53 protein-coding genes, 1 tRNA gene and 1 pseudogene (2 of these 55 cut by a window edge) are annotated in these 56,631 nt (G+C 66.8%); 24 read left to right on the forward strand and 31 right to left on the reverse strand.

Features of this window, described 5'->3' with window-relative positions:
- Both SP5_RS10170 and SP5_RS10175 read left to right on the forward strand, forming a co-directional pair.
- Window positions 1-671, forward strand: partial view of a squalene/phytoene synthase family protein gene (locus SP5_RS10170; protein WP_052811486.1) — the 3' portion only. 16 nt of this gene lie to the left of the window's left edge; the window shows 671 of its 687 coding nt (coding positions 17-687); the start codon falls outside the window, past its left edge; its stop codon occupies window positions 669-671.
- 269 nt (window positions 672-940) lie between these two features.
- The gene (locus tag SP5_RS10175) at window positions 941-1,432 is read left to right on the forward strand and encodes an EF-hand domain-containing protein (RefSeq protein WP_042487874.1); all 492 of its coding nucleotides are present in this window, start codon (window positions 941-943) and stop codon (window positions 1,430-1,432) included.
- Here the strand turns inward: SP5_RS10175 and trmFO are convergent.
- On the reverse strand, window positions 1,341-2,735 hold the full coding sequence (trmFO, locus tag SP5_RS10180; protein ID WP_042487875.1) for a methylenetetrahydrofolate--tRNA-(uracil(54)-C(5))-methyltransferase (FADH(2)-oxidizing) TrmFO: 1,395 nt from the start codon (window positions 2,733-2,735) through the stop codon (window positions 1,341-1,343). The two genes, SP5_RS10175 and trmFO, sit on opposite strands and share 92 nt — an antisense overlap.
- A gap of 75 nt (window positions 2,736-2,810) precedes the next feature.
- Here trmFO and SP5_RS10185 point away from each other — a divergent pair, with 75 nt between their 5' ends.
- Window positions 2,811-3,245 (forward strand): DUF488 domain-containing protein, encoded by a 435-nt coding sequence (locus SP5_RS10185; protein WP_042487878.1) that lies wholly within the window; start codon window positions 2,811-2,813, stop codon window positions 3,243-3,245.
- 4 nt (window positions 3,246-3,249) lie between these two features.
- Here the strand turns inward: SP5_RS10185 and SP5_RS10190 are convergent, their stop codons facing one another.
- The 5 genes from SP5_RS10190 to SP5_RS10210 form a co-directional block, all read right to left on the reverse strand.
- Complete coding sequence (locus SP5_RS10190) at window positions 3,250-4,530, reverse strand: methyl-accepting chemotaxis protein (RefSeq protein WP_052811487.1); 1,281 nt, start codon at window positions 4,528-4,530, stop codon at window positions 3,250-3,252.
- A gap of 92 nt (window positions 4,531-4,622) precedes the next feature.
- Entirely contained in the window at window positions 4,623-4,973 is a 351-nt protein-coding gene (locus tag SP5_RS10195; RefSeq protein WP_042487881.1) for a DUF952 domain-containing protein, read from the reverse strand.
- A complete protein-coding gene (gene gyrA, locus SP5_RS10200) occupies window positions 4,970-7,720 on the reverse strand; it encodes a DNA gyrase subunit A (RefSeq protein ID WP_042487884.1) in 2,751 nt (916 codons plus the stop codon). The genes SP5_RS10195 and gyrA overlap by 4 nt, the downstream gene beginning before the upstream one ends.
- 445 nt (window positions 7,721-8,165) lie before the next feature.
- Window positions 8,166-8,864 carry an SDR family NAD(P)-dependent oxidoreductase gene (locus SP5_RS10205; RefSeq protein ID WP_042487886.1) on the reverse strand — a complete coding sequence of 233 codons (699 nt, stop codon included), beginning with the start codon at window positions 8,862-8,864 and terminating at the stop codon, window positions 8,166-8,168.
- Window positions 8,861-9,601, reverse strand: coding sequence for a YaaA family protein (locus tag SP5_RS10210; protein WP_042487889.1), 741 nt, complete (start codon window positions 9,599-9,601; stop codon window positions 8,861-8,863). Before SP5_RS10210 ends, SP5_RS10205 begins: the two co-directional genes overlap by 4 nt.
- A gap of 168 nt (window positions 9,602-9,769) precedes the next feature.
- On the opposite strand from SP5_RS10210, the gene SP5_RS10215 reads away from it, so the two are divergent.
- Window positions 9,770-11,059, forward strand: a complete 1,290-nt coding sequence (locus SP5_RS10215; protein ID WP_042487892.1) for a tetratricopeptide repeat family protein — start codon at window positions 9,770-9,772, stop codon at window positions 11,057-11,059.
- A 222-nt stretch (window positions 11,060-11,281) separates the two neighbouring features.
- Here SP5_RS10215 and SP5_RS10220 read toward each other — a convergent pair whose 3' ends face one another.
- A complete protein-coding gene (locus tag SP5_RS10220; protein ID WP_042487895.1) occupies window positions 11,282-11,749 on the reverse strand; it encodes an Lrp/AsnC family transcriptional regulator in 468 nt (155 codons plus the stop codon).
- A 191-nt stretch (window positions 11,750-11,940) separates the two neighbouring features.
- Between SP5_RS10220 and SP5_RS10225 the strand changes: the two genes are divergently transcribed.
- Both SP5_RS10225 and SP5_RS10230 read left to right on the forward strand, forming a co-directional pair.
- Window positions 11,941-13,767, forward strand: a complete 1,827-nt coding sequence (locus SP5_RS10225) for a sensor histidine kinase (RefSeq protein ID WP_052811488.1) — start codon at window positions 11,941-11,943, stop codon at window positions 13,765-13,767.
- A 2-nt stretch (window positions 13,768-13,769) separates the two neighbouring features.
- Complete coding sequence (locus tag SP5_RS10230; protein ID WP_042487897.1) at window positions 13,770-14,768, forward strand: polysaccharide deacetylase family protein; 999 nt, start codon at window positions 13,770-13,772, stop codon at window positions 14,766-14,768.
- A 36-nt stretch (window positions 14,769-14,804) separates the two neighbouring features.
- On the opposite strand, the gene SP5_RS10235 is transcribed toward SP5_RS10230, so the two are convergent.
- Window positions 14,805-15,848 (reverse strand): mannose-1-phosphate guanylyltransferase/mannose-6-phosphate isomerase, encoded by a 1,044-nt coding sequence (locus SP5_RS10235; protein ID WP_076711144.1) that lies wholly within the window; start codon window positions 15,846-15,848, stop codon window positions 14,805-14,807.
- A 171-nt stretch (window positions 15,849-16,019) separates the two neighbouring features.
- Here SP5_RS10235 and SP5_RS10240 point away from each other — a divergent pair, with 171 nt between their 5' ends.
- The 6 genes from SP5_RS10240 (at window position 16,020) to SP5_RS10260 (ending at window position 22,330) form a co-directional block, all read left to right on the forward strand.
- Entirely contained in the window at window positions 16,020-17,408 is a 1,389-nt protein-coding gene (locus SP5_RS10240) for a TIGR03013 family XrtA/PEP-CTERM system glycosyltransferase (protein WP_042487901.1), read from the forward strand.
- 65 nt (window positions 17,409-17,473) lie between these two features.
- A complete protein-coding gene (locus SP5_RS10245; RefSeq protein ID WP_042487904.1) occupies window positions 17,474-19,426 on the forward strand; it encodes a tetratricopeptide repeat protein in 1,953 nt (650 codons plus the stop codon).
- Between the two features lie 46 nt (window positions 19,427-19,472).
- Window positions 19,473-20,291 carry an ATP-binding protein gene (locus SP5_RS10250; protein ID WP_042487907.1) on the forward strand — a complete coding sequence of 273 codons (819 nt, stop codon included), beginning with the start codon at window positions 19,473-19,475 and terminating at the stop codon, window positions 20,289-20,291.
- Window positions 20,292-20,409: 118 nt separating this feature from the next.
- Window positions 20,410-20,486: transfer RNA gene (locus tag SP5_RS10255), tRNA-Pro, on the forward strand.
- Between the two features lie 61 nt (window positions 20,487-20,547).
- A complete protein-coding gene (locus SP5_RS19110) occupies window positions 20,548-21,129 on the forward strand; it encodes a hypothetical protein (protein WP_157013661.1) in 582 nt (193 codons plus the stop codon).
- A gap of 664 nt (window positions 21,130-21,793) precedes the next feature.
- On the forward strand, window positions 21,794-22,330 hold the full coding sequence (locus SP5_RS10260) for a GAF domain-containing protein (protein WP_042487910.1): 537 nt from the start codon (window positions 21,794-21,796) through the stop codon (window positions 22,328-22,330).
- On the opposite strand, the gene SP5_RS19115 is transcribed toward SP5_RS10260, so the two are convergent.
- On the reverse strand, window positions 22,283-22,582 hold the full coding sequence (locus SP5_RS19115) for a hypothetical protein (RefSeq protein WP_157013663.1): 300 nt from the start codon (window positions 22,580-22,582) through the stop codon (window positions 22,283-22,285). The two genes, SP5_RS10260 and SP5_RS19115, sit on opposite strands and share 48 nt — an antisense overlap.
- 27 nt (window positions 22,583-22,609) lie before the next feature.
- Window positions 22,610-22,762 carry a hypothetical protein gene (locus tag SP5_RS19495; protein WP_167334697.1) on the reverse strand — a complete coding sequence of 51 codons (153 nt, stop codon included), beginning with the start codon at window positions 22,760-22,762 and terminating at the stop codon, window positions 22,610-22,612.
- Window positions 22,763-23,019: 257 nt separating this feature from the next.
- On the opposite strand from SP5_RS19495, the gene SP5_RS18515 reads away from it, so the two are divergent.
- Both SP5_RS18515 and SP5_RS10270 read left to right on the forward strand, forming a co-directional pair.
- Window positions 23,020-23,586, forward strand: coding sequence for an HdeD family acid-resistance protein (locus SP5_RS18515; RefSeq protein ID WP_157013664.1), 567 nt, complete (start codon window positions 23,020-23,022; stop codon window positions 23,584-23,586).
- 61 nt (window positions 23,587-23,647) lie between these two features.
- Window positions 23,648-25,168: an aldehyde dehydrogenase family protein gene (locus SP5_RS10270; protein ID WP_042487913.1), complete on the forward strand. Its 1,521-nt coding sequence runs from the start codon at window positions 23,648-23,650 to the stop codon at window positions 25,166-25,168.
- A gap of 633 nt (window positions 25,169-25,801) precedes the next feature.
- Here the strand turns inward: SP5_RS10270 and SP5_RS10275 are convergent.
- Complete coding sequence (locus SP5_RS10275) at window positions 25,802-26,998, reverse strand: HAD-IC family P-type ATPase (RefSeq protein WP_157013665.1); 1,197 nt, start codon at window positions 26,996-26,998, stop codon at window positions 25,802-25,804.
- Between SP5_RS10275 and SP5_RS19500 the strand changes: the two genes are divergently transcribed.
- Window positions 26,892-27,122 carry a hypothetical protein gene (locus SP5_RS19500; protein WP_167334698.1) on the forward strand — a complete coding sequence of 77 codons (231 nt, stop codon included), beginning with the start codon at window positions 26,892-26,894 and terminating at the stop codon, window positions 27,120-27,122. The genes SP5_RS10275 and SP5_RS19500 overlap by 107 nt on opposite strands.
- 54 nt (window positions 27,123-27,176) lie before the next feature.
- On the opposite strand, the pseudogene SP5_RS19970 reads toward SP5_RS19500, so the two are convergent.
- The 7 genes and pseudogenes from SP5_RS19970 to SP5_RS10300 all read right to left on the reverse strand — a co-directional run.
- Window positions 27,177-27,389: pseudogene (locus SP5_RS19970) on the reverse strand (cation-transporting P-type ATPase); the annotation flags it as partial.
- On the reverse strand, window positions 27,383-28,663 hold the full coding sequence (locus SP5_RS10280; protein ID WP_245613460.1) for a glycoside hydrolase family 130 protein: 1,281 nt from the start codon (window positions 28,661-28,663) through the stop codon (window positions 27,383-27,385). The gene SP5_RS10280 and the pseudogene SP5_RS19970, both read right to left, overlap by 7 nt.
- Window positions 28,654-31,032 carry a phosphoketolase family protein gene (locus tag SP5_RS10285; protein WP_245613461.1) on the reverse strand — a complete coding sequence of 793 codons (2,379 nt, stop codon included), beginning with the start codon at window positions 31,030-31,032 and terminating at the stop codon, window positions 28,654-28,656. Before SP5_RS10285 ends, SP5_RS10280 begins: the two co-directional genes overlap by 10 nt.
- Window positions 31,029-31,196, reverse strand: a complete 168-nt coding sequence (locus SP5_RS19775; RefSeq protein ID WP_245613462.1) for a hypothetical protein — start codon at window positions 31,194-31,196, stop codon at window positions 31,029-31,031. The genes SP5_RS10285 and SP5_RS19775 overlap by 4 nt, the downstream gene beginning before the upstream one ends.
- Window positions 31,197-31,280: 84 nt before the next feature.
- Complete coding sequence (locus SP5_RS10290; protein WP_042487917.1) at window positions 31,281-31,502, reverse strand: hypothetical protein; 222 nt, start codon at window positions 31,500-31,502, stop codon at window positions 31,281-31,283.
- An 81-nt stretch (window positions 31,503-31,583) separates the two neighbouring features.
- Window positions 31,584-32,576 carry a zinc-dependent alcohol dehydrogenase family protein gene (locus tag SP5_RS10295; protein ID WP_042488046.1) on the reverse strand — a complete coding sequence of 331 codons (993 nt, stop codon included), beginning with the start codon at window positions 32,574-32,576 and terminating at the stop codon, window positions 31,584-31,586.
- A gap of 10 nt (window positions 32,577-32,586) precedes the next feature.
- Window positions 32,587-33,066, reverse strand: a complete 480-nt coding sequence (locus SP5_RS10300) for an Hsp20/alpha crystallin family protein (RefSeq protein ID WP_042487920.1) — start codon at window positions 33,064-33,066, stop codon at window positions 32,587-32,589.
- 153 nt (window positions 33,067-33,219) lie between these two features.
- Between SP5_RS10300 and SP5_RS10305 the strand changes: the two genes are divergently transcribed.
- Together SP5_RS10305 and SP5_RS10310 are read left to right on the forward strand one after the other, a co-directional pair.
- On the forward strand, window positions 33,220-35,853 hold the full coding sequence (locus tag SP5_RS10305; protein WP_042488048.1) for a bifunctional acetate--CoA ligase family protein/GNAT family N-acetyltransferase: 2,634 nt from the start codon (window positions 33,220-33,222) through the stop codon (window positions 35,851-35,853).
- 217 nt (window positions 35,854-36,070) lie between these two features.
- Window positions 36,071-36,835 carry a Bax inhibitor-1 family protein gene (locus SP5_RS10310; protein ID WP_042487923.1) on the forward strand — a complete coding sequence of 255 codons (765 nt, stop codon included), beginning with the start codon at window positions 36,071-36,073 and terminating at the stop codon, window positions 36,833-36,835.
- On the opposite strand, the gene SP5_RS10315 is transcribed toward SP5_RS10310, so the two are convergent.
- From SP5_RS10315 to SP5_RS10345, 7 genes are all read right to left on the reverse strand, one after another.
- A complete protein-coding gene (locus tag SP5_RS10315) occupies window positions 36,832-37,800 on the reverse strand; it encodes a L,D-transpeptidase family protein (RefSeq protein WP_042487926.1) in 969 nt (322 codons plus the stop codon). The genes SP5_RS10310 and SP5_RS10315 overlap by 4 nt on opposite strands.
- 8 nt (window positions 37,801-37,808) lie before the next feature.
- Window positions 37,809-38,612: a universal stress protein gene (locus tag SP5_RS10320; protein WP_042487928.1), complete on the reverse strand. Its 804-nt coding sequence runs from the start codon at window positions 38,610-38,612 to the stop codon at window positions 37,809-37,811.
- Between the two features lie 86 nt (window positions 38,613-38,698).
- Window positions 38,699-39,067 carry a response regulator gene (locus SP5_RS10325; RefSeq protein WP_042487931.1) on the reverse strand — a complete coding sequence of 123 codons (369 nt, stop codon included), beginning with the start codon at window positions 39,065-39,067 and terminating at the stop codon, window positions 38,699-38,701.
- 58 nt (window positions 39,068-39,125) lie between these two features.
- Entirely contained in the window at window positions 39,126-39,782 is a 657-nt protein-coding gene (locus SP5_RS10330; protein WP_042487933.1) for a response regulator transcription factor, read from the reverse strand.
- Window positions 39,775-41,292: a PAS domain-containing sensor histidine kinase gene (locus tag SP5_RS10335; protein ID WP_157013666.1), complete on the reverse strand. Its 1,518-nt coding sequence runs from the start codon at window positions 41,290-41,292 to the stop codon at window positions 39,775-39,777. Before SP5_RS10335 ends, SP5_RS10330 begins: the two co-directional genes overlap by 8 nt.
- A complete protein-coding gene (locus SP5_RS10340; RefSeq protein WP_245613463.1) occupies window positions 41,289-41,711 on the reverse strand; it encodes a potassium channel family protein in 423 nt (140 codons plus the stop codon). Before SP5_RS10340 ends, SP5_RS10335 begins: the two co-directional genes overlap by 4 nt.
- Before the next feature lie 65 nt (window positions 41,712-41,776).
- Window positions 41,777-42,502, reverse strand: coding sequence for an NAD(P)H-dependent oxidoreductase (locus SP5_RS10345; protein WP_052811493.1), 726 nt, complete (start codon window positions 42,500-42,502; stop codon window positions 41,777-41,779).
- Window positions 42,503-42,671: 169 nt separating this feature from the next.
- Here SP5_RS10345 and SP5_RS10350 point away from each other — a divergent pair, with 169 nt between their 5' ends.
- Window positions 42,672-43,307, forward strand: coding sequence for an NAD(P)H-dependent oxidoreductase (locus SP5_RS10350; RefSeq protein WP_167334699.1), 636 nt, complete (start codon window positions 42,672-42,674; stop codon window positions 43,305-43,307).
- Complete coding sequence (locus tag SP5_RS18520; protein WP_052811494.1) at window positions 43,304-43,855, forward strand: CC0125/CC1285 family lipoprotein; 552 nt, start codon at window positions 43,304-43,306, stop codon at window positions 43,853-43,855. The genes SP5_RS10350 and SP5_RS18520 overlap by 4 nt, the downstream gene beginning before the upstream one ends.
- A gap of 284 nt (window positions 43,856-44,139) precedes the next feature.
- On the opposite strand, the gene SP5_RS10360 is transcribed toward SP5_RS18520, so the two are convergent.
- The 6 genes from SP5_RS10360 to SP5_RS10375 form a co-directional block, all read right to left on the reverse strand.
- Window positions 44,140-45,117, reverse strand: a complete 978-nt coding sequence (locus SP5_RS10360) for a 1-phosphofructokinase family hexose kinase (protein WP_042487944.1) — start codon at window positions 45,115-45,117, stop codon at window positions 44,140-44,142.
- Window position 45,118: 1 nt separating this feature from the next.
- Window positions 45,119-45,874, reverse strand: coding sequence for a putative PEP-binding protein (locus tag SP5_RS20045; RefSeq protein WP_439645616.1), 756 nt, complete (start codon window positions 45,872-45,874; stop codon window positions 45,119-45,121).
- Window positions 45,778-46,575 (reverse strand): PEP-utilizing enzyme, encoded by a 798-nt coding sequence (locus SP5_RS20050; protein WP_439645613.1) that lies wholly within the window; start codon window positions 46,573-46,575, stop codon window positions 45,778-45,780. Before SP5_RS20050 ends, SP5_RS20045 begins: the two co-directional genes overlap by 97 nt.
- The gene (locus SP5_RS20055) at window positions 46,461-47,507 is read right to left on the reverse strand and encodes a PEP/pyruvate-binding domain-containing protein (protein ID WP_439645614.1); all 1,047 of its coding nucleotides are present in this window, start codon (window positions 47,505-47,507) and stop codon (window positions 46,461-46,463) included. The genes SP5_RS20050 and SP5_RS20055 overlap by 115 nt, the downstream gene beginning before the upstream one ends.
- Complete coding sequence (locus tag SP5_RS10370; RefSeq protein WP_042487946.1) at window positions 47,504-48,580, reverse strand: zinc-binding dehydrogenase; 1,077 nt, start codon at window positions 48,578-48,580, stop codon at window positions 47,504-47,506. Before SP5_RS10370 ends, SP5_RS20055 begins: the two co-directional genes overlap by 4 nt.
- Before the next feature lie 81 nt (window positions 48,581-48,661).
- A complete protein-coding gene (locus SP5_RS10375; protein WP_439645615.1) occupies window positions 48,662-51,232 on the reverse strand; it encodes a cation-translocating P-type ATPase in 2,571 nt (856 codons plus the stop codon).
- Between the two features lie 202 nt (window positions 51,233-51,434).
- Here SP5_RS10375 and SP5_RS10380 point away from each other — a divergent pair, with 202 nt between their 5' ends.
- From SP5_RS10380 to SP5_RS10400, 5 genes are all read left to right on the forward strand, one after another.
- Window positions 51,435-52,091, forward strand: a complete 657-nt coding sequence (locus SP5_RS10380; protein ID WP_042487952.1) for a BON domain-containing protein — start codon at window positions 51,435-51,437, stop codon at window positions 52,089-52,091.
- 520 nt (window positions 52,092-52,611) lie between these two features.
- Complete coding sequence (gene lepA / locus SP5_RS10385) at window positions 52,612-54,423, forward strand: translation elongation factor 4 (protein ID WP_042487955.1); 1,812 nt, start codon at window positions 52,612-52,614, stop codon at window positions 54,421-54,423.
- 206 nt (window positions 54,424-54,629) lie between these two features.
- Window positions 54,630-55,382 carry a molybdate ABC transporter substrate-binding protein gene (modA, locus tag SP5_RS10390; protein ID WP_042488056.1) on the forward strand — a complete coding sequence of 251 codons (753 nt, stop codon included), beginning with the start codon at window positions 54,630-54,632 and terminating at the stop codon, window positions 55,380-55,382.
- A 7-nt stretch (window positions 55,383-55,389) separates the two neighbouring features.
- Window positions 55,390-56,079 (forward strand): molybdate ABC transporter permease subunit, encoded by a 690-nt coding sequence (modB, locus tag SP5_RS10395; protein ID WP_042488059.1) that lies wholly within the window; start codon window positions 55,390-55,392, stop codon window positions 56,077-56,079.
- On the forward strand, window positions 56,069-56,631 hold the 5' portion of the coding sequence (locus SP5_RS10400) for an ATP-binding cassette domain-containing protein (protein WP_042487958.1). The gene runs 55 nt beyond the window's last position; the window shows 563 of its 618 coding nt (coding positions 1-563); its start codon is at window positions 56,069-56,071; its stop codon lies beyond the right edge, outside the window. The genes modB and SP5_RS10400 overlap by 11 nt, the downstream gene beginning before the upstream one ends.

Genomic DNA, 56,631 nt, shown 5'->3' on the forward strand with positions numbered 1-56,631 from the left:
CCATTCCGTCGTCCGCCATCGAAGCGGTCATGCGCGAACAGGCGCTCGCGGTGGGCTATGCGCCAGCCTCGGCGCGGGACGGGTTCGCGGCGCTGCTCGATCTGGACCATCAGCTTGCGTCGATCCTGCAAAGCACGACCGAGCCGATGATCGGCCAGATGCGGCTGACTTGGTGGTATGAGGCGCTGGAGAAGCTCGACCACGCGCCCGCGCCCGCGCATCCGGTATTGCAGCGGCTGGCGGACTCGGTCCTGCCCGGCGGCGTCCGGGGGGCGGACCTCGCGCCGATGATCGAGGGGTGGGAAGCACTTCTCGATGATGCCGAGGCGCTGGATGACGAGCGCATCGCGCGTCATGCCGAGGCGCGCGGGGGCGTGTTGTTTGCAAGTGTCGGGCGGTTGCTGGGGCAATCGGGGACGGCGCCGCTGGGGGAGGGATGGGCGAAGGCCGATCTAGCGCAGCATGTTTCCGATGAAGCGACCCGCACGCGAATCGGGGTTGCGGCCCTATTGGATTTGGACGCGATACTGGCGTCGAAATCACCCAAGCCGGTTCGGGGTTTGAGTGGATTGGCCATCCTGGCCCGCGAAAGCCTGTGCCACCCGGATCGCTTGCCGGGCCACCCGATGCGCGCCGCGCGATTGGCGTGGCATGGTCTGACGGGGCGCTGACGCCCTTTGCCCAAAGCCGTACCCCGGCGGAGGCCGGGGTCCAGTCGCACTATAGTAGCGATTGCCCCTGACGATTGCCTCCCCCGCCCCGTTATGCCGCGCCACCAGCGGTATGGAGACTGGACCCCGGCCTTCGCCGGGGTACGCCCGAGGTGCGGCAGGGGCCAGCAAGCCCGTTCAGCCTGAGCCAAGTCGAAGGCCAAGGGAATCGCCTTGCCGCCTGCGCCTAACCCCGGTTAACCATAGTCCGTCTGACGGGGGAGACGAAGATGTGGCGCTATCTGGCCGGTGGCTTGGGCACGCTCATACTGGTGGGGGCAGGGCTGTTCCTGTGGGGAAGCCGACCCGACACACCATCCCCGCTTCCCGCCGCAAGCGCGGCGACAGCGGCCTCTCCGCAAACCGCCGAGGACGACGCGCCCTTACCCGAAGCCTCCGCCCGCACCCGCGAGCAGAAGCGCTTCGACCGCTACGACAAGGACCGCGACGGCAACATCACCCGCGAGGAATATCTCGCCGCACGGCGCAAGGCCTATGCCAAGCTGGACCGCGACGGCGACGGCGAGCTGTCGTTCGACGAATGGGCGATCAAGGCCACGACCAAGTTCGCCACCGCCGACCGTGACAAATCCGGCGCGATGAACGCGACCGAGTTCGCCACCACCGCCGTCAAGCGTCGACCGGCTGTTCCGCGGGGCTGTCCGCCGGGGCAAAAGGCACAGGCTGAGGCACCGGAGGCGGCCCCGGCGGAAGAGAGTTGAGCCAGCCGGGCAGCGCCTCGCGCGCGCGGTCGGTGTACATGCGCTTGCGGTCGGCCTTCTTGGTCCGGCCGGGGATGGGCGGGAACAGGCCGAAATTGACGTTCATCGGCTGATAGGTCTCGGCCTCGGCCAGTCCGGTGATGTGGCCCAGCAGCGCGCCAAGGGCGGTTTCGACCGGCGGCGGGGCGATGGTCTTCCCCGTCAGCTCGGCAGCGGCGAACCGCCCGGCCAGCAGGCCGATCGCCGCACTCTCGATATAGCCCTCGCACCCCGTGATCTGGCCCGCGAAGCGCAGGTTCGGCCGCGACTTCAGCCGCAGCGTCGCGTCGAGCAGTTCGGGCGAACGGATGAAGGTGTTGCGATGCAGGCCACCCAGCCGCGCGAACTCGGCCTTCTCCAGCCCCGGAATGGTGCGGAAGATGCGGATCTGCTCGGCATATTTCAGCTTGGTCTGGAAACCGACGATGTTCCACAGCGTGCCCGCCGCGTTATCCTGCCGCAGCTGGACGACGGCATAGGGCCAGCGTCCGGTGCGCGGATCGTCCAGGCCGACGCCCTTCATCGGCCCGAAGCGCAGCGTCTCGACACCGCGCTCGGCCATCACCTCGACCGGCATACAGCCGTCGAAATAGGGCGTATCCTTCTCCCACTCGCGAAACTCGGTCTTCTCACCGTCGAGCAGCGCCTGATGGAAGGCGTAATATTGCTCCTTGTCCATCGGGCAGTTGATGTAATCCTTGCCCGTGCCCTTGTTCCAGCGGCTCTGGAACCAGGCGACGTCCATGTCGATCGACTCGCGGTGGACGATGGGGGCAATGGCGTCGAAAAAGGCCAGCGCCTCCGCGCCGGTCGCCTCGCCGATCCCGCCCGCCAGCGAGGGTGCGGTCAGGGGGCCGGTGGCGATGATCGCAGGACCCTCGGGCAAGGCGTCGATCCGCTCGCGCACGATGGTGATGTTGGGATGCGCCGAAAGCGCCGCCGTCACCCCGCCCGAAAAACCGTCGCGATCGACCGCCAGTGCGGACCCGGCGGGCACGGCATGGACATCGCCCTTGGCCATGATGATCGAACCGAGCGCGCGCATCTCCTGATGCAGCAGACCGACCGCGTTGGAAGTCGCGTCGTCAGAGCGGAAGGAGTTGGAGCAGACCAGCTCCGCCAGGTCGCCGCCATGATGGGCAGGCGTCGTGTCCGCGCCGCCGCGCATTTCGGACAGGCGCACCTTCAGCCCGGCCTCGGCCAGCTGCCACGCGGCTTCCGATCCGGCCAGCCCGCCACCGATCACATGAATGTCATAAGTCATCGGTCGGCCTTAAACCCGGACGGTCCCGGTTGGAAGGACTTGGCTTGCGGGACGCGGCTCCCCATTTCGGGCGTGATGACCACCATCTTCACCATCGGCTATGAGGGCGCGACCGTCGACGGCTTCCTTGCGACGCTGAAAACGGCGGGGGTCGAGCGGCTGATCGATGTCCGTGCGCTGCCTTTGTCGCGGCGGCCGGGCTTCTCCAAATCGCCGCTCGCAGCCGCGTTGAAGGAGGTCGGGATCGACTATGTCCATCTGAAGGATCTGGGCACGCCCAAACGCGGGCGCGATGCGGCGAAGAAGGGCGATGTCGGCACGCTGCGCGAGGTTTATGATGACCAGCTGGCCCTGCCCGAGGCGCAGGCCGCGGCCGCGCGAATGCTCGACCTGGCAGAAGAGAAGCCCAGCGCGCTGCTATGCTATGAGCGCGATCCCTGTCATTGCCACCGGACGCTGTTGCTGGAAGCGGTGGGGGAGGGGATGACCGTCGTCGATCTCTACGTCTGATCCGTCAGAGGACGGATGCGACGAAGGCGTCGGTGCGGTCGCGCAAGCTGCCGATATTGCTTTCCAGCGCCTGGGCCAGGGTCAGCAGCGATCCGGCATCCCGGTCGATCCGGCTCGCGTCCTGCTGCAACTGATGCACCTGCTGGCCCACGCGATGCGCGGAGGCGACCGACTGGTCGACGCTGGCGGCGATGCCGGTCGTCGCGAAGCCCTGCGCCGCCACCGCTTCGTCGATGGATTGCGAGATGGCGCCGATGGTGTCGACCGCCCTGTTGAGCTGGGCCTGTTCGGCGACGAGCGCATGGAGGTTCCCCTTCGCCTCGCCCATATTGCGGGCAGCGTCGCGTGCCGCCTCGCGCGTCTGCCCGGCCAGCGCCTTTACCTCATGCGCGACGACGGCGAAGCCGCGCCCGGCCTCGCCAGCGCGCGCCGCCTCGATCGCGGCGTTGAGGGCGAGGAGATTGGTCCGTGCCGCCACGGCTTCGATCAACGCCAGGAGCGCATCGATCGTCGTCGCGCTGGCCGCCAGCGCATCGGCCCGCTGGTCGGTCGCCGCGATGCGGTGGCGCACGTCCTCGCGGATCGTGCGGGACCGGTCCATGTCGCGGGTAATGGCGGCAAAGGCGCTGGCAAGCCCGTGCCCGCGCGCCGCGATGTCGCTGAGCGCGGAGCCGGTATCGGCCATCGCCTCCGTCATGCGATCCGCGCCCCCCTGCGTCTCCCCGGCATAGCGGGCGAGGTCGCTGGCCATCCCGCCCATCTCGGCGGTGGCGCGCAGCAGTTCCTCCGACAGGGCGGCGATGTCGGCGGTGAAGGCCCGCGCGGCCTTGTCGATGCGCCCCGCCCGCGCCATGCGCTCCTGCGCCAGCGCCATCTGCGCATCGGCGGCCAGCCGGGCGATCCGCGCGGCGTCGAGCAGGCCGGTGAACACCCCCTTGCGGGTCAGGATCAGCGCGTCGGGCGCGCCCCAATCGGCATGAAGCGCCAGCTTTTCGGCCAGGGGCGCATCCTCCTCGCAACTGGGATGCGCACGGATATAGGCGGTCAGGCTGGCGCCGAAATCCGGATTGTGGAGCAGGGCGTGCCCGAACGGGTTGTAGAGCAACCCCTTCACGTCGCGTTCGGTAATCGCCCCCACCGGCCGCCTTTCGGTATCGAGCACGGGCAGCAGCCGCATGTCGGGGCATTGCCGGAACAGGGCGATGGCATCGATCAGCGACGCATCCGCCCCGATGGCCGGGCTTTCCGCACGTTCGGACCAGGAAGAGAAGGCGGGCGGCTTCATCACGGTACGCCATAGGACAAGACCGTAAACACGCCGTGATAGATTTATGACGTTTCGGTTACGGAACGGTATCGGTCAAACCGATAGCGGGATTATCCCGCCACCGGCAGACGGACCGTGCCGTCGTCGTCGCGCTTCAACGGTCCATAGGCGATCACCGCCGTCAGCGGCAGGTCGGCATAGAGATGCGGGAAGAGTTGACCGCCCCGGCTCTCTTCCCACTTCACCGCTTCGCCCATCGCTTCCAGATCGACGGCTGCGACGTGCAGGTCACTCTGTCCCGCGAAGTGCTTGTCCACCGTCTCGGTCAGCTGGCCGGCGGTGGAGAGGTGGATATAGCCATCGGCCAGATCCACCGGGGCGCCCGCAAAGACGCCCCCCTGCTCCAACACCGCCATCTGATCGGCGGTCAGCACCTTGTAGGCGGTAGCGGGATGGCTCATTCTCCATCCTCCGGTCCGGCGGCCAGATTCTCGCCGATAACCGCATCCGGCTCGGGTGCGATCTCGGGAGTGCCCTCGGCCAGGTTCATCTCGGCATCCTCCTCGGTTTCCTCGATGCGTGCGGCCGAGACGACATGCTCGCCCGGTGCCACGTTGAAGAGCCGCAGGCCCGCCGAGCCGCGCCCGATGACACGAAGCGACGCCAGCGACATGCGGATCAGCTTGGCCTGGTCGGTCACCAGCATCAGCTGATGCCCCTTGGACGCCGGGAAGCTGGCGACGACATCGCCGTTACGGGCGATATTGTCGATATTGGTGATGCCCTGACCACCGCGACCCGTGCGGCGATATTCATAGGCCGACGACAGCTTGCCATAGCCATTGGCGCAGACGGTCAGGATGAACTGCTCGCAATTGCGCAATTCTTCATACCGTTCGACCGACAGCTCCGGCTCGCCTTCCTTCTCGCCCTTCCAGGGGGCGAAGCGCAAGTACGCCTCACGCTCCTCCTGGGTGGTGCCGACCCGGTGCAGGACCGAGAGCGAGATAACTTCGTCCTCGCCCTTCAGCGCGATGCCGCGCACGCCGGTCGAGGTACGGCTCTGGAATTCGCGCACATCGTCCGCCGCAAAGCGGATCGCACGGCCGCAGCGGGTGGCGAGCAGCACGTCGTCCCCAGCACCGAGCAGCGCGACGCCAATCAACCGGTCCTCGCTGCCCTCCTCGAAGCGCATCGCGATCTTGCCGTTCGAGGGCACGTTGGTGAACGCATCCATCGAGTTGCGGCGCACTGCGCCCTTGGCGGTGGCAAACATGACGTGCAGGGCACCCCATTCCGCCTCGTCTTCGGGCAGCGGCAATACGGTCGAGATGACCTCGCCCGGTGCCAGCGGCAGCAGGTTGACCATCGGCCGCCCACGCGTCGCCGGGCCGCCCTCGGGCAGGCGCCACACCTTGTAGCGATAGACCTTGCCATGGTTCGAGAAGAACAGGACCGGCGTGTGGGTGCTGGTCACGAACAGCTCGGTGACGACGTCCTCGTCCTTGGTCGCCATGCCCGAGCGGCCCTTGCCGCCGCGATTCTGCGCGCGGAAGGCATCGAGCGGCGTGCGCTTGATATAGCCCTGCATGGTCACGGTGACGACCATGTCCTCACGCTCGATCAGGTCCTCGTCGTCGATGCCATCGGCGGCGGCGGCGATTTCCGAGCGGCGCGGGGTCGCGAACTGGTCGCGGATCGCCACCAGCTCGCCGCGCATGACCTCGTACAGCTTCACGCGGTTGGCGAGGATCTCGAGCAGCTCGGTGATCGAGTCCGCCAGTCCCTTCAACTCGTCGCCGATTTCGTCGCGGCCCAGCGCGGTCAGGCGGTGCAGGCGCAGGTCCAGGATCGCGCGGACCTGCGTCTCCGACAGGCGATAGGTGTCGCCAAAGCCTTCATGCTCGACCGCTTCCACCAGTCGGATATATTGGGCGATCTCGGCGATCGGCCATTCGCGGGCAAGCAAGGCTTCGCGCGCGGCGACCGGCGAGGCCGAGCCACGGATGATCCGCACCACCTCGTCCAGATTCGTCACCGCGATGACGAGGCCCAGCAAGATGTGCGCCCGCTCGCGTGCCTTGGCCAGCTCGAACTTGGAGCGGCGGGTGATGACCTGCTCGCGGAACTGGACGAAGGCCTGGATGATGTCGCGCAGGTTCAGCAGCTCGGGGCGGCCGCCGCGAATGGCGAGCATGTTGGCCGGGAAGCTGGTCTGCGCCGGAGTGTGCCGCCACAGCTGGTTGAGCACGACTTCCGGGGTCGCGTCCCGCTTCAGGTCGATGACGATGCGAACGCCTTCGCGGTTCGATTCGTCGCGAATGTCGCTGATCCCCTCGATCCGCTTTTCCTTGGCGGCCTCGGCGATTTTTTCGACAAGGGCATTCTTGCCCTGCTGATAGGGGATTTCGGTGAGGACGATGGCCCGGCGGTCGCCGCGCATCTCCTCGATCTCGTGGCGCGAGCGCACGATGATCGAACCGCGCCCGGTCTGGTAGGCCGAGCGCGCGCCCGAGCGGCCCAGGATCAGCGCGCCCGTGGGAAAGTCGGGGGCGGGAACGATCTCGTTTAGTTCCTCGACCGTGATCGCGCCGTTTTCCATATAGGCCAGGCAGGCATTGACTACCTCGCCCAGATTGTGCGGCGGGATGTTGGTCGCCATGCCGACCGCGATACCGCCGGCACCGTTGACCAGCAGGTTCGGGTACTGGGCGGGCAAGACCGAGGGTTCGCGCTCCGAGCCGTCATAGTTCGGCTGGAAGTCGACCGTGTCCTTGTCGAGATCGTCGAGCAGCGAATTGGCCACCTTGGCCAGACGCGCTTCGGTGTAACGCATCGCGGCGGGCGGATCGGGGTCCATCGAGCCGAAATTGCCCTGACCGTCGATCAGCGGCACCCGCATCGACCAGTCCTGCGCCATGCGGGCCAGCGCGTCGTAGATCGCGCTGTCGCCGTGCGGGTGGTACTTACCCATCACGTCGCCGACGATACGCGCCGACTTGCGATAGGGCTTGCCCGCGACGAAGCCGCTTTCGGCGGCCGAATAGAGGATACGGCGATGGACCGGCTTCAGGCCGTCGCGCACGTCGGGCAGCGCGCGCGCCACGATCACGCTCATCGCATAGTCGAGATAGCTCGACTTCATCTCGTCGACGATGGAGATCGTCGAAATATCGGAAGGTTCCGCGAGGGTCGTCTCGTCGGCCAAAGTCTGTTGCTTTCCGGCTTGATGGTCAGATGGGAATTGTCGTTCCTAGCCCAGCGGAAAGCGCCTGACCACCCCCGCCCGCCCCATTCGCGAGCGGCCAGTCGGGAGGACCGGTGGAGACGTGGGACGGGGCGGCGGGGGCAGGCCCGACGGAATGTGCTCCCCCCTCGGCAGCATGTTCGCGGGACTTTGGAGGCGCTGGCCGCCGACGGGAGTAAACGGCGGCCAGCCCGGTTCTTATGGGATTTCAGGCGTTTCGGCTGAATGTCTCGGATGTTACGATGTTGTAATCTGAATGATAATCAGGGCTTTGTGATCCTCCCCGGTACGGGGAGGGGGACCATGCGAAGCATGGTGGAGGGGGCGTGCCGCTGGGGGCGTCCAATGAGGAAGCCCCCCTCCGTCAGGCCTCCGGCCTGCCACCTCCCCGTACCGGGGAGGATCGTCAGGGCTGAACCTCTTTCCCCTCCCAGTCGAACAGCTTGCCGCTGTCGGGTGCCTTCAGTCCATCGATGACGTCGAGCAGCTGGACCGCCGCGCGGTCGGGGGCGAACAGGCCGCCGGGGCGGACATTGCCCTGGAACGGCCGGGACAGCGCGGTATCGACGGTGCCGGGATGCAGCGCGACGATGATCGAGCGGTCGTTGCGCCGCTTATGCTCGATCGCCAGCGTGCGAACCAACTGGTTGAGCGCCGCCTTCGACGCGCGATAGCCGTACCAGCCGCCCATCCGGTTGTCGGAGATCGACCCGACCCGCGCCGACAGCACGGCGAACAGCGTCTTGCCGGTGCGCGGCATCAGCGGCAGCAGATGCTTGGCGACCAGCGCGGGGCCGATTGCGTTGACCGCGAAATTGCGCGCCAGCCATTCGGGCGAAAGCTGGTCGATCGCCTTTTCCGGTCCCCGCTCGCCGTCGTGGAGCAGGCCGGTGGCGACGATCACCAGTTCGGGGGCGGGGCCTTTGCCGATCCGTTCGGCGGCGGCGGCGATGCTGGCCTCGTCCTCGATATCGATATGGCCCTCGCCCTGGCTCGACCGGGCGAGGCGCGTGACGCTCACGCCTTCTTCCTCCAGCGCATCGGCCATCGCCAGGCCGATCCCGCCCGAGGCACCGACGACGATCGCCCGCTTCCACTCGCTCATCGCACAAATCTCCATTGGCTCGGCGTGCTTGCCTCGGCATCGAACGCATAACCGTCGCTATCGAACCCGCGCATCGCATCGGTTTCGGTGACGTGATGTTCGATCATCCAGCGCGCCATCGCGCCACGCGCTTTCTTTGCGTGGAAGCTGACGAAACGGTCGCCCTCGCGGAAATCGACCGCGATGACCCGGATGGCGGCGGGCAGCTTGCCCTCGACCGCGTGCCAATATTCCTGGCTGGCAAGGTTCAGGACGGTGCCGGAACCCTCCGCCTCGACCTCCTGGGTCAGCCGCTCGGCGATGCGGTCGCCCCACCAGTCGGTCAGCTTGCCACCACCCGGCGCCCAGCGCGTGCCCATTTCCAGCCGATAGGGGCGCATCGCGTCCAGCGGACGGAGCAGGCCGTAAAGGCCCGACAGCATCCGCAGATGACCTTGCGAGAACAGGACAGCCGGCACGTCGAGCGACTTGGCCTCCAGCCCGGTATAGACGTCGCCCGCAAAGGCGAACATCGCAGGCCGCTCCGGCGCGGTGGCGAAATCGCGGAAGCGATCTGCGTTCAGTTGCGCCAGCGCGGGAGAGATCCGCATCAGCGAGGCGAGCTTTTCCTCGCCCAGCCCGGAGGCTGCCTTGGCCAGCGTCTGCGCCTCTTCGGCGAAATGGGGCGCGGTCGGCGCGAGGTCGGGCAGGGGGCTCTGATAGTCGAGCGTCTTGGCGGGGGAGATGACGGCGATCATGCCGTGCGCGCTAGCGTCGGGAGCGTTCGCGTTCAATCCGCGTTCAGCGGTTGTTGGATAGAGGGGGCATCCATCAATCGCTCTGCTTGAACGGGACGCGCGCTGTCCCTATCAAGCCTGCCATCGACGATCCCGGACCGACCGGCTGTATTCTTGGAGAGAATTCGCATGAAAATCCTACCGAAGCTCGCGCTGGCGGCCGCGCTCGCGACGGGCATGGGCAGCGTCGTGCTGACCGCGCCGCTGTCTGCGCAGAAGAAGAAGGAAGAAGCGGCCGGCGGTCTGAAGCTGAGCCCTGAAGCGCTGAAGGCGGCCCAGGCCGCGCAGCCGGTGCTGCAGCAGAAGAATTATGCCGCCGCCGAGCCGCTGGTCGCCGCGGTCGAAACCGCTGCCAAGACCGAGGATGACAAGTACATCGCCGCGGCGATGCGCTACGAGCTCGAATCGGGCAAGCTGTTCGCCGCCCAGCAGGCCAATCCGAACGCGCCGATCGACGAGGCGGTGCTCGCCAAGCCGCTCGACGCGCTGATCAACAGCCCGTCGACCCCGGCGGCCGACAAGCCGCGCTATGTCTATCGTCGCGGCGCGCTGGCCTTCAACGGCAAGCAGTATCCGATCGCGCTGCAATATTTCCAGCAGGCCAAGCAGCTGGGCTATAACGATCCCAACCTGCCGATGCTGATCGTCAAGTCGAAGTTCGAAACGGGCGATGTCGCAGGCGGAAATGCCGAGCTGGCGTCGGTGATCGACCAGATGAACGCATCGGGCCAGAAGGCGCCGGAGGACTATTACAAGTTCGCTATCGGTCGCGCGAACAAGGCGAAGCAGGTCCCCGAGACGCTGAGCTGGATGCGCAAGTGGCTCGCGGCCTATCCGACCCCGCAGAACTGGCGCAACGCACTGGTCATCTATGGCCTGCAGCAGGGGTCGCTGGCGACGCTGGACAAGAACCAGAAGCTCGACCTGTTCCGCCTGATGCGCGCTTCCAAGTCGCTGGCCGACCAGAACGACTATATGGAATATGCGCAGTACGCGACCGACAAGGGCCTGCCCGCCGAAGCCGCGACCGTGCTGAAGGAAGGCATGGCGACCGGCAAGATCCCGGCCGGCAATGCCACGGCCAAGGCGATGCTGTCCGCCGCCGAGACCAAGAACCGCCAGGAAGGCTCGCTCGCCCCGACCGAGGCACGCGCCAAGTCGGCCGCCGACGGCAAGCTCGCCGCGCTGACCGGCGAGGCCTATTATGGTCAGGGCAACTACGCTAAGGCGGCCGAGCTGTATCGTCTGGCGCTGCAAAAGGGCGGCGTCGACGCCAATGAGGTGAACACCCGCCTCGGCATCGCACTTGCCGCCAGCGGCGACAAGGCGGGTGCCAAGGCTGCGTTCGACGCCGTCAAGGGCGCGCCGCGCGCCGATCTGGCGAGCTTCTGGAACACCTGGCTGTCGACCCAGGCGTAAGGAATGGGGACCCGCGTCGGGGACGGCGCGGGTCTTTTTTCTTGGCGAGGTGTAGGGCGTGGCCTTCGACTTCGCTCAGGCTGAACGGCGGTTGCCGTTTATCGGCGCAACATCCCACATCCGTCCAGCCTGAGCGAAGTCGAAGGCAACGCCAAAGCGCCAACAAAAAAGGCCGGTCCTCCCGAACGGAGAACCGGCCTTTTTATTGCCTCCGAAACCGGATCAGTCGGCTTCGATCGGAATTCCCGAAACCTGCTTGGCCGTCCGGATGGTCAGCGACGTCTTGACGCTGGCGACGTTCGGCGCAGGGGTCAGATGGCCGGTCAGGATTTCCTGGAAGCTCTTCAGGTCCGAGGCGACGATCTTCAGGATGAAGTCGATCTCGCCGTTGAGCATATGGCATTCGCGCACTTCGGGGATGCCCGCGACATGCGCCTCGAAGGCGGCGAGGTCATGCTCGGCCTGGCTGCGCAGCGATACCATCGCGAAGACGGTGATCGGAAAGCCCAGGCGCGCGGCGTCGAGGTCGGCATGATAGCCGCGAATGGCGCCAGCTTCCTCCAGCGCGCGAACGCGGCGCAGGCAGGGCGGGGCGGTCAGTCCGACGCGTTCGGCCAGCTCCACATTGGTCATACGGCCATCGGCCTGCAACAGCGCCAGGATCTGCCGATCGATGCGATCGAGCGCCATTACACGATACTCCACATAAACTGCCGAATCCCTATGCTCTTTGACGGCGTACTATAAGAAAATTACGCACTACCGTAATTCTCGGGCATTGCAACGCCACCGATAAGGATATTTGCAGGTTACCAGTTGGAAGGATAAGGACGTTAAGACAGGGGCGTTAGGGCCAATCGGCCATGCGTGAAGGGAGCTCAGTGCGGTTCGACGATAGTCTGGCGACGATTTTATCGGCCGACACTGCGACGCCTTTCGGCGCGCAGACTGCCTGGCGGCAGCTGATCGACCTGATGAGCCGTGGGCGCGTGCCCGCCGATCCGCCGATGCTGGAGCGGCTCGCCGAATTGCGGCACAGGGTGGCCGAAGGCGTGCGCATCGCCAGCGCGCGTATGTTGAGTGCCGGTCGCCCGCCCATCGCGCTGGTGGCATTCTTCGCCCAGGACACGCTACCAGTCGCCGCGACCGTGCTGCGCAGCGCGCAACTGGCGGATGAGGACTGGCTGGCCATCCTCCCCGCATTGAACCCGCGAACCCGCTCGGTCCTGCGGCACCGTCGTGATCTGTCCGATAGGGTGATTCGCGGGCTGGAGAGTTTCGGCCCGGTCGATTTTGTCCTGCCGCACCTCGCCGGCGCGGCCGAGCCAGCGCCGCACGTCGCCGCGGTGCCGTTCGAAACCGTGTCCGAACCGCTGGTCGAGCCGGTCCCCGCCGCGCCCCTAGGGGAAGAGCCTGTGATGGCTCCGCAGCCCGTCGAAGAACCCGACGCCGCGCCGGTGTCGATCCTGCTCGACCCGCTGCCGACCCAGGCGGCAACGCCGTTCGTCGCGCTGGGCCAGGTTGCACGCAGCTTGCCCTTCATGGCCGAGGCGATGCGCCACGCCCCGCCGCCAGCCGCGCCGCCACGTTACGAGATCGCGGATCTCGTGGCGCGTATCGACGCCTTCAACCAGCGGCGCGAGGAAGTGACCGGCGCGACGCAGAATGATGCCGGGCCAGCCCATTTCGATTTCGAGACCGACGCCAACGGCCTGATCCTGGGCGTCGAGGGCGTCACGCGTGGGCCGCTGGTCGGCGTCAGCATCGCCGAGACCGCGATGCAGGGCTTGGCGCAGTTCGACGGCGTGGCGATGGGCGCATTTCGCCGCCGCTCCGGTTTCCGCGACGCGCGGCTGGAAATCGGCGGCAGTTCGGCGGCGGCAGGATCGTGGCGGGTCTCCGCCATGCCCTTTTTCGACCCCGCGTCGGGGCGTTATGCGGGCTATCGCGGCAGCGGACGTCGTCCGCGCCGGGACGAGATGGCCAATGTGGTCGAGGCAGCGCCCGAGACGTCCTCTTCCGATTCGCTGCGCCAGCTGGTCCATGAACTCCGAACGCCCGCCAATGCGGTCGCGGGCTTTGCCGAGCTGATCGAAAGCGAATTGCTGGGGCCGGTGGCGCCCGTCTATCGCGATCGTGCCAGCGCGATCCGCGCCATGGCTGCCGATCTGCTGGCCTCGGTGGAGGATCTCGACACCGCCGCGCGGATCGAGGGGCATGTGCTGGAGCTGCGACCGACCATCGTTCCGCTCGCGCCGCTGATCCAGCGGGTGCTGGCCGAACTGGGTCCACTGGCTCAGTTGCGCCGTGCCGAAATCCGTTTCGATCCGGCGTCCGCGAACCTGTCGGCACTGGCCGATGATCGGGCGTGTGAGCGTCTGTTGACCCGTCTGTTCTCGGTGCTCCTGTCCAATTGCGTGGTGGGAGAGCGTCTGTCGGCCAGCCTGTCGGTCGACCAAGATATGGCGGCGCTGCGGATCGATCGCCCGCTCGCGCTGACCGTCGAGGCGGATGCGGCGCTGCTCAGCGAGGCGGGGGACGAGGAACAGCGCGACGGCGCGCCCCTGCTGGGCACGGGCTTCTCGCTGCGCCTGATCGACAAGCTGGGGGCCGAGATGGGGGGCGGCCTGACCATCGGTCTGCACCGGGTCGTACTGGCGCTGCCCATCGGTGGCGACCAGCGCGCAGGGCAGGCGTCGAACGCCTGATCATGCCCAGCGCCGCTCGCCCCCGGCGCCATGAGGCCGCCTCCGCTGCCGAGCGGATCGTCTGGCCCGAAGCCTTTGGGCGGCGGTTCCTGGTGACGGTCGATGTCGAGGAGGAGTTTGACTGGACCGCGCCGCTCGATCCGCGCCATCGTTCGACCAAGGCGATGCGGGCTTTCGGTCCGGCCCATCGCCGCTTTGCCGAGGCAGGTGTCGGCCTGGCCTGCATGGTGGACTATCCGGTCGCGGTGGACCCCGCCGCCGTGGACATATTGTCCGAATGCCTGGCCGATGGCCGCTCCGAGATCGGGGCGCAACTCCATGGCTGGGTGACGCCGCCCTATCATGAGGTCGTCGATCCCTTCACCAGCCATGCGGGCAATCTGCCGCTCGAATGGGAAGCCGCCAAGCTCGACACGCTGACGGACAGGCTCGCCCAGGCCTTTGGCGCGCGGCCGCGCTTCTTCCGGTCGGGCCGTTATGGCCTGGGTCCCGCCTCGCTGGCGTTACTGGCTTCCCGGGGCTATCGGATCGACAGTTCCATGCGGGCCTGCCATGATTATGAGCCGAGCGGCGGCATGGATTTCAGCGCGATCGACGCGCATGGCTTTCGCCGCGAGGGGATGGTCGAACTACCCTTGACCAGTGTCTATACCGGCTTGCTCCGGCGGGGCGGGGCGGGGCTGTATCGCCGGGCAGGACGCTGGCCGCGCGGGCACGGTATCCTCGCCCGGGCCGGGCTGCTGAACCGGATTCCGCTGACGCCCGAGGGCGTGGGCATCACCGACGCACTGGCGGGGATCGACCGGGCGCTGGACGATGATGTGCGGCTGCTGACCTTCTCCTTCCACTCGCCGACGCTGGAGCCGGGGCATACGCCCTATGTCCGCGATGCGCGCGACCGGGCGATGTTCGATCGGTGGTGGGATCAGGCCTTTGAGCGGCTGGCCAAACATGGCGTGACCGCGACGACCATCGACGAGATTCTTGCCTTCACCGGATGACCGGGCTGCCGGGTACGGGCAGCCCGGTCGCCGCTATCAGCGCTTCATCGCCTCGATCAGCTTCTTGACGTCCTGGCTGCGGCCGCGCGGCAGGATCAGGATATCGTCACCGCTGGCCACGACGATCAGGTCCTGAACATCGACCGCGGCCACCCGGACGCGGTCGGTGCGGATCAGGCAGTTCTTGGTATCGATCGCCAGCACTTCGCCGCGATGCGCGTTGCCGAAGCCGTCCAGCTCGCTGATCGAATGTAGCGCGTCCCAGCTGCCGACATCGTTCCAGCCCATGGCGACGGGTACGACAGCGACGCGGTCCGCGCGCTCCATCACGGCATAGTCGATCGAGTCCGACGGGCAGGCGGCGAAATCGGCCTCGTTCGGGCAGATACGCTTGCCGTCATGGCTGGCGGCACGCATCGCCTTTTCGGCGGCGACCAGCATTTCGGGGGCGTGCTGGCCCAGTTCCTCGAGGAATCGGTCGGCGCGGAACAGGAAGATGCCGCCGTTCCAGGCATAGTCTCCCCGCGCCAGCATGGCCTCTGCGCGTTCCAGCCGGGGCTTTTCGACGAAGCGCGCGACCTGATGCACGCCTGGCGCGATCTCGCGGCCCACCTGGATCCAGCCATAGCCGGTCTCGGGCTTGTCGGCCGCGATGCCGAAGGTGGCGAGCCAGCCCTGCGACACCATCGGCAGCGCGGAGCGGATGGCGGCGTGGAAGGCGTCGAGATCGGCGATGACGTGATCCGACGGCATGACCAGCAGCACGTCCTCGGGCTTGGCGGCCAGGGCGGCCAGCGCGATCGCGGGGGCGGTGTTGCGCGCCACCGGCTCAAGGATGAGCGCCTGGGGCGGCGTGCCCGCTTCGGTCAGCTGCGCCTCGACGATGTCGGCGTGGCGCTGTCCGGCAACGACGATGGGCGCGGCGAAGTCGTTGGAAATGGTCCGTTGCGCGGTAAGCTGCAACATCGTCTCGTCGGAGGTCAGCGGCAGCAGCTGCTTGGGCATTTCCGGTTTCGACATCGGCCACAGACGTGTGCCGGATCCACCGGAAAGGATGACCGGCACGATCGGATTATGCATGAATGCCCCTCAGGATTGTCCGCGCCAGACGGGAATGACATGGCGGCGGGATCGGTTGTAACGCCTGCATAACGCATATCTTCACGGTTCGTTTGTCATTATTTGCAAAAATATGGAAAATCGCTCCAATGACGGGGCTCAGGGTGTGCGTCGGGGAAGCCGGTCCATTAGATGATCCGTCTGTTCAAACATTATGTCCCCCATGCGGCGCTGCTGCTTGGCCTGGCCGACTTCCTGCTGCTGATGGTCGCGGCGGAGCTGGGCTGGGTCCTGCGCGCGCATCAGATCGACTATCCTGTCGGCAGCTTTGCCGAACGGCTGCCGCAGGTGCTCAGCTTCGCGATCCCGCTTCAGATTTCGCTGCTGGCGGTCGGGGCTTATACGGCGGCGTCCTTCCTGTCGCTCCGGTTCGCGGCAGCGCGATTGATGGTGGCGATCTCGCTGGGCGTGATCTTCCTGTCGCTGATCTTCTTCTTCTTTCCCAGTGTCAGCTACTGGCGATCCAGCCTGTTCTTTTCCATGGTTTTCGCATCGGTGCTTCTGGTCGTGGTGCGTGGGCTGCTCGGGCGATATCTGGGGGGGGATCGGTTCAAGCGGCGGGTGGTCCTGATCGGTGCGGGCGCGCGGGCGGCGCAAATCGCCGCGCTGGCGGAACGGCCGGGCTCCAATTTCGTGATCGCAGGCGCGATCGCGATGCGCCCGGAGGAGAATGCGGTCCCGCGCGCCGTGCCGCGTTCCGCCATCCCGAGCCTGTCGGCCTTCGTGCTCGAGCGTGAAGCGGGCGAGGTGGTGCTGGCGCTTCAGGAACGACGCGGCTCGCTGCCCTATCAGGACTTGCTGCGCGTTCGTACGACGGGCGTCCATGTATCGGAGATATCGACCTTTCTGGAGCAGCAGACGGGGCGTATCGATCTCGCCTCGGTCAGCCACAGCTGGTTGATCTTTTCCGATGGCTTCGCGTCGGGCCGCATGTGGTCGGCGATGGCCAAGCGCGCCTTCGACATTTCGGTCAGCCTGATCCTGCTGGTCTTCGCGGTGCCGGTAATCCTGGTCACGGCCATCCTGATCCGGCTGGAATCGCGCGGACCAGCTTTCTATCGGCAACGGCGCGTTGGCCTGTTCAACCAGCCCTTCGATATCCCGAAACTGCGTTCGATGCGGCAGGATGCCGAACTGGCCGGGCAGGCGGTCTGGGCGGAGAAGGACGATCCGCGCATCACCCGTGTCGGGCGTTTCATCCGCAAGGTGCGGATCGACGAACTGCCCCAGATCTGGTCGGTGCTGATGGGCGAGATGAGCTTCGTCGGCCCGCGCCCGGAGCGTCCGCAATTCGTCGAGCAACTGGAGCAGCAAATTCCCTTCTATGCCGAGCGTCATATGGTGAAGCCGGGAATCACCGGCTGGGCACAGCTCAACTATCCTTACGGCGCCTCGATCGACGATGCGCGGCACAAGCTGGAATATGACCTGTATTACGCCAAGAACTACTCCCCCTTCCTCGACGCCCTGATCCTGCTTCAGACGTTGCGGGTGATCCTCTGGCCCTCGGGCGCGCGCTGATCGTGAGCGAGGACAGGAGGGCGATATCAAGGGGACGCGACCGGCGGCGATCGCATCCCTATCCGATGATGCGGCGCAAGCGGCGCATCTGGCGGCGGCGCTCGGTCCAGCGGCGTCTCCGCATCCTGGCCGTGCTGGGCGTCATCGGGATGGCCGTGGCGGGGCTGCTGGCCCTTGTCTACACCAGCAAGCCGCCGGTCGATCCGGCCCAGGCGCTGCGGCGCGCCACGGCGGCGCTGGAAGCGGGCAATTACCATGCGGCGCATGACCAGGCCCGGCAGGCAGCCGAGGCGGCTCCCCGCTCGCAGGCGGCGCAGATGATGCTGGCACGGACCAGTTTGTTGCTGGGCGAGGGCGTGACGGCGGACGCCGCTCTCGACCGGGCGCTGAAGGACGGCGTGCCGCTGGACCAGACGTTGGCGGCGCGGGCCGAGGCGCGGTTTCTTGAGGGCGATCTGGCAGGCGCGCAGAATGCGGTCGATCATATGCCTGTCGAGCGCGACGCGGCGATGGCGCGGATCGCGGCGCAGGTGGCGGCGCAAGAGGATGGCGGCGTTCCCCTGCGACAGGCGCTGCAAGGCCTTGTCGCCCTCTATCCCGATGACGCACGCATCTGGACCGATCTGGGGCGCAGCCGCTTTGGCGCGGGCGATATGGACGGAGCGTCCCGGGCGGCGGCGCGAGCGGCGGCACTGGCTCCGGCCGATCCCGATGCACTGACCCTGCAGGGTGAGGTGCTGCGCGCCCGCTATGGGCTGGCGGCGGGGCTGCCCTGGTTCCGGGCGGCGTTGGGACGCGATGCCTATCACTTGCGGGCCCTGATCCAATATGCGGCGACGCTCGGCGATCTGGGGCGGGCGAGCGACGCGCTGGCTGCGACCCGATCGGCGCTGGTGTCGCAGCCCGGCAATCCCGACGCCTTCTATCTCCAGGCGGTCATCGCCGCGCGGGCGGGGCGTTATGCGCTGGCGCAACAATTGCTCCAGCTCACCGGCGGCGCGCTGCGGATGCGGCCCGGCACGGCGATGCTGGAGGGCGCCATCGCCTATGCGCAGGGACGGCCGCAGCGGGCCGCGCGTGCGTGGGCGCGGCTGGTGACGATGCAGCCCATGAACGTGGTCGCCCGCGAACTGCTGGCGGCGGCGCAACTGGGCGTGGGGGACCGGCCCGCCGCACTGGCGACGCTGCGCCCGATCCTGACGCGGGCCGATGCGGATGGATATGCGCTGCGGCTGGGCATGATGGCCGACCCCGAGAATGCCTTGGTGCTGAGCGACCGAGCCGCCTCCGGGCAGCGGGGCGACGCCGCGATCTTCCGGCCCGATCGCGCGGTCGGCGAACTCAGGATGGCGGCGGCCGAGTCCCCGACCGATCCGACCTATGCACTGGGCCTGATCCGGGGGCTGGCGAGCCAAGGCGACCGCGCGGGGGCGATCCGGGTCGCCCAGTCGCTGGTCCGCGCGAGCCCCGGTGCTCCGGCCGCGCAGCTGGCTTATGGCGATGCCCTGGCCACCGCCGGGCAACATGCCGCCGCGCTGGGCCCTTATGCCAGGGCGGCGGACCTGACCTTTGACGAGCCGACCATGTTGCGGCTGGTCGACGGCTATCAGCGAACCGGGCGCGCCCGTGACGCGGCGGTGAGCCTGGGCCTGTATCTCTCGCAAAATCCGCAGAGCATCCCCGCCCGCCGCCTGCTCGCCCAGTGGCAGATGACCGCCGGGCGCTGGGACGATGCGATCGAGACGCTGGAGGGGCTGCGTACCCAGCTCGGTCTGCGCGACGTGGCGCTGCTCCACGATCTGGCCATCGCCTATGCCGAGGCGGGGGATGGGGTGGTCGCGCGGCGCTATGCAGCGGCGGCCTATCGACTGGCGCCGATGAATGCGGGCGTGGCCGATGCCTATGGCCGAGCGCTGGCCGTGGCGGGTGAGCGCGAGGGCGCGCGGCAGCTGTTCGAGAAGGCGCTGGCCCTGGCACCGGGGAACCCCACGATCCTGGCACATCGCGCCCAACTCTGACGTGGCGCGCTTGGCAGGAGGGGAGTGGTGCCGTACCAGCGGCGCCATGACCGACCTCGCCACCCCCGTCCTGGAACGTATCGCCGCCGCCCTCGAACGGCTGGCGCCGCCGCTGGCGCCGTCCGCCGATCCGCTGGCGCATCCGGCCTATATCTGGCGGAGCGGGGCGCTGCACGCCGCGCGCGGTTTCGCACCGGTGCCGCTCGACCTGTTGCACGGGCTTCACCAGCAGCGTGAGGCTCTGCTCGCGAATTTGACGCGTCTGGCGGACGGACATGCCGCGCAGGACGTGTTGCTTTGGGGCGCGCGAGGCACCGGCAAGTCGGCGCTGGTCAAGGCGGGCGTCGCCGCCGTTCAGGCGGATCGTCCGGGGCGGCTGGCCCTGGTGTCGGTGCACACGCTCGACAGCCTGCCCGAACTGTTCGCGATGCTGGAGAGCGTCGACCGGGCCTTTGCCGTCTTCATCGACGATCTGGGCTTTGAGGAAGCGGGCGAGGCGCGCAAGCTGCGTTCGCTGCTCGATGGCGGGGCGGAGGCGCGGCCGGCGCATGTCCGTCTGCTCGTCACCGCCAACCGCCGCCATCTGCTGCCCCGTGATCTCAGCGAGCAGGACAGCGCGATCAACCCGCGCGATGTGGTGGACGACCAGCTGGCTCTCGCCGACCGTTTCGGATTGAGCCTGGGTTTCCACACGCTCGATCAGGACGGATATCTGGCGATCGTGCGCGCCTATGCGACACGCCATGACCTGCCGTTCGACGGTCATGAGGCGGTCAACTGGGCAACCCGCCGCGGTAGCCGTTCGGGACGCGTGGCATGGCAATATATCGTCGATCTGGCGGGACGACTGGGGCGAAATCTGTAATAAATCGGGCGACGGATAAAAAACCTCTTGCACCCATCGGAGCCGCTGGCTATTGGCGCGCCTCCAGCACGGATCGGCCTTCCCGAAAGGCTCTGAAAACCGATCCGTACTCTCTAGTCGGGGAGTAGCTCAGCCTGGTAGAGCACTGCCTTCGGGAGGCAGGGGCCGGAGGTTCGAATCCTCTCTCCCCGACCATTTCCATAAAATCCTTGTGAAAACGTCCTAACATCCCTCAGGGGAGCATCTGTACTTCAGGATGATCCTCTCGCTGTACACGGACGTGCATGCGATGGATCATCACGATCTTGCCCGACGCGGGCACCTATTCCGGTATCGTCGAAAAATCGCCCTTTATGGCACGACGAATCCGATCGCCCCGCCATGGAGCACGGTACGTCTTTTCCATGCGTGCAATATCTCTGGGCGCCTCGGCGCCGCTTTGGAGGCGTTGCGATGGGAGCACCGAGCCTGTGGCAGCCTCTATGCGACGCTCTGGCAGCACCGCGCGAACCATAGTCCAGATATCTGCTGGGTGCAGGGCGATCAGCGGCATTTGGCCCGTGGCGGATCGTCAGGAAAAAAACGTCGGGACGTGCCCCCGTTTGTTCATCCATCCGGAAATGGAAGCCGCGCTGTAGAAGGGGCGGACGGAATGAAGCCGAAGCAGGTTCCGGAAGAGCAGATCATCGGCATTCCGAAGGAAGCCGGGGTACGGCAGGCGATCTATGGAAAAACGAAACTGCACGTTCGACGGTGTCGATATATTCGCGATTATTGCGAATGCCATGCTGGCTTGGTGATACCTGTATCCGTGTTGACGCCAGTCCATCATTTTTGAAACCGGCCTATGCGGATACCGCCTTGACCACCCGGCTCGCGACGGCGGTCAGTGCGCACCACGGCTGACCGCCACGGCCATCGGAGATCGCCTTTGAGTGAGCGAGGCCGAGATGAGGAACAGGAGCCGGGTCATCGGGCCTTGCTGACGCTGGCGCCGGTGGCCAGTTCCTCGGCATCCTGCGCGATCGTCAAAACATGGTGTATGGCGGCCTCCTCAAGGACGGCCCTGCACTGTCAGCCGTGTTTCGCATGTGCCGTTTCCAGTGGAACGAGGTCTATCGCGCCGTCCCGCGCCTGGTGACGGAGTCGTCGCATATGCGCGCCGTCCGTCGCCGGAACGATACTGCGATGGGCGAGAGCCACGCGGGGTCACGGTCTTGCTCAAGATATCATGGCCCATGGACCAGCATTTTAATTAATATTACGCAATAATATACGTTACCGCCGTAGCAAAAATCAACAATTGACGGGAGTGGAAGCTAAAGCGTAAATTGATTTCAGGCGATTTTCGAAAAAATCGTAGAATCATAAAGTTTGAATAGTTCGAGCGGCTGAAAAGCGATTGGAGGCGGCCTGTGCATCGCTTTCTTTTGAGAGAAAACATAGCGTTATTTCGTGCGCGTCTTGCCGAAAGCCGCGACCCGTCGGGACGGGCCAATCTGATGCGCCGCATCATCGAAGCCGAGGCGGATTTTGCAGAAATCGAGGAGCAGTCGGCGGCGGCATCCTATCGCGATCAGTCTGCTTTGATCGTCGCCGCGCACAATGGCCTGCACGATGCGTTGGTGCGGCATGGTGCGCAATTCGGGACGATCCGTCTGTTCGATCTTCAAAGCGACAGTCTCGATCTGCTGGCACAGGTCAATCTGCCACTGCTTTACCTCGTCCACTTCGCAATCATCACGAAAAACAACGGGTCCGCCGATGGGCGTTGTATCCAACGGCAAGCCCCCGTGACGATCGATGATGTCGAACAGGATGGAAATTACGGCGCCCACCTGCTCGTCGCGCGCTTCACGGGATATCGATCGGTCGAGTCCGTGCCGATCAACGGGGGGGATGGCCATCTCGTGGGCACCATGTCGCTTCTGTACCGTTCCCTGCGCGGCTTCGCCCAGGTCGATGCGCCGCCACTCGCCGAACAGGCCCAGTCACTCGGCCCCATGATCGAGACCCTGCTGCCGGATCGGGGCCGGTGACGGAGACCGTGTCAGGGCGGACATGATCCTACCGTCCTTCACGCCGATCTCCACGTCGGACGTCGCCGCGATCCCCGGATCGTGGGTGAAGCACATAATGGCGCGGCCCTGTTGATCGGCGAGCATGGTGAACGTCTCCACGACCCTCGCGGTATTGCGCTGTCCGGATTGCCCGTCGGTTCGTAGCCCGCCAGCCCCCGCCTCCGCGAGCAGGGCTTCTGCCCGGTCGCGGCTCTGGACGCGATCGACCACGCCGGGTTGTCGCCACGACTCGCGCCGTCACCACGCGGCCGGGCCATGCTTTGGAGGGCAGCCATGCGCGCTGGCCCACATGGACAGGTGGGGAATGTCGAGTTCGTCCACCGTGGCGGGGATACCGTTCCGGTCAGTATGTCCGATCTGCGCCAGGACATGGGTGGAGACCGCCCTCACGCCAGGCTGGATGGCGTGCCTGATGACGATGCCGTCGATGCGTCGCTAGGCCAGGGTGGCGATCGCGATCAGCCAGATGATCCTGCCTGTCGTCCCATCGCATGGACCAGCCTGCGTGCCCCAGCCGCGATATGCCAGCCAGCCGCGATGCAAACATCGGACCTGCGGGATGCGGTGGAGCATCCGGGACAATACGGACGGCGGATTGATGTCGGGCTCGCTATCACGCTGCTTGTCGAATGAACGGAGAGGTGGTCATGGCGAACACCGTAACGCGAACGGGCACAGCGCAGGCCGCGATCAACTTTGAGGCCAGGAACTGGTACATCGGGGTTGGCGGGGTCGCGATGGTCAGCGGCGTCGTCGCCCTGATCGACTTGTTCATCACGACGATCCAGGCCCGCTACATCGTCGGCGCCGTCGTCGCGGCCGGTGGCACGCTGATGCTGTTCTACGCCATAGGAATCCGTTCCCGGCTCTGGACGGCAACCTTCTTCCTGGGTGCTGTCGCCTATCTCGTCGTGTCGTTCGGCCTGTTGCACGACCTTCTGTTCAACAAGAGGGTCCTGATGATGTGGTCGATGGGGCTTTTGCTGATGTCCGGGGGCCTGCGCTGCGCCTTCGCGGCCTATCACGCCATGCCGGGGCGTCAGGCCATGCTGCTGTCAGGCGTCATCAGCCTGGCGGCGGCGGGCTGCATCGCCCTGACCTGGCCCAGCATCGGTTTCTGGACGCTGGGTCTGATCCTGGCGACCAATCTCGGTTTCGAAGGCATGGCCCTGATGCTGCTGGGCTTCACGCTGGATGCCCGGTCCGCGCGATAAGGCGGCCGTTCGCGGGCCGCGCCGGGGCCTTTCCGCCATCGCAGTCCAAGGAGAGAATGTCATGTTCGACGAGACGATCACGCGTCTCCGCGCCGATGGGATGCGGACGACGCGGTACGAAAACTTCATCGGCGGGCGCTGGGTCGAGCCGGTGGACGGCGGATATTTCACCGACCACAGCCCCATCAACGGGCGTCCGATCGTGCAATTCGCCGAGTCGACCGCGCGCGATGTCGAACTGGCGGTGGACGCGGCGTGGCGCGCTCGTGGGGCATGGGGCGATCGTTCCCCCGCCGAGCGGGCTACGTTGCTGTTGCGCATAGCCGATCGGATCGAGGCCCATCTCGAAAGCCTGGCGCTGGCGGAGACGATCGACAACGGCAAGCCGATCCGTGAGACGCGCAGCGCCGACCTGCCGCTCGCGATCGACCATTTCCGCTATTTCGCCGGGTGCATCCGCGCCGAGGAAGGTGCGGTTTCGGTCATCGATTCCGATACCGTCGCCTATCACTTCAACGAGCCGCTGGGCGTGGTCGGTCAGATCATACCCTGGAACTTTCCGCTGTTGATGGCGGCGTGGAAGATCGCGCCCGCTTTGGCCGCCGGGAATTGCGTGGTCATCAAACCGGCCGAGCAGACGTCCCTGACGCTGATGATGGTGGCCGACCTGATCGCCGACATCCTGCCGCCGGGCGTCCTGAACATCGTCACGGGGGCGGGCCATGTCGTCGGCCGCGCGATCGCCGAGAATCCGCGCGTCGCCAAGATCGCCTTCACCGGATCGACCGATACCGGCCGCACGATCATGCACTATGCCGCCGAACATGTGATACCCCAGACGATGGAGCTTGGCGGAAAGTCGCCGAACATCTTCATGGCCGACGTCATGGACCGCGACGACGACTTCCTTGCCCGCGCGATCGAGGGTTTTGCGATGTTCGCCTTCAACAAGGGCGAGGTATGCACCTGTCCCAGCCGGGTCCTGATCGAGGACAGTATCTTCGAGCCGTTTCTGCAAAAGGCGCTTTCCCAGGTCGATCGCCTGCGGGTGGGCGATCCGCTCTTGCCCACCACGCAAATGGGGCCGCAGGCCTCGTCCGGTCAGCTCGCCAAGGTGCTCGACTATATCGATATCGGCCGGCGCGAAGGGGCGGAGTGCCGGATCGGTGGCGAGCGTCTGCGCCCGGGGGGCGAACTGGACGATGGCTATTTCGTCCAGCCCACGGTCTTTGTCGGCGACAATGCCATGCGCGTGTTCCAGGAGGAGATATTCGGCCCGGTCCTGTCCGTCACCCGCTTCAAGGATCGCGACGACGCCATCCGCATCGCCAACGACACGCGCTACGGACTGGGGGCCGGGGTGTGGACGCGCCATGGCAACGACGCCTATCGGCTGGGTCGCGGCATACAGGCCGGAAGGGTCTGGACCAACTGTTACCATGTCTATCCGGCCCATGCGGCGTTCGGCGGTTACAAGGACTCCGGCTTTGGTCGTGAGAACCATCGGATGATGCTATCTCATTATCAACAAGTGAAAAATCTTCTCGTCAGCTATGACGAGCGACCGCTTGGCCTGTTCTGAGGGCCGTGTCCTGATGATCTTGTCTGTCATGGGGTGCCGGACGGGTTCTGGCCGCCTGCGCACATGGGCTTGTATGAGATACGTATTTGCATCGGATAGTACGAGACTGTAAAAGATAGATCCGTAAATTATGAATGTCATGATTCTATATTATGAGTTATATTGGAAATATTGACAGTATTTAAATAGCGGATGTTTTCATGCTGGATTGAAAGTTGCTTGCCGCGATTGGTCTTGCGTTGGCCGGTGTCGCCGGTTCGGCCTATGCCACCATGCCGGTCGGCGTACCCGACGCGACCGTGGCGGCTGGCTTCTCGGTCACGCTGTTGTCGAAGTGCTCCATCTCTTCCTGGCGGGACCGGCTTGATCCTCCCCCCCTGGGCGCGGTCCCGCCCTTTTTTGGGGTTCGCTATCAAGGGATGACCCGGGCTCGTGTCCGTGATGGTCGGACCCAATAGCTTGCGTCTTCACCGTTACGGCGACGCTGGCGGATCGGTCGTCGCCAGAGGCTATCTGCGTCATGGCTTTGCCGGGAGCGGTCCGGCGCTTGGCGCGCTGATGCCGGAAAGCGTGCCGCGTGCGCAGGTCAGTCTGGCACGCGTGACCTATTCGGACAGGGTGACGATCGATATCTCACCCCGATCGCAACGGAGAAGGCGACACAGGGGACAGGGCAGGGCGCTTGCACCCCTCCGCCATCGCCAGATAGGCGAGCACCAGCCCGCTCACGCAGGCCCAGACCGGCAGCGGCAAAGGCCCGAACCCCAGCCCGGCGGCCAGCGGCGACAGCGGCAGCGCGACGGCGAGCGCCAGGCCGCCCAGCAGCAATCCCGCCATGACCGGATCGGGGCGACTGCGCCAGAAGGGGCCGCGCGTGCGGATGACGAAGACGACCAGGATCTGCGTCGCCATGGATTCAATGAACCATCCGGTGCGAAAGGCGGCCGGATCGAGGTGGAACAGGTGGCGCATCGCTGCAAAGGTCAGGAGATCGAAAACCGACGATAACGGCGCCATGATCGCGGTGAAGCGGATCAGCGCGTGCATGTCCCAGCCTTGCGGTTGGCCGACATCGGCGGCATCGGTGCGGTCGAACGGCAACCCGGCCTGCGACAGGTCGTAGATCAGGTTGTTGAGCAGCACCTGAACCGGGGTCAGCGGCAGGAAGGGCAGCCACAGCGACGCCAGCGCCATCGTCACCATGTTGCCGACATTGGAGCTGGTCCCCATGCGGATATATTTCATGATATTGGCATAGGTCCGCCGTCCCTCCGCCACGCCCGCCGCGACAACCTCCAGATCGGGGGCCAGCAGGATCATGTCCGCGGCCTCGCGCGCAATGTCGGTCGCGCCGTCCACCGACAGGCCGACATCGGCGGCGCGGATCGCGGGGGCGTCGTTGATGCCGTCGCCCAGAAAGCCGACCGTGTGGCCCCGCGCGATCAAAGCGCGGACGATCCGCGTCTTCTGGTCGGGCGAGACCCGCGCATACAGGTCGACCGTGTCTACCCGCGCCGCCAGCGCGGCATCGCTCAGCCCGGCGATCTCGTCCCCGCTCAGCAGCTCGGTGGCTTGAAGTCCCAAGGCCGCGACGACATGGCGCACGACCGCGGGGCTGTCGCCGGAGACGACCTTCACCCGCACCCCCGCCATGCCCAGATCGGCGATCGCGCGGCTCGCGCTGATCTTGGGCGGATCGGCGAAGGCGCAATAGCCGACCAGCGTGAACCCCGCCTCGTCGACGATCTCGTCCTGTCCGTCCGCGGCCTTGACGGCGATGGCCAGCAGCCTCAGCCCCGCTGCGTATCGCTCGGCCTCCAGCCGGGCCAGCCGCCCGCGCGCCGTCTCGCCGCACGCGGGTGGTCAGCGCGATCGAGCGGCGCAATGCCTCGACCGAGGCGCGCGCCCGGTGCTCCTGTACCATGTCGAGCGCGATCGAGGCGGCCACGACTAGCGTGATGATGGCGAGGCTGGCCACGTCGCCGGTTAGGCCCGCCATCCCGGCCGCGACCAGCAGCACGAGGATCAGCGGGTTCGTCAGCCGGTGCGCGACATCGGCCAGGTCGCGACTGGGCCGATCGCCGATCGCATTGGCCCCTTCGGCCCGCAATCGCGCGGCGGCCTGCGCGTCGGTCAGCCCCGTCGGGCTTGCCCTCAGGCTCGTCAGCAACTCCTCGGGGCTGCTCGTCCAGAAACGCGCTGGCGCGCGCGGCGTCAGCACGGGGTCATCGCGCCCAGCAGTGCGGCGATCCCGACACGGGCGAAGGTCGCGAAGGAATCGGCGACGCCGTACGGGATGTAGAGCATGTCGCGATGGACCAGGCCGCCGCAGCTATAGACGCTGTTGGGCACGAAGCCCGCCCAATGATCGCTGTCCGCCGCGATCATTGGGAAGGACAGACGGCCGAGCAACCGCGTCGGATTGGCGCGATCGAGCAGGCAGGCGCCGATCGCATAGGATCGCATCGGGCCGACGCCATGGGTCAAGACCAGCCACCCCTCGGGCAGTTCGATCGGCGAACCGCAATTGCCCAGCTGGATCGCCTCCCACGGATAGGCCGGGGCAACGATGCGGATTCCCCCGTCCCATCGGCGAAGATCGTCCGAGGTCATCAGCCAGAGCGTCTCATGGTCCGGCCGCCCCAAGGCCGCGTAGAATTTTAAGATGCGACGCGGGAAGAGCGCCATGCCCTTGGTCGCCGCATAGGGGCCTTCGATCGGGTACAGGTCGAAGGTCCGGAAATCCCGGGTCGTCAGGATCTCCTGGCGTATCCCCTCGGTACCGACGCCGGTCAGCGTGCCCAGATAGCGGCGATCCATGCCATCCTGGAAGGTGGTCATCCGCAGGTCCTCGATGCCGTGGCGATGCGCGCGGCTGGCGGGAAACAGCACGACGCCGGACAGGTCCTCGCCCGCCGCGCAGTCCAGGCGCAGGCCCTCGCCGTCGCGCGTGGTCACCGCCGCGTCGATCGGACTGGAGCCGGGGGGATCGACGAGGATATCGCCGCCCGGACCGATGGATCCGGTGCGGAAGATGACCGAGGAGACATGGCCTTCGCCCACCGCGCGCAGCGACAGGATGAAGCGCAGCGTGTCCGCCGCCATGCCCGTCTGATCGGGATGGGCGATCATGCAGGGGTTGAACAGCGCCGCCGCCTCGAAGGCATATTCCTCCGTGAAGCATGCGCCGATCAGCCGTCGCCGATCGACACCCAGGCCGGTCAGCCCGGGATGGTCGGCGGCGATCTGGTCGAACCGGCGATCCAGCACCGCCTCGGCATCGTTGTGCCGGGCGATGACGGGGCGCAGAAGATCGGCACAGGTCGCGACGACCATCGCCTCGGGCATGGCCTGAACGCGGTCGATCACCGCGTCGCGATGCTCGCGGGCGGCATGGCCGACGAGCGGGGTGTCGGCGGGCATGAACGGGCGCAGGACCGTGCGGCCCGGATCGGGGCGCAGCATGACCCGGAGATTCTCGACGGTCAGGGACACCAGCGCCACTCCGTGACCTCGGGCATGTCCTCGCCATGGTCCAGGATGTAGCGGGCATGGCGGTCGAGCGCCTGGGTCATATGGTGCCGCGCCGCTTCGGTCCGTCCGGCGTGCCCCGGCAGCAGGTCGATCATGGCAATGGCCAGGCTATAGCGGTCCAGGCGATTGCGCACGACCATGTCGAACGGCGTCGTGGTCGTCCCTTCCTCCGTATAGCCCCGCACATGGATGTTGGCATGGCCGGTGCGCGGATAGACCAGCCGGTGGATCAGGTGCGGATAGCCGTGAAAGGCGAACAGGATCGGCCTGTCGGTCGTGAACAGCGCGTCGAAGGCGCCGTCGGACAGGCCGTGCGGATGGGCGCGGGGCGATTGCAACACCATGAGGTCGACGATGTTGACGACGCGCACCACGACATCCGGGCAGTGGCTTCGCAGCAGGTCGGTCGCGGCCAGCGCCTCCAGCGTCGGCACGTCGCCACAACAGGCGAGCACGATGTCCGGCGTCCTGCCGTCATTCTCGTTGCCCGCCCAGGGCCAGATCGCGGCCCCGGCCCGGCAATGCGCCTCCGCCGCGTCGGCATCCAGCCATTGCGGCATCGGGGCCTTGCCCGCGACGACGACGTTGATCCGGTCCCAGGTCTCGAAACAATGGCTCATCACCCGCAACAGGCAGTTGGCATCCGGGGGCAGGTAGACGCGAACCACATCGGCCTTCTTGTTGGCGACATGGTCGATGAAACCGGGGTCCTGATGGCTGAAGCCGTTATGATCCTGTTGCCAGACATGGCTCGACAGCAGGATGTTCAGCGACGCGATCGGATGCCGCCACGGCAGGCCGCGCGCGACCTTCAGCCATTTGGCATGCTGGTTGATCATCGAATCGACGATCGGGGCAAAGCCTTCGTAACAGGCGAACAGGCCATGGCGCCCGGTCAGGACATAGCCCTCCAGCCACCCTTCGCAGCAATGTTCGGACAGCATCTCCACCACCCGGCCGCCGGGCGCGAGATGCTCGTCATAGGGCATCGTCGCTTCCATCCAGGCGCGGGGCGTCACGTCCAGCACCGCCTCCAGTCGGTTGGAGACGGTTTCGTCGGGGCCGAACAGGCGGAAATTGCGCGTTGCCTCGCTGCGTCGCATGATCTCGGCCAGCCAATGGCCCAGCGCCCGCGTCGCCTCGCCGCGTACCGCGCCGGGGGCGGGCACCGCCAGCGCATGGTCGCGCCAGTCGGGAAGGGGCAGCGGCGTGCCGGACCGACCATCGGCATGAGGGCTGACCGACAGCGGCTCGGGCGGGGCAAGCGCGGTCAGGAGCGGGATCGGGCGCCCCTCGGCGTCGAAGAGTTCGTCGGGGCGATAGCTGCGCAGCCACGCCTCGAGCTGGGCGCGGTGCGCATCGTCCTGGCGAGCATTGGCGATCGGCACCTGATGGGCGCGCCAGAAATCCTCGACGCGTAGCCCGTCGACCTGACGCGGGCCGGTCCAGCCCTTCGGCGTGCGCAACAGGATGATCGGCCAGTCGGGCGGATGGGCGAAGCGGATTCCTTCCGCCCGCGCCTGATGCTGGATATGGTCGATATGGGCAAAGGCGGTGTTCAGCGCCGCCATCATCAGCCAGTGCATCGCGCGCGGCTGATCGCCCGACACCATGATCGGCCGGTATCCCAGTCCCCGGAAAAAGGACTCGACCTGCGCATCGGACATGCGCCCCAATATGGTCGGGTTGGCGATCTTGTAGCCGTTCAGGTGGAGGATGGGCAGGACCGCGCCGTCGCGCTCGGGATCGAGAAAGGCGATCGAGTGCCATGCGGCGGCCAGCGGCCCGGTTTCCGCCTCGCCGTCGCCCACGACGCAGGCGACGGTCAATTCGGGATTGTCGAACGCCGCGCCGAAGGCGTGGGCCAGCGAATAGCCGAGCTCGCCGCCTTCATGGATCGATCCGGGCGTTTCTGGCCCGGTATGGCTGGGCACGCCGCCGGGAAAGGAAAACCGCCGGAACAGGCGCTGCATCCCGATCGCGTTGCGCGACACTTCGGGGTAGGTGCGCTGGTAACCGCCGTCGAGCCACGCGCAGGCGAGCATCGCGGGACCGCCATGGCCGGGGCCACAGACGAACAGCATCGGCCGCGCATTATGCCGGAGAATGCGGTTGAGATGGGCGTGGATGAAGGTCAGCCCCGGCGTCGTGCCCCAATGGCCCAGCAGGCGCGGCTTGATGTCCTGCGGCAGCAGCGGTCGACGGAGCAACGGATTGTCGAGGAGATAGATTTGCCCGACCGCCAGGTAATTGGCCGCGCGCCACCAGGCGTCGATCGCGTCCAGTTCGCTGTCGATCCGGTCCGGTTCGGGCAGGCGGTACAAGGTCACGCCGCCCCGGCGACCGATGCCCGGCGGCGACGCAGGATCATCGGGAGGATCAGCAGCGCGACGGCCATGGCACCGGCGAACAGCAGGACGACGGCCAGAGCCATGAGGATCGCCCTGAGCAGGATCAAGGCGAATTGGGCGAGGGTGACGAACAGATGTATCATGACGGAAAGACGTCCTGTGATGTCCGTGCATCCTATTGGCCGGTGCCGGGGCGCGGGATGCGGAATGCTACGTAGGGGAGGGCATCACGCGGCGATCCGGCCCGTCACGACGAGCAGGGCGGCGCGTCGGCACTCGACCTGTACCGGGCAGTGCCTGCACAGGGATCTGCGCAAGGCGGGCTGGCTGGCGCAGTGGCGCACGAGGATGGCCATCAGCGCCTTGTGCGCCGCCCGCGCCTCGAATGTCGTTGCACGCTGGGCAAAGCTGCGTTCCTGACGGGCACGCGCGCGGAACCAGTCGATCATCACGGGTCTCCTTCCTCATGGTCCCGTGTGTCTGCCCTGGCGCGGAGGAAGGGTATCGGTGGTTTTCCCGATGGGGAAATCTCAAGGCCGCAACAGGGCGGCTCCGTCGATGCGGCCGTCGCGAACGGCCTGGATGGCGCGATTGGCATCGCCCAGCGGGAAATGCGTGACGCGGGACGTCAGGCCCGAGGCGACAGCCATGGGCAGGAACGACAGGCCGTCCTCGCGGGTCAGGTTGGCGATCGAGCATATCTCGCGCTCGCCCCACAGATCGGCATAGGGAAAGTTCGGAATGTCGCTCATATGGATGCCCGCGCAGATCACCCGGCCTCCCTTGCGGACCGCCTGCAACGCCTTGGGGACCAGCGCCCCATCGGAGGCGAAGATCAGCGCGGCGTCCAGCGCCATGGGCGATGCCGTTTCGGAACTGCCCGCCCAGGCGCAGCCCAGTTCCCGCGCCAGCGCCTGTCGGGCCGTATCGCCGGGCCGCGTGAAGGCGAGAACCCGTCGACCCTGCCCGATGGCGAGCGGCGCGACGAGGTGCCCGGCCGCGCCGAAGCCATATATGCCGATCGGGTCGGCCTGCCCGGCCCGTCGCAAGGCCCGCCAGCCGATCAGCCCGGCGCAGAGCAGGGGCGCGGCCTCGGCCTTGGCGAGGGCGGGCGGCAACGGCAGGCAATAGGCCGCTTCGGCGATGACATGGGTGGCGAAACCACCGTCGCGCGTCGCGCCCGTGAAACCCGGCTGGTCGCAGAGATTTTCGCGTCCGCTCCGGCAATAGGGACAGGTGCCGCAGCTATGCCCCAGCCAGGCTATGCCGACCCAGTCGCCGCACGCCAGCGTGCCGGACGGACCGGGGCCGAGCGCGATCACCCGGCCGACGATCTCGTGGCCCGGGACGATGGGAAAATGGGCGGGGACCTCGCCATCGATGATGTGCAGGTCGGTCCGGCAGATGCCGCACGCGACGACCTGGACCAAGACCTCACCGGCCTTTGGCTGCGGGATAGGACGCTCGACACGCCGGAGCGGTTGCCCCGGCGCATCGAGGACCATCGCGATCATCGTCGCCATGGCCATGGGGTCAGCCCGCGTGGATTTCGATCCGTCGGCCGCGGGCGGATTCTCCCTCACCCTTGGGCACGGTGACCGTCAGCACGCCCTTGTCGAAACGCGCCTCGATCCCATCGTCCCTGGCGTCGAGGGGCAGGGGGACGTGCCGCTCGAAACTGCCATAGCGCCGTTCGCGCAGCAGGAAGCCGTCGTCGCGCCGCTCATCGTCCGACTTCTTCTCGCCCGAGATGACCAGGGCATGGTCGGTCACGGTGACGTTGACGTCCTTTTCGGTCAGGCCGGGCAGTTCCGCCGTCAGGTGATAGGCGCCATCCTTTTCCAGCATGTCGATACGCGGCGAATGGAACGCCGACAGGCTGCCCAGGAAGAAGTCGCGCGAAGGGCGGCCAAGATCCTCGGCCATCCGATCGATCTCGCTGCGCAGCCAGGCGATCGGGCCGGACCGTGCGGGGGAGAGGGCGGCGGAAGGTGCGGTGGGGGTGTCGGGCATCGTCGTCTCCTGTGGAAAGCCGATGGTCGCGATACACCTCCGCCGATAGCGCGATGATTGGGAAATCTACGGATAGGCGCGTTGCCCGGTCTGGAGGATCGGAAGGGACCGCTCGTGGCGCAGCCTGTGCCACCGATCTTGCAGGATCACATCATGGCCGCCAGCACGCTTCGCCCGTTTCTCCGTCCCTCCAGCATCGCCGTGATCGGCGGATCGCAGCGCATCGGATCGGTGGGGCGCGCGCTGCTCGACAATATCCTGGCAGCAGGGTTTCCGGGGCAGGTCGTCGCGGTCAATCCGCATCCCGTCGGAATTTCGGGCGTGACCTGGGTCCAGGGCATTGCCGCCCTGACGTCGCCGCCCGATCTGGCGATCATCGCCTGTCCCGCACATGGTGTCGTCGAGGCGGTCGGCGCGCTCGGTCGGCTGGGCACCCGTGCGGCGGTGATCGTCTCCGGTGGCCTGACCGACGCCACGATGCGTGTCGAACTGCTGGCGGCGGCGCGGGCGCACGGCATGCGGCTGATCGGGCCGAACAGCATCGGCCTGCTCAGCCCCCCGGCACGCCTCGACGCCTATTTCGCCTATGGCACCGCCAAGCCGGGACGGCTGGCCTTTCTGTCGCAGAGCGGCGCACTGGTCGCGGCGATGCTCGACGCCGCCTCCGCGCGGGGGTTCGGCTTTTCCGGAGTCGTATCGATGGGCGACATGGTGGATGTCGATCTGGCCGACCTGATTGATCTTTATGTCGCCGATCCGACGACGGACGCGATCCTGATCCATGTCGAGGGGATCACCTCGGCCGCCCGCTTCCTGTCCGCTGCGCGCGCCGCCACGCTCATCAAGCCGGTCATCGTGCTGAAGGCCGGTCGCGTGCCCGGGGCCAGCCAGGCCGCCTTCTCGCACACCGGCGCGATCACCGGATCGGCGGAAGTGCATAGCAGCGCCTTTCGGCGCAGCGGGATCGTCGAGGTCGGGACGATGGCCGACCTGCTCGACGCCGCCCAGGTGCTGGGCCGTTATCATGCCATGGGGGGCGACCGGATCGCGGTCGTCACCAATGGCGGCGGTGCGGGCGTACTGGCCGCCGATGCGCTGGCCGCGACGGGGCTTTCGCTGGCCACGCTGTCTTCGGAAACCGTCGCCCGGCTCGGCTCCGGGTTGATGTCGGGGGCGCATTTCAATCCGGTCGATATCGGCGGTGATGCCCGGTCTCCGCGTATCGCCTTCGCGGTCGCCGCCGTGCTGGCCGATCCCGGCGTCGATGCCCTGATCGTAGCGCATTGCCCCACGGCGGTCGAACGGGCCGAGGTGATGGCGCAGGCCGTGGTCCGCGCGGCGCAAGGGGCGACACGGCCCGTCATCGCCTGCTGGCTGGGGCCTGCCGATGCCGCCGCGGCGAGGCCGGTCTTCGGCGAGGCGGGCATCCCGCTGTTCGAGACGGTCGAGGATGCGGTGCGGGCGTGCGGTCATCTCCACCGGGCGGCGGCGGGGCGGGCGGCGGCCCTGCGCGCGTCGCCACGTCTCTTCATTCCCGATCGTGACCGCGCCGCGGCGCAGAAGATCATCGCGGCTGCGCGGGCCGAGCAGCGGACCCGCCTGCACGGTTACGAAGCGCGCGCGATCCTGACGGCCTATGGCATACCGGTGGTGGCGGCCCATCGCGCCCTCACGCCCGACGCGGTGGAGCAGGCGTGCGACGGGCTGATCCCGCCCTATGTCGTCAAGATCGACTCGCCCGATCTGCCGCACAAGTCCGATGTCGGCGGCGTCGCGCGTCATTTGCCGTGCGCCGCGGCCGCCCGCGACGCCGCCCTCGCCATGGCGGCGCGTATCGCCCGCGAGCGGCCGGAGGCGCATCTGATCGGCTTCGACGTGGAGCCGATGGAGACGGAGCCGAACGGGATCGAACTGCTGGTCGGCGTGGCCGACGATCCTGTCTTCGGGCCGGTGCTCGCGGTAGGGGCGGGCGGCGCAGCGGTTCAGGTGCTGGACGATCATGCGGTGGAGCTGCCGCCGCTCGACGATCAGCTGGCGCGCGACATGATCGCGCGGACCCGGGTATCCGCGCTGCTCGCCGGATATCGCGACGTTCCGCCCGCCTGCATCGACGGCGTGGTCGCGGTGCTGGAGGCGGTGTCGACGATGGTCGCCGATCTGCCCGACCTGGCCGAGCTGGACATCAATCCCTTGCTGGTCGGGGCAAAGCGCGTGATCGCGCTCGACGTTCGGATGCGGATCACCGCCATGCCCGCGCGCGGCCGCATGGCGATCCGGCCGATGCCGGTCGAATGGGCGGCCGACGTGATAACGCTCGACGGAACCGCGCTGCATGTCCGCCCGGTTCGCGCCGACGACGAGGCGCTGCTGGCCGACCTGTTCCACCACGTATCGCCCGAGGATCTGCGCTTTCGCTTCCTGACCGGGCTGCGCGAGGTCGGGCGGGACCGGCTCGTCGCGATGACCCAGCTGGACTATGCGCGGGCGATGCACTTCCTGGCCTTTGTGGACAGCAGGCTGGTGGCCAGCGCGATGATCGTCGGTGACGCCGATCGCGCCCATGCCGAGGTCGCCCTGTCGGTCGATGCAGGCTTCAAGGGGCGGGGGATCAGCTGGACCCTGATGCAGCACGTCCTCGCCTATGCCCGTGCCGAGGGATATCAGACGATCGAGTCGATCGAAAGCCAGGGCAACCGCGCCGCCCTGTCGCTGGAGAAGGAAATGGGCTTCGCCACCGTTTCGAGTTCGGGGGGCGAGGAAGTGGTGCGTCGCTCGCTCGACGCCTGACCCGGTCAGCACAGCACGCGCCCGCCGCCGCCAGCCCCGGCACCAGCCTGCGCCGGGGGCGCGGGGGTGCCGGACCGGACCAGAACCATGTGCCACCCCTCCATGACGGCCAGATTGGAGAGAATCCGGGGGAGGCGCGCCGCGGTCCGTCCCTCCGGCTCTTCCGGGCGACCGGCCTATTGGTGGCCGGCGGGGCTTCCGATGCGGGATATTGCGTATGCCGCCGTCGTTGCCGGATCGGCATCTTGCGGTCTCGATCCATGAAGGGGGTGACGCGGAGATGCAGGGCGAGATCGGTCAACGGATTAGCCAGTTTCCGATGCTCCATCTGGTGGCGCAGGTCTATCGGCGGTTGAGCATCGCGATGGTGGTCGCCGCATCGGGCGCCGCGCTGGTCGGATATAACGAACGGGTCTGGAATGTCCTCGTCCGCCATACGGATGTCCAGCCATTCGGCTGGTTCGTCATGGTGCTGCCGCTGGCGATGCTTTTCGTCTTCACCCCATCGGCCGAGCGCACGTCATTTGCTGCGGCCCGTCTGATGCTGCTGCTATGGTCGTTCGGCTGGTCGGTCGCGCTGACTGCGGTCGTCCGCCATCTGACCGGTATCGATATTCTGCCGGTCTTTATGGGGGCCGGAGCGGGCTTCGCGCTTGCTGGGCTGGGCGGTAATGCCGGGCAGGGGGCGCCGGACCGGCTGGGGATTTTCGCGACGAGCGGCGTGATCGCGGGGCTCGTCGCTCTGCTCTGGACGGTGATCGAGGGCGTGCCACCGCTGGATATGGTCGTCGGGGTCGGCGGGGCGCTGGCCCTGGCGGCACTGGTGGCGTTCGACATTCCGCGCATCGAGCGTCTGTATGAAGGCGGCATTCTCAACGAAGACGCAAAGGAACGGATGGCGATGGTCGGCGCCCTGATCGTGGCGCTCGACGTGCTGGCCCTGCCATTGTCGGTCTTCCGGTTGCTTGGCCGCCGCCGCTAGGGCTGCTGGCCACCCGTCTCCAGCAGTCGTACCTTGCGGCCGGTTCCCGCTTCCGCCAGCGATTCCCGTACGACGAGCAACGTCGCGCCGGGTTTCAACAGGTCGCGCAGCGCCGCGCGGAATGCGTCGGGAAGATGCGCCTTTGCGCGGTCATCGTCGGACAGCTCGCGTTCCGCCCCGTCCGGTTCGCCGGGCAGTGGCACTCGCAACCAGTGCGCACCCGTCCGGTCGATGCTGTTCAGCAGATAGGCCGCATTGTCGCGGACGGGGGCGGTGAGGGTGATGGTCGCCCGTCCGATCTCTATCCCGTTGCGCAGGACCACGATGCGCCGATCCCGTTCGCTCACCACCAGCGAGACCGGACCGGAGGGCGATCGCGCCGGTTGCCAGGTATAATGCTCGGGCAAGGCGGCGGCGGGGGCCGGGCCTTCCTCCAGCGGTGTGGCGGACGGCAGGATGGTCGGGGCGTCGAGACGGTCCGAGACCATCACGCTGGCGCCGATCCGCGTCACGGAATAGAGCCACCGTGCGAACGCCTTGGGCAGTCTGATGCAGCCATGGCTGGCCGGATAGCCGGGCAGATCGCCACCGTGCAGCGCAACCCCGTCCCAGGTCAGCCGCTGCATGAAGGGCATGGGCGCGGATGCATATTTGCTCGACCGGTGATCGGCATGCTTCTGAAGGATGGTGAACACGCCCGTCGGGGTGCGATGGCCGGGGCGCCCGCTGGAGATGGTGGTGATCGCGATCGGCACGCCGTTGCGATAGACCCATGCGCGCTGTGACGGCAGGCTGATGAAGATCGTGACCGGGCCGTCGGGGATCATCGACGGGGCGATCACGGCGTCACCCGGATTCAGGGGCACGGGTGACCCCGGCGTGATCTGGACCGCACCGATCAGCACCAGCGCGAGCGCCAGGCCCGTTCCGCCCAGGGCCGTAGCCCGCCACCCGCCCCGGACCATGGCGCTGTTCAATGGGCGAGGAACACGGGCACCGGGCTCTTGTTCAGCATCGTCCGGGTCACGCCGCCGAACAGCGCCTCGATAAAGCGGGCATGGCCGAAGCCACCCATGACGAGATAGCCGAAGCCGCCCCGGCCCAGTGCCTCGATCAGGCGTTCCCCGGCCTCGCCGTGACGGCAGGTGCTGCGTTCGACAAGCGTCGGGATGCCGTGTCGGGAAAGATAGCTGGCGGCCTCTTCGGCCGGGGCGGCGATCAACCCGTCCTGCAGTTCGACCAGGACCACATGCCTGGTCTTCTGGAGCAGCGGTACGGCCGCGCGCATCGCGGCGGCGGCGCAGATCGATCCATCCCAGGCGATCATCGCCGCATCCAGCGACAGCCGCTGGCACGAGGCGGGAACCGCCAGAACCGGCTTGCCCGACTGGACGACCAACTCGCTCGCGGTGCGGCGCATGTCGATCGTGGCGGGATCCTCCAGCCGTCGATTGACGATGATCAGGTCCGCCAGCGTGGCGGCCTGGCGCAACGTCTGCGCAGCGTCGCCGGTGACGTCGACCCAGTTCCAGCTGACATCCTCATGCTCCAGCCTGCTCTTCATCCGCGCGCGATTGGCCTCCTCGCGCGTCGATTCCTGGGTCAGGAGATCGACCATGACATAGGCGCTTTCATAGATGCCGGACGTCATGGGCGGGATATAGGTCAGGTCCAGGCACGTCAGATGCCCCTCCAGCGCCCGTGTCACGTCCAGGGCCACCTGATAGCGCGCCTCCTGGCCGCTATCATCATGCATGAGCGCAAGAATATTCTTCATGGCTGTGTCTCCGGAAGAATGGAATGTACGGGCTGGGGTAACCGGCCCGAGGACGGTGCGGCATTGCTATGTTTACGGACTTGACGTCACAGGGCGGCCAGCAGCGTCTGCTGCCGCAGCGGCTTTTCCAGGACGCTGTCAAACCCTTGCGCGCGCGCATCGGCTTCGATCGCGGGGGTATGGAAGCCGGTGATCAGGATCGAACGGCCCCGCCAGCCGCGATTGCGCAGGCTGCGCAGGACGTCCAGTCCCGTCCCGTCGGGCAGGTTGAAGTCGGCGATCAGTAGATCGGCGGACTCGACATCCCCGCTCGTCAGCGCCGATGCGGCCCCGGCATAAGACCGCACGTCATAGCCGCGCCAGTGTAGCAGCAGCTGAAGAGAGCGCCGAACGCCCTCATCATCTTCGACCAGTAAAGCGCGGCGTACTGCCGACTCATTCTTGTTGATTGCCATCGTGACGCCACCTCCTCGTTCAAGGCTCTTGTGATGGCGGCCGGACGGCGCAGCGTCTTTACGTGAGATTACTGACATGCGCTGCAAGAGGTTGTTCTCGATCCATGCCCAGCCCTGCCGCGAAGGCGATGCGCAGGGCATCCGACAGGCTGTTGACGGCCAGCTTCGTCATCAGGTTCGCGCGGTGAACCTCGACCGTGCGGGGACTGATACCCAGGTCGAAGGCGATGGTCTTGTTGGGCAGGCCGCGCGCCAAACCGTCCAGCACATGCTGTTCGCGTGGCGTCAGGCCCGCCACCCTGATGCGCGCGTCGCGGGCATTGTCGGACAGCTCGGCCTTGTGGTCCAGGCGGCGAAATCCTGCGTCCAGTGCGGCCAGCAAGACGCTTTTCTGAAACGGTTTCTCGAGGAAGTCGACGGCGCCCGAGCGCATCGCATTCACCGCCGTCGTAATGTCGCCATGCCCGGTCAGGATGATCACGGGCATGGCGATGCCCCGTGCCGCCAGTTCGGATTGCACGGTCAGGCCGTCCATGTGCGGCATCCTGACGTCCAGCAGCACGCATCCGGGTGCCGCGGATCGGACCTGGGAGAGAAAGGCGAGGCCGTTTTCCCAGCTTTCCACCGCATAACCGGCTGTCTTCAACATGAAGGCGATCGACCGACGCATCGCGATTTCATCGTCGACGATATGAACAAGCCGTCTGTCAGCCATGGCTTTCCTCCGGTTCCCCGCTCCAGATCGTAAAGGTGAACACGGTGCCGCCGCCGACATTGGGCTGGGTCCAGATGCGCCCGCCATGCGCCTCGACGATGGTCCGCGAGATGGACAGGCCCAGGCCCAGACCGTCCGACTTGCTGGAATTGAACGCATCGAACAGGCGCCCCATGATGGCGGGCGGGATGCCCGACCCGGTGTCGGCGACCGCGATCGCGATCATATTTCCCTGCTGTCGTGTCGACGCCGTAATGTCGCGTATGTCGCTTTCCGCAATGGCCTCCACGGCATTGCGGAGCAGATTGACCAGAACCTGTTGGATCTGGACGCGATCGGCCAGCACGGTCCGCGCCTTGGCATCGAGGTGCGTGAAGAACCGGACGCCGCGCTCGGCCGTCCCGGACAAAGCCAGTCGGGCCGCCTCGTCGATCATGGCATGCACGTCGTGCAGGGCCTTGTCCGTCTCACCCCGCGCCACGAAATCGCGGAGGCGGCGGACGATCTGTCCGGCCCGGAACGTCTCCTGGGCGGCTTCCTCGACCGCGTCCCGCAGCAGCGATGCGGCGGCTGCGCCGTCCTGATCCAGCAGGTCGCGTCCGGTTTCGAGATAGTTGGCGATCGCCGCCAGCGGCTGGTTCAGTTCGTGCGCCAGGGTGGACGCCATGGTGCCCATCGCGCTGAGCCGCGCCACATGGATCAATTCAGCCTGCAATTCCTTCATGCGCATCTCGGCGAGCTGCTGGACCGTCAGGTCGCGGATGAAGCCGGTGAAGATGTGGTGGATGCCCTCTCCGGCCTCGCCCACCGACAATTCCATCGGGAACTGGGTTCCGTCGCGACGCAGACCGGTGACGATGCGGCCGATCCCGATGATCCGGCGCTCGCCGGTCGCGTGATAGCGGGCGATATAGTCGTCATGCTGGTGGCGATAGGGCGCGGGCATCAGCACCTTGACGTTGCGCCCGATCATTTCCGCCTCGGTATAGCCGAAGAGCCGTTCGGCGGCGGAACTGAAGGACAGGATCATGCCATAGCGATCGATCACGACCATGGCATTGGGCACGGTCGTCAGGATCGAGCGGACATGCAACTCGCTCTGCTGCAACGCCTGGTCGCGTGCATGGCGGTTGGTCACGTCGGCGATGGTCAGGCCGAACCCGATCAAGGCGCCATGATCGTCCCGCAGGGCCACGATCGTGTTGGCGGCCAGAAACTCGGACCCGTCACGCCGGACGCGCCACGCCTCTTGATGCCAGGGCGAGGACCGCGAAGCCTGGTCCAGATCGCGGCGCAATTCCTTGTCGATGTCGCCATTCGGCTCGTAGAGCAGGGCGGCGGATCGGCCGATCAAGGTTTCCACCGGCCACCCCAATGTCGCCGCCACGCTTTGCGAACCGTTCAGGATGATCCCGTTCGTATCCAGCATCAGGATCACGATATCGCGCGACCCCTCGACGAACCGGGCCAGCAGGTCGGCGAGCGTCGGCTCCGTCCATCGATTCATCATGTTTCGCGTCCGACCCGGTTTTCGATCGAATTGATCCGGCCCACCATGGCGACGAAGAAGGCGGTCGACCATCCCAGAAGGATGATACCGCCCGCGCCCTCTATGGCGCCGATCACCCGCCATGGGCGGGCGAGCACCACATCGCCATATCCGATCGTCGTGTAGGTCGCCGTCGAAAAATACAGGGCCGTCTCGAAATCGCCCAGCGCCCCGCAGGCGACATAGAACAGGGCATAGCCCCAGATTTCGGCCCCGTGCAGGATGAACAACCCGATCGCCGCCATCAGGACCGCCCACGCATCGTGCCGCCAGCCCTCGAGCCGCCGTCGCTGCCGGATGATCAGGAGCAGCGCCGACAGCCCCAGCAGATGCAGCAGCATCGACGCCAGCGTCATGGCGGTCGCGACAGCCAGTTGCATGGGGAGGGTCATGGCGTCGGGTTAGGCGGGGCGGGGACATCCGCCTATTAGGGCAATCCCGTAGATCAGGAGCGTTCATACCGTGGATCGTCGACCGCAGGGGGAAGGGCCAGCTTGGCATGAACCTGACGCCGATGCGCCTCGCTCAACAGGGTCGCGCTGATCCGCCGCGCGCATTCGCCGGTGTGGTAAAGACACTCGGCCGCATAGCTGGGCAGCAGCGAGGTGACGATCGAGTCGAAATGCTCATGCTCGCAACCCGCCAGGGAAAAGATCGACTCGATATAGGTGTCGAACGCGGCCTTCAGCCCGTACCACTGCCCCTTCGCGGATAGCCATGGCAGGGTCGCGCCGGAGGTGGTGAAGAGCAGGAGATGCTTGCCCGCCAGCATCTGGTACGGTTCGTCATGGCGAAGGGCGCGCGACCCCAGCCTGGCCCCCAGCACACGATCCACATAGCCGACGATCGCGGCCGGGGGCATGCCGAACCATATGGGAAAGACGAGGACGATGACGCTCGCCTTCTCGACCAGCGCGACTTCGCGCCGGACATCGTCGGACAGGGCGAAGTCCGGGGCGTCGGGGCGTTCATGGGCGCGCAGCAGCGGGTCGAAGCCGGTGGCGTAGAGGTCATGCTCGGTCACGCTCTGGCCATTGGCGCGCACCGCCTCGGCATAGGCATGGGCGATGGCGTGGCTGAATCCGGTGGGGGAGGGGTGACCGATCACCACCAGATGATCGATCGCGGTGGGGCGGGCGTCGAGGGCGGCCATGGGCGCGGCGTCGGACATGATGGATTATCTCCTTCACCCCGAGTCTGATCGCAGCGTGGCGTGTACGCGATACGGTATTTCCCGGATGGGCTAGGTATGATTGCGGATGGCGGCGTCCGGGATGGATTGCGACGACCATGGCCGTCACAGTCGTCGCAAAGGCCCGGCCATGCCCGATCTTCCATCCGTGCCACGTCATCTGGTCATCTGTTCCCATCCGTCGCCCCATGGCTTTGGCCACAAGGTGCTGGACACCTATGTCCGCACGGTCGAGGCGCAGGGGCAGGACGTCATGGTGCGCGATCTCTATGCGATGGGGTTCGATCCGGTCCTCCGTCCCGAGGAGCATCCCAGGGCGGGGCCATGGCTTCCGTCGCCAGACGTAGCGGCGGAATGCGACCTGATCCGGCCGGCGAGCATCGTCGTGCTCATCTATCCCATCTGGTACGGCCTGCCGCCCGCGATGCTCAAAGGCTATGTCGAGCGGGTGCTGGGGGCGGGGCTTTCCTATAGGCAGCTGCACGACCGGATCGGGCAACCGTTCCTGATCGGCAAGTCGCTCTTGTCCTTCAGCACGTCCGCCCTGCCGCTCGCCTGGCTCGACCAGCAGGGACAGCTCTTTGCGCTGCGGGAGATTTTCGACGTCTATCTGTGGCGCGGCTTCGGCATGGCGCGCAGCGAGCATATCATGCTCGACGGCATCATCCCCGGCATGAGCAGCCATGAGGCGGAGGGGCATCTGCGCCAGGTGCGCGAGACGGCGGAGCAGACCTGCGCCAGGCTGGCGGGCTTTCCACCAGCGTCCGTTCCGTTCGAGGCATGATCCGACCGCGCTGCGCCGTGCTGCTGGTCGCGGCGGCGGGATGGGCGCAGGGCGGGTGCGTGCCGACCCTCGCCTATGCGCCGGAGGGCGCGGGCGGATCGGCGGGATATTACGAACAGTATCTGACAGCGAAGCAATATCGGATCGGCTATTCGGCGCCAGCCGACGCACCGACCAAGGAGGTGGAGCGCCTCCTCCTGCGCCGCATAGCCGAATCGACGCTTCTCCACGGCTATTCCCGGTTTTCGCTGGCGGACCGGCGGATCGACCGGAATGTCTATATTCTGTACGGGGCGGACGGCGTGCGCGCGGAGTATCGCGGCGATTTCATACGGTGGCATCGCTATTGGCGTTGGTATTGCCTGGCCCGCCGATGGAAGGGCTGCCATGACGATCCGCTCTGGCCGTCGCCGAAGCCGCCGGTCCGGCGGATGGCCCTGTCGTACGTGGTCACCTTCCATCATCAGGATGAGGCGCGCTGGGATGCGCTCGATGCCGAGTTCGTGCTGGGGCAGCTTGGTCTTCCCGTGCCGCAGGTCGCGCCCTGACCCCATCCGGATCATTACGGATATTCGGTGCCGATGCCGCAGCATATAAGGAGGGCGCTGGAACGGAGCGACGTATTGTTTTGGGTCGAACGCGCAAGCCGAGACCCTGGTCCGATACGACGCGATGATAGGCTGGCAAAGGCTCGCGGCGTCTCCGAAAACATCACCCGCACCGGTGATCGACCACGGAGGCGCCGCAGTTTGTCCGGTGGTGTCTTGTCGCCCGGAACGCGGTAAAGCCCGGCGCAAGAGGCGGTCGTGGCACGGGTTTCCTAAAACCCGCCCTATTCCGCGACTTCCTTCAATGTTTCCTGTCGATCGATCGCGGGAAGATCACCGAAATGCGCCTCGTATAGACCTTGTAGGGCTTCGGGACGGGCCAGCTGCGTGCCCGGCTCGATCAGGGCGGCCGCGCCCGCCGCGACACCGAAGCGCAGGGCGGTGACCAATGTCCAGCCGCGCGTGAGCGCGACGACGACAGCCGCCACCATGGTGTCGCCTGCGCCGACCTTGGTTCGTGCCACGATCGGGATGGCACGGCATCGATCGACGCCTTGCCGGGCTACCACCATGGCACCCCGGTCGCCGAGCGAGACGAGCAGGACTTCGGCGAACCCCTGGTCGATCAGAAGCCTGGCGGCTTGTTCTTCGTCCGCCTCCGACAGGAGCGATCGGCCTGCAAGCTGGGCGAGTTCATCGGCATTGGGCTTCAGCAGGAACGCGTGACAGGTCCGCGCCTGCTGCAATCCCTCGCCCGATGTGTCGAGGACCAGGCGGCAGTCATGTGCCCGACAGAGGTCCGCGATACGCGGCAGCAGGTTGGGGGCCACATCGGCGGGCAGGCTGCCGCTGACCACGACATAGCGCGCCGACGGGGCCAGCCGCGCCAATTCGTCGATGCAGCTCTGCTGATCGACCGCGCGCAGCGGCGGTCCGGGCAGCACGAAGCGATATTGCGCGCCCGAACGACGATCCACGATCGACAGGTTCTCGCGGGTCGCGCCGGCGGTGAGGATCCGCAGGAACGGCGTGCCGGTCGCCGTGACCAGCGCTGCCAGATGGTCGCCGGTCAGGCCGCCCGCCGGGAAGAGCGCCACCACCGCTGCGCCCAGGGCATGGGCCATCCGCGCGACGTTGATCCCGCCGCCGCCGGGATCGTATCGCGGCGGATCGCAGCGCAACTTCTCGTCGGCCAGAATCATCGCGGTCGCCGTGCTGCAATCCAGCGCGGGATTGAAGGTCAGGGTGATGATATCCGGCATGTCACGCCGCCGCCTGAGCGGTCGCTTCGGCTGCGGCCACCGCCCTGAGCGTGGTGACGAAGCTGTCGGGATTGAGCGACAGCGAGTCGATGCCCTGCGCCACGAGGAAGGCGGCGAAATCAGGATGGTCGCTGGGCGCCTGGCCGCAGATGCCGACCGATGCACCGCTGCGATGCGCACGGGCGATGACATCGGCGATGGCCCGCCGCACCGCCGCGTCACGCTCGTCGAACAGCGGCGCGAGCAGGTCGGAATCGCGATCGATACCGAGGATCAACTGGGTGAGGTCGTTGGAGCCGATCGAGAAGCCATCGAAACGGCGCGCGAATTCCTCGGCCAGGATGACGTTCGACGGCACCTCGCACATCATCCAGATGCGAAGCTCGCGCGCACCGCGTCGCAACCCGTGATGCGCCATCTCGGCCAGCACCTTGTCGGCCTCGGCCGGGGTGCGGCAGAAGGGGACCATCACCGCGATATTGGTCAGCCCCATCTCGTCGCGCGCCCGGCGGATCGCCCGGCATTCCAGCGCGAAGGCCTCGCGATAATTGGGGTGATAATAGCGCGAGGCGCCGCGAAAGCCGATCATCGGGTTGTTCTCGACCGGTTCGAAGTCCCGGCCGCCGATCAGATGCGCATATTCGTTGCTCTTGAAATCGCTCAACCGCACGATCGCGGGATGCGGGTGGAAGACGGCGGCGATACGCGCCAGCCCCTCGGCCAGCCGCTCGACGAAAAGTCGGCCGGATCGGAGTATCCCCGCACCATCCTGGCGATATGGGCGCGGTCACGGGGGGACGTGACGGCGTCGGGCCGGACGAGCGCCATCGGATGAATGCGGATCAGGTCGGCGATGATGAACTCCATCCGCGCGAGGCCCACGCCCTGCGCCGGAAGACGCCACCAGCGCATGGCCCCCGACGGATCGGCGAGATTGACCATCAATCGGGTCCGCGTGCCGGGAAGATCGCCCAGCGTCACCTCGTCCCGCACGAAGGGGACGATGCCCGAATAGACCGCACCGCGATCACCCTGCGCGCAGGACAAAGTGATCGCCTCGCCATCATTCAGCCGCGTGGTGCCGTCGCCGGTGCCGACGACGGCGGGCAGCCCCAGTTCGCGCGCGACGATCGCGGCATGGCTGGTCGGGCCGCCATGGTCGGTGACGATGCCCGCCGCGCGCCGCATGGCGGGCATCCAGTCGGGATCGGTGCTGCCGGTGACGAGGATCGCGCCGCGTGGAAAGCGGGCGAGGTCGCGGGGATCGCGGATGATGCAGGCCGCGCCGCTCGCGATTCCCTCGCCCACCGCCGCGCCGGACAGGATCGGGTCCGCAGGCGCGGTCAGCCGCCATGTCGCCATGATCGCGCCGCTCTTGCGCGACTGGACCGTTTCGGGGCGGGCCTGAACCAGGAACAACGCGCCGCTTTCGCCGTCCTTGGCCCATTCCAGGTCCATGGGGCAGCCATAATGTGCCTCGACCGCGCGACCGCCCAGCGCGCGAGTTGCAGGATCTCCGCATCACTCAGCACGAAACAGGCCTGCTCGGCCGGGGGCACGCGCCGGGTGATCGTGCCGCCATGGCGACCATGGATCAGCCGGACCGCCTTTCCGCCCAGCCGCCGGTCGATGATCGCACGGCATCCCGCCTTGGCCAGCGAGGGCTTGAAGACCTGATAGCTGTCGGGGTCGACCTGTCCCTGCACGACCGTCTCGCCCAGGCCCCAGGCGGCGCTGATCGTCACGACGCGTGGGAAACCCGTCTCGGTATCGAGCGTGAAGATGACCCCCGCGCCCGCCAGATCGGAGCGGACCATCGCCTGCACGCCGATCGACAGCGCGACAGCCATATGGTCGAAGCCCTTCGCCTCGCGATAGGCGATGGCGCGCGCGGTGAAGAGCGAGGCATAGCAATGGCGACACGCATCGAGCAGAGCGGCGTCGCCGACGATGTTCAGGAACGTTTCCTGCTGTCCGGCAAAGCTCGCCTCAGGCAGATCCTCGGCTGTCGCGCTGGAGCGGACGGCGACCGCCGCCTGCGCCTTGCCGGTCCGCCTGGACAATTCGGCATAGCCCGTGACGATCGCCTGACACAGCGGCGCGGGAAGGGGCGCCTTCAGGATCAGGCGGCGTATCTGCTGCGCCGCCAGGGCCAGCGGCACGGTGCCGGCGCGGAGCGCGGCAAGGCGCTTGCGGATCGCCGCCTCGATCCCGGCGGCGGCCAGGAAGCTCCTATAAGCCGCAGCCGTCGTCGCGAAGCCATCGGGCACCGCGATCTTGCTGCCCTTCATCGCCCCGATCATTTCGCCGAGTGACGCGTTCTTGCCCCCGACCTGGCCGACATCGCCACGGCGCAGTTCTTCGAACCAGATGATGTCGTGCTTGGTCATGGCCGGATCGCCACCTTCAGCACGCCATCGCGCTGATGGGCGAACAGCTCATAGGCGCTCTCGATCCGGTCGAGCGGGAAATGATGGGTGACCAGCGCGCCGGTGTCGACGCGCCCGCCCGCCACCATGGCCATCAACCGCCGCATCCGCTCCTTGCCGCCGGGACACAAAGTGGTGCGGATCACATGGTCGCCGAGCCCGCCCGCAAAGGCCTGCAGCGGAATCGTCAGATCCTGGGCATAGACGCCCAGCGACGACAGGGTGCCGCCGGGACGCAAGACCTTGAGCGCCCACGCAAAGGTCTCCGCTTTGCCCAGCGCCTCGATCGCGACGTCCACGCCCCGGCCTCCGGTCAGCCGGTCGATGGCCGCCACCGGGTCCTCGCGGGTGAAATTGACGACCTCGTCCGCGCCCATGCGCCGCGACACCGCGACGCGCTGGGGCACCGATTCCACCGCGATGATCCGCGCCGCACCCATCAGGCGCGCGCCCGCCGTCGCGCATAGCCCGATCGGGCCTTGCGCGAATATCGCGACCGTGTCGCCGATGCGGATGCGCCCCGCCTCCGCGCCGCCAAAGCCGGTCGACAGGATATCGGGGCACATCAGGACCTGGTCGTCGGTCAGGCCGTCGGGGATCGGCGCCAGATTGGCCATCGCGTCGGGGACCAGCAGATAATCCGCCTGCGCGCCGTCGATCGTGTTGCCGAAGCGCCAGCCGCCCATCGCCTTCCAGCCATGGGCCGTGCCCGCGCCGCATTGCGCGCCGCAGCCGGACAGGCTGGCATTGTCCCAACCCGCCGGGGTGATGGCATCGGCAATGACCCGCTGGCCCTCGGTAAAGCCGGTGACGGCCGATCCCAGTTTCTCGATGACGCCGACCGGCTCGTGGCCGATGGTCAGCCCGCTGGCGACGGGATATTCGCCCTTCAGGATATGGATGTCGGTGCCGCAGATCGTCGTCGTGGTGATCCGGATCAGCGCATCGCCCGGCCCCGGCTGCGGCACCGGCTTTTCACCCAGGATGATCCGTCCGGGTTCGATGAAGATCGTCGCGCGCATCGTCTCTGGCATGGCCTTCTCCTTCGCCTTCGCCGATCTTCTATTCCCGGCATGCCCGACGTGGCTGTACGGGAAGATACGCAGCGCGGGCGCTCATCGCCCCGCCCGTGGCCAGGCGCGGTTGGTCGCCGGCAACAACAGGACCAGAGCCAGGCCGCCCGCCAGGACGACGAGCCATTGCGACGGGCCTGGGCGGTCGAAGGCCAGGATCGTTCGCAGGTCCGTCATGGTCAGGATCGTCGTCAGGACAAGGGCGATGCCCAGGAGGACGAAACGGAACGCCCGGTTCCCCCGGCGCAGCGTCGGGATCAGGCCATTCCTGCCCGCCCGGTCGGCGACGACCAAGGCCAGGATTCCCGCCACCAGCAGAAGGAACACGGTGACGCGCACCGCTCCGCCGCTCCAGCCGTCATGGGGCAGGGTAATGGCCAGTGTCGCCAGCAGTCCCAGGACGATCCCGCCCTGAAGCAGGCTTCGGACGACCATGTCCCACGATACCAGTCGCATCTCGGGCGAGCGGGGCGGCCTGGTCATCGCGGCCTCGTCACTGGCTTCGGATTCGAACACCAGGGTGCAGACGGGATCGATGATCAACTCGAACAGCGCGATGTGGATCGGGCCGAACAGGATGGGCGTCCCGGTCAGCAACGGCAGCAGCGCCAACCCGGCGATCGGCATATGGACGCTGATGATGAAGGCGATGGCCTTGCGCAGATTGGCATATTCGCGGCGTCCCAGCCGGATGGCCGCGACGATCGCAGGGAAATTGTCATTTAGCAGGACGAGCGCCGCCGCCTCGCGCGCGACATCGGTGCCGCGCTGTCCCATGGCAATGCCGATATGCGCGGCCTTGAGCGCCGGGGCGTCGTTGACGCCGTCGCCGGTCATCGCCACCACCTCTCCGGCGGCCTTCAGCGCCTCGACGATGCGCAGCTTCTGGACCGGCATGATCCGGGCGCAGACCGATGTTTCCCGCAGGCGCGCGACGAGCGCGGCGTCGTCCAGCCGTTCGATCTCGGCACCGGTGACCGGCTCGCCAGCGTCCAGCCCCGCGTCGCGCGCGATCGCCATTGCCGTGCCGGGATGGTCGCCCGTCATCATCACCGTCCGCACGCCGGCTGCGCGACACTCGGCGATGGCGGCAGGCACGTCGGGACGCAGCGGATCGGCCAAGGCGACCAGCCCCTTGAAGCGGAACGGCAATTCGCCCTGCGTTCCCGGCAGGCGTTCGTCCGGCACCTGGGCTTCCGCGATGCCCAGCACCCGCCCACCGCGCGCCGTCATCATCTGCATCGCCGCCTCCATCGCGCTCCGCTCGGCCGGGGCGAGGTCGCACAGCGCCGCGATCGCCTCCGGCGCCCCCTTCGCCGCGACGAGCAGCGTTTGCCCGATCCCGCGAGACCAGACGTTCGACATCGCCAGCAGCTCGGGCGTCAGGGGAAAGCTGTGCCGCAGGGTCCATTGGCCCTGCTCGACGGACAGGGTGGCGGCATCGTCGATCGCGATTTCCATCGGATCCTTGCCGATCGCGGGACTGGCGAGCAGGGCCAGGCTCAGCACCTCGTCGGCATTCTTCGCCCCGGTCGACGGCATGAGCCATTCGCCTGCCGGTCGCCACCATCCGACCAGTTTCATCCGGTTTTCGGTCAGCGTCCCCGTCTTGTCGACGCACAGGATCGTCGCGGCCCCCAAGGCCTCGATCGCCATGGCCTGCCGGGTCAGCACCCCGGCCCGCGCCAGCCGCCAGGCCCCCATCGTCAGGAAAACGGTCAGGACAACCGGAAACTCCTCGGGCAGGAGCGCCATGCCCAGCGCGATGCCCGCCAGCACGGCTTCCAGCCAGCTTCCCCGCAGCAGGCCGAATAGCAGTGTGACCAGGCCGACCATCAGGATGGCGCCGATGGCGGCCACGCGGACGATCCCGTGGATTTCGGTGCGCAATCGCGGTGCCTCGGTGTCGAGTGCGGCGAGCGCCTGTCCGATCCGGCCCATCTGCGTACGCGGTCCGGTCAGGACCACTCGTGCGATCCCGCGCCCGCGCGTGATCAGCGTCCCGGCATAGATCAGCGGCATGTCGTCGCCCCCGGGCGGCGCGGTCACGCTGTCCCCCGGTTGCAGCGTCCGCTTGCGGACGGGCAGCGATTCGCCGGTCAGCAGCGACTCATCGCTCTCCAGCTCGGACGCATTCAGAAGCATGGCGTCGGCGACCACCCGGTCGCCCTGTTCGACGACCAGGATATCCTCGGGCACGACCTCCCATCCGGCGATCCGCCTTGGCGTTCCATCACGCAGGACCATGGCTCGCGGCGCCGCCATGTCGCGCAGGGCCTCCAGTGCGCGTTCGGTTCGCGCCTCCTGCACGATGGTCAGCACGATCGAAAGACAGGCGAAGCAGAGCAGCACCAGCGCCTCGACCGAAGAGCCCAGCATCAGATAGGCGAGGCCGCCGACCAGCAGTAACGAGAGCATCGGTTCGCGCAGCACGTCCAGGATGATGTGCACCATGGTCCGCCGCCGCCCGGACGGCAGCCGGTTCGCGCCATCCCGGGCCAGTCGCCGCGCCGCCTCCTCGCTACTCAGGCCATGGACGGACGGATGGGGGGGCATGTCGGATGGGGGTGTTTCCGTGTGAGGCGATTGGGCTGACACGTCTGTGACCGGCATCCGCAATTCCCTTGTCCGACCGTGATGGAACGGTCAGCATTCCCGGCCCATCCCTTCGCGCCAATGCGTAGATTACCGGAGGCGCTGAGGGTGCGGCCGTCATCCTCCGTATAAGTGCGGATTTTTTGGCCGGGCGATCTGCAAGAAAAGGGCCGCCGGATCGCCGCCGATGCCTGGCGACGCCAATCGAAGGAGGTTCGTCATGAAGAAGAGCGACAGCCAAGTGCAGGAAGACGTCATGGAAGAGCTGGTCTGGGAACCCAGCGTCGACCATGCCGATATCGGCGTTTCGGTTCATGACGGTGTCGTGACCCTGTCCGGCTATGTCAAAAGCTATCCCGAGAAGCAGGCCGCGGAAGCGGCGGCACGCCGGGTGGCGGGAGTCCGCGCGATCGCGGAGGACATCAAGGTCCGGTTCAGTACGCAACCAAAGACCGCCGATCATGAAATCGCCAAGCGCATCGTCGATGTCTTCACCTGGAACGTGCTCGTTCCCGTCAACGATATCTCGGTGAAGGTAGAGCATGGCTGGGTGACGCTGGGCGGTACGGTGCAATGGGCCTATCAGCGCGACGAGGCGCGCAAGGCGGCGGGCCGGATCAACGGCGTCATCGGTGTCACCAACCTGATCTCGGTACGCACCGCCCCCGTGGCGAGCGATGTGCGCGAGCGCATCCTGGCGGCCTTCAAGCGGCAATCGAACCTGTCGGCAGAGGCCATTACCGTCACGACCGAGGGCAATGCCGTGCGGCTCGGCGGAAAGGTCAACCATTGGAGCGAGCGCGGCATCGCGGAGCGCGCCGCCTGGGCCGCGCCGGGCGTGACCGATGTGACGGACGACATCATCGTCGCCATCTGATGCACGATCTCAGGACCGCCCGACACTTTGCGGCCTTACAGACCTGCTCCCCATTTTCAGGCCGCTGATACGCCAGCTGCGATGCTATCAGGCCCGTGGCGGTGGGCGGTTGGTGAACTCGGCGGGTTCCATCCCGCCGAGGCTGCTGTGCGGTCATGTGGTGCCGAAATCGGCCTGCCTGCCTCAAGGCGGTATCGTCGTCAGATAGCGGCGAACCGTACCCCGACTTCGGACCACTTGCCTGGTCAGTGCGTCCACTCCTGTGCAGCGGGAGGGGTTGCAAAATTGCCACCGGGGCATTGCCCACGGGGCGGCGCTGCCCAGCGCGGCAAGTGACCTTTATCGCGATCCTGCTCCAGCCCGGTCCTTCGACCAGCGGTTTTGCGATCCGACCCCTTCCGCCCCGGGCAATTCATTCTGACCCGAACGGACGACAAAGTCATAAGACAAGCGCTTTGGCATCCGCCCGCATCTTTGCTAGTGGCCTGATCGAATAGCTTTTCAGGAAACCATTTCCCCCGTGTCCACGCCGCTCGACAAGATCCGCAACTTCTCCATCATCGCGCATATCGACCATGGCAAGTCGACGCTCGCCGATCGCCTGATCCAGTTCACCGGCGGCCTGACCGACCGCGAGATGAGCGAACAGGTTCTCGATAACATGGAGATCGAGAAGGAACGCGGCATCACCATCAAGGCGCAGACCGTGCGCCTGTCTTACAAGGCACAGGACGGCGAGACGTACACGCTGAACCTGATGGACACGCCGGGCCATGTCGACTTCGCCTATGAGGTCAGCCGCAGCCTCGCTGCGTGCGAAGGCGCGCTGCTGGTGGTCGACGCCGCGCAGGGCGTCGAGGCGCAGACGCTGGCCAATGTCTATCAGTCGATCGAGCACGACCATGAGATCGTGCCCGTCATCAACAAGATCGACCTGCCCGCCGCCGAACCCGAAAAGGTCCGCGCCGAGATCGAGGATGTGATCGGCATCGACGCTTCCGGCGCGGTGCTGGCCAGCGCCAAGTCGGGCATCGGCATCGGCGATATCCTGGAAGCGATCGTCAAGAACATCCCTGCGCCCAAGGGCGATGCGACCGCGCCGCTCAAGGCGATGCTGGTCGACAGCTGGTACGACCCCTATCTGGGCGTCGTCATCCTGGTCCGCGTGATGGAAGGCACCCTGAAAAAGGGGCAGCAGATCAAGTTCATGCAGGCGGGCACCACCCACCTGATCGACCGCGTCGGCTGTTTCCGGCCGAAGATCGAGCAGCTGACCGAACTGGGCGTCGGCGAGATCGGCTTCATCACCGCGCAGATCAAGGACGTGGCGCAGGCCCGCGTCGGCGACACGCTGACCGACGCCAAGAAGCCGACCGAGCAGGCGCTGCCGGGCTTCAAGGAAGTCCAGCCGGTCGTGTTCTGCGGCCTGTTCCCGGTCGACGCGAACGACTTCGAGAAGTTGCGCGAGTCGATCAGCAAGCTGCGGCTGAACGACGCCTCGTTCAGCTTCGAGATGGAAACCTCGGCCGCATTGGGCTTCGGTTTCCGTTGCGGCTTCCTGGGCCTGCTCCATCTGGAAATTATCCAGGAGCGGCTGACCCGCGAATACGACCTCGACCTCATCACCACCGCGCCGTCGGTGGTTTATCAGATCGAGCTGAGCCATGGCGGTGGGCAGATCGACCTGCACAACCCGGCCGACATGCCCGATCCCAACAAGATCGCGTCGATCGCCGAGCCGTGGATCGAGGCGACCATCTATGTCCCCGACGAATATCTTGGCTCCATCCTGAAGCTGTGCCAGGACCGGCGCGGCATCCAGAAGAACCTGACCTATGTCGGTGGGCGCGCGCAGGCGACCTATGAACTGCCGCTCAACGAAGTCGTGTTCGACTTCTACGACCGGCTGAAGTCGCTGTCCAAGGGCTATGCCAGCTTCGACTATCACCAGATCGGCTATCGCGAGGGCGACCTTGTGAAGATGTCGATCCTGGTCAATGAAGAGCCGGTCGACGCGCTGTCGATGATCGTCCACCGCGGCACCGCCGAGACGCGCGGGCGCGGCATGTGCGAGCGGCTGAAGGAACTGATCCCGCGCCACCTGTTCAAGATCCCGATCCAGGCGGCGATCGGCGGCAAGGTGATCGCGCGTGAGACGATCAGCGCCATGCGCAAGGACGTGACCGCCAAATGCTATGGCGGTGACGCAACGCGTAAGCGCAAGCTGCTGGAAAAGCAGAAAAAGGGTAAGGCGAAGATGCGCGAATACGGCTCGGTCAGCATCCCGCAGGAAGCCTTCATCGCCGCGCTTCGCATGGGCGACGAGGCGTAAAAGCCCTTTCCTCCCCGGCACGGGGAGGGGGACCACCGCGAAGCGGCGGGGAGGGGGCTCTCCACATGGCTTTGCCTTGCTGGAAGCCCCCCTCCGACAGCCCTTCGGGTTGCCACCTCCCCGTGCCGGGGAGGATTTGGTGGGATAAAATCGTTCCTTGTGCGTTACAGCCGTCTGACGCCATGAAGGCGAAAAGGGGGCTGTCGATGAAGGGGTTTGGGTTTGTCGCGCTGATCGGCGCATGGTGCGTGTCCGCGCCCGTGATCGCACAGAACCGTGCCCCGCTGGTCCTTGCCGCCGCCAGCCTTCAGGAATCGATGACCGCCGCCGCCGATGCCTGGGCAAAGAAGGGGCATCCGCGCCCCGTCATCTCCTTTGCAGCCTCGTCCGCCCTCGCGCGACAGGTGCAGGCGGGCGGCAAGGCCGATCTGTTCGCTTCGGCCGACGAAGAATGGATGGACGTCCTGCAAAAGGACGGGCTGCTGGCCGACCGCACCCGCAGTGCGTTTCTGGCCAACCGCCTGGTCGTGATCGCACCCGCGGGCAAGGGCGGGCAGGTCACGACGCGCACGCTGGGCAGGACGCTGTCCGCCGGGCCGCTCGCCATGGCCGATACCGACAGCGTGCCTGCGGGCAAATATGGCAAGGCGGCGCTCGAGAAGCTGGGCGCCTGGGCCATGGTCGCACCGCATGTCGTGCGCGCCGAAAATGTTCGTGCCGCGCTCGCCCTTGTCGAGCGGGGTGCGGCCCCTTACGGCATCGTCTATGCCACCGACGCCAAGGCCTCGTCGCGCGTCCGCGTGGCGGGCCTGTTCCCGGCGGCGAGCCATCCGCCGATCACCTATCCGCTCGCCCGGCTGAAAGCCTCGACCAACCCGGAGGGCGAGGGCTTCCGCCGCTTCCTGCTGTCGGGCGAAGGCAAGGCGATCTTCCGTCTTCATGGTTTCGCGACGCGATGACGGCCTGATGCTGTCGGCCGAGGAATGGGGGATCGTTCGCCTGTCGCTGCTGGTCGGTGGCACGGCGATGCTCGTGACGCTGCCGATCGCGTTCGTCCTGGCCTGGGCCTTGGCGCGGTGGCGGTTTCCGGGACGGGTGCTGCTCGACGGGATCGTCCATCTGCCGCTGGTCGTGCCGCCCGTCGTCACCGGCTGGGTGTTGCTGCTGGCCTTCGGGCCGGAAGGGCCGGTCGGGCGCTGGCTGGCGGCGTGGTTCGGGGTAAGCGTGCTGTTCCGCTGGACGGGAGCGGCGATCGCGGCGGGTGTCATGGCGCTGCCGCTGGTCGTGCGCGCCATCCGTTTGTCGATCGAGGCGGTCGATCCCCGGCTGGAGCAGGCCGCCCGGACCCTGGGGGCCGGGCGGGTGCGGGTCTTCGCCACCATCACCCTGCCGCTTTGCGCACCGGGCGTCCTCGCGGGGCTGGTGCTGGGCTTCGCACGCTCGATCGGGGAGTTCGGAGCAACGATCACCTTCGTCTCCAATGTGCCCGGCGAGACGGCGACCCTGCCGCTGGCCATCTATTCCGCGCTTCAGCGGCCGGGCGGCGAGGACATGGTATGGCGACTGGCCAGCGTGTCGGTGGTGTTGTCGCTGGTCGCGCTCGTCGCCTCCGAATGGCTGGCGCGTCGGATGGGGCGGGGGCTGCATGTCCTTTGACGTCGACGTCACGGTGCGGCGTGGCGAAGGGCAGGTCGCGGCCTGCTTCGCCACCGGGCCGGGTGCGACCGTGCTGTTCGGGCCGTCAGGCGTGGGCAAGACCACGATCCTGCAAATGGTTGCCGGGCTCGTCCGGCCGGACACGGGCCATGTAAGGGTCGCGGGCGAGACGCTGTTCGATGCCGCTGCCCGTATCGATGTCCGCGCCGAGCATCGCCGTATAGGCTATGTCTTTCAGGAGCCACGACTATTCCCGCACCGGCGGGTTGCGGCCAATCTGCGCTATGGGATGGGGCGGGGCATTGCGCAGGGCGGGGGCGACTGGGACGGCGTCACCGCGATGCTGGGTATCGGCCATCTGCTGGACCGCTGGCCGAGAAGCCTGTCGGGCGGAGAGGCCCGGCGCGTGGCGATCGGGCGAGCGCTGCTCAGCAACCCGCGCGTGCTGCTCCTCGACGAGCCGCTGTCCTCGCTCGATCGGGCACGGCGGGGGGATATCCTGGATGCGCTGGAGGTCGTGCGCGACCATAGCGGCATCCCGATCCTGATGGT

The organism is Sphingomonas parapaucimobilis NBRC 15100, from assembly GCF_000787715.1.
Lineage (GTDB): Bacteria > Pseudomonadota > Alphaproteobacteria > Sphingomonadales > Sphingomonadaceae > Sphingomonas > Sphingomonas parapaucimobilis.

Bases quoted from the DNA above. Each gene is read 5' to 3' on its own strand.
- SP5_RS10305 (WP_042488048.1), top strand. From the start codon at position 33,220: ATGGCCGCCAGCACGCTTCGCCCGTTTCTCCGTCCCTCCAGCATCGCC.
- SP5_RS10290 (WP_042487917.1), bottom strand. From the start codon at position 31,502: ATGATCGACTGGTTCCGCGCGCGTGCCCGTCAGGAACGCAGCTTTGCC.
- SP5_RS10215 (WP_042487892.1), top strand. From the start codon at position 9,770: ATGAAAATCCTACCGAAGCTCGCGCTGGCGGCCGCGCTCGCGACGGGC.
- SP5_RS10380 (WP_042487952.1), top strand. From the start codon at position 51,435: ATGAAGAAGAGCGACAGCCAAGTGCAGGAAGACGTCATGGAAGAGCTG.
- SP5_RS10325 (WP_042487931.1), bottom strand. From the start codon at position 39,067: ATGGCAATCAACAAGAATGAGTCGGCAGTACGCCGCGCTTTACTGGTC.
- SP5_RS10270 (WP_042487913.1), top strand. From the start codon at position 23,648: ATGTTCGACGAGACGATCACGCGTCTCCGCGCCGATGGGATGCGGACG.
- SP5_RS10230 (WP_042487897.1), top strand. From the start codon at position 13,770: ATGCCCAGCGCCGCTCGCCCCCGGCGCCATGAGGCCGCCTCCGCTGCC.
- SP5_RS10210 (WP_042487889.1), bottom strand. From the start codon at position 9,601: ATGATCGCCGTCATCTCCCCCGCCAAGACGCTCGACTATCAGAGCCCC.
- SP5_RS10315 (WP_042487926.1), bottom strand. From the start codon at position 37,800: ATGGTCCGGGGCGGGTGGCGGGCTACGGCCCTGGGCGGAACGGGCCTG.
- SP5_RS10245 (WP_042487904.1), top strand. From the start codon at position 17,474: ATGATGCGGCGCAAGCGGCGCATCTGGCGGCGGCGCTCGGTCCAGCGG.
- SP5_RS10220 (WP_042487895.1), bottom strand. From the start codon at position 11,749: ATGGCGCTCGATCGCATCGATCGGCAGATCCTGGCGCTGTTGCAGGCC.
- SP5_RS10375 (WP_439645615.1), bottom strand. From the start codon at position 51,232: ATGCCGGTCACAGACGTGTCAGCCCAATCGCCTCACACGGAAACACCC.
- SP5_RS10345 (WP_052811493.1), bottom strand. From the start codon at position 42,502: ATGTCCGACGCCGCGCCCATGGCCGCCCTCGACGCCCGCCCCACCGCG.
- SP5_RS10250 (WP_042487907.1), top strand. From the start codon at position 19,473: ATGACCGACCTCGCCACCCCCGTCCTGGAACGTATCGCCGCCGCCCTC.
- SP5_RS10195 (WP_042487881.1), bottom strand. From the start codon at position 4,973: ATGAGCCATCCCGCTACCGCCTACAAGGTGCTGACCGCCGATCAGATG.
- SP5_RS10335 (WP_157013666.1), bottom strand. From the start codon at position 41,292: ATGATGAATCGATGGACGGAGCCGACGCTCGCCGACCTGCTGGCCCGG.
- SP5_RS19775 (WP_245613462.1), bottom strand. From the start codon at position 31,196: ATGATACATCTGTTCGTCACCCTCGCCCAATTCGCCTTGATCCTGCTC.
- SP5_RS10340 (WP_245613463.1), bottom strand. From the start codon at position 41,711: ATGCAACTGGCTGTCGCGACCGCCATGACGCTGGCGTCGATGCTGCTG.
- SP5_RS20055 (WP_439645614.1), bottom strand. From the start codon at position 47,507: ATGACCAAGCACGACATCATCTGGTTCGAAGAACTGCGCCGTGGCGAT.
- modA (WP_042488056.1), top strand. From the start codon at position 54,630: ATGAAGGGGTTTGGGTTTGTCGCGCTGATCGGCGCATGGTGCGTGTCC.
- SP5_RS20050 (WP_439645613.1), bottom strand. From the start codon at position 46,575: ATGGACCTGGAATGGGCCAAGGACGGCGAAAGCGGCGCGTTGTTCCTG.
- SP5_RS10330 (WP_042487933.1), bottom strand. From the start codon at position 39,782: ATGGCTGACAGACGGCTTGTTCATATCGTCGACGATGAAATCGCGATG.
- SP5_RS10235 (WP_076711144.1), bottom strand. From the start codon at position 15,848: ATGCATAATCCGATCGTGCCGGTCATCCTTTCCGGTGGATCCGGCACA.
- trmFO (WP_042487875.1), bottom strand. From the start codon at position 2,735: ATGACTTATGACATTCATGTGATCGGTGGCGGGCTGGCCGGATCGGAA.
- SP5_RS10240 (WP_042487901.1), top strand. From the start codon at position 16,020: ATGATCCGTCTGTTCAAACATTATGTCCCCCATGCGGCGCTGCTGCTT.
- SP5_RS10260 (WP_042487910.1), top strand. From the start codon at position 21,794: ATGCGCCGCATCATCGAAGCCGAGGCGGATTTTGCAGAAATCGAGGAG.
- SP5_RS10175 (WP_042487874.1), top strand. From the start codon at position 941: ATGTGGCGCTATCTGGCCGGTGGCTTGGGCACGCTCATACTGGTGGGG.
- SP5_RS18520 (WP_052811494.1), top strand. From the start codon at position 43,304: ATGATCCGACCGCGCTGCGCCGTGCTGCTGGTCGCGGCGGCGGGATGG.
- SP5_RS10185 (WP_042487878.1), top strand. From the start codon at position 2,811: ATGACCACCATCTTCACCATCGGCTATGAGGGCGCGACCGTCGACGGC.
- SP5_RS10360 (WP_042487944.1), bottom strand. From the start codon at position 45,117: ATGCCGGATATCATCACCCTGACCTTCAATCCCGCGCTGGATTGCAGC.
- SP5_RS10205 (WP_042487886.1), bottom strand. From the start codon at position 8,864: ATGAGCGAGTGGAAGCGGGCGATCGTCGTCGGTGCCTCGGGCGGGATC.
- SP5_RS10370 (WP_042487946.1), bottom strand. From the start codon at position 48,580: ATGCCAGAGACGATGCGCGCGACGATCTTCATCGAACCCGGACGGATC.
- SP5_RS10295 (WP_042488046.1), bottom strand. From the start codon at position 32,576: ATGGCGACGATGATCGCGATGGTCCTCGATGCGCCGGGGCAACCGCTC.
- SP5_RS10300 (WP_042487920.1), bottom strand. From the start codon at position 33,066: ATGCCCGACACCCCCACCGCACCTTCCGCCGCCCTCTCCCCCGCACGG.
- SP5_RS18515 (WP_157013664.1), top strand. From the start codon at position 23,020: ATGGCGAACACCGTAACGCGAACGGGCACAGCGCAGGCCGCGATCAAC.
- SP5_RS10310 (WP_042487923.1), top strand. From the start codon at position 36,071: ATGCCGCCGTCGTTGCCGGATCGGCATCTTGCGGTCTCGATCCATGAA.
- SP5_RS10320 (WP_042487928.1), bottom strand. From the start codon at position 38,612: ATGAAGAATATTCTTGCGCTCATGCATGATGATAGCGGCCAGGAGGCG.
- SP5_RS10190 (WP_052811487.1), bottom strand. From the start codon at position 4,530: ATGAAGCCGCCCGCCTTCTCTTCCTGGTCCGAACGTGCGGAAAGCCCG.
- modB (WP_042488059.1), top strand. From the start codon at position 55,390: ATGCTGTCGGCCGAGGAATGGGGGATCGTTCGCCTGTCGCTGCTGGTC.
- SP5_RS19110 (WP_157013661.1), top strand. From the start codon at position 20,548: ATGATCCTCTCGCTGTACACGGACGTGCATGCGATGGATCATCACGAT.